We start from the raw sequence: 52,846 nt of genomic DNA on the forward strand, positions 1-52,846 counted from the left end.
TAAGAAGCCGGACGATGAACCAAGATTTGATTCATCGTCCGGCTTTCATTTTGGACTGAGAGTTTTTTCCCAGCCTCTTCTTTATTTGTTTAAAGGTTATCTTGCTGTTGATTCATGTTTTTAACCTTATTCAGGTAACGGTAAATGGTCGGGGAGGAGCACTTCAGCGCCGAAGCAATTACCCGGATTGAATCCTTAAGCAGGAAGTAACCATCCTCATACAGTTCCTTAATCACCGCAATCTTTTGGTCTTGCTGGAAGAAGTCGACAGAAACGTTTAATTCCCGTTCCTTTTTTTCAACCGCACTCTGCGCAATCGAGCTTACCGAATTATTGAAGTTTTCGGTGATCACTTTAATGTTTTTATTTGGTCGGGTGACCGTCTTATTTTCCTTATTGGTCGTACTGATTTCGCTAATTGGTGTGGTCGGGACCTCAAATAGTTGTTTGAAGGTATCCATTTGTTTTACCAGGGCTTCCAGCGGTGCCTGATTAGTATTGATGCAGAGCATCCCCACGATTTTATTCCGGTACCGAATAAAGTAGGTTGAGGACCGCAGATCAGGGGTACTCTTTGATTTTCCAGAATAGTTAGCAATGAAGTTAGTATCAGCATCAATTCCATCCTTCATAATCTTGAGGACGAAGTTAGATGCAGAATCACCAACTTTCCGGTTAGTGATGGTTGGATTTTTTATGTATACTACTGAATGGTCCAAATCTGTTACATCGTTTAATACGACTTCACTATTGGGTCCAAGGATCTCAGCGAAGAAGTCAACCAAGGGAATAAATCGCTTGATATGCTTTCGGACAGCTTCACTTGACATTTGGAACATCCCCCTTTGAAATAATTATTCTTGCTGGACTATGTAAAAAGTTTTCAATCCCCGTTATGTCGGTAAATAATAAATATATTTCATGATAATAATTTATTAGAAGTTAATTGATGCTCTTATTATCTGATCAATAACAACTAAAAAAGCCGATTTAGCAGCATTTTCCGGCTTTGGTGAAAGAAATTTATATAGAACTGAACATGATAAAATCTACCATGTATAGAGTATATTAGCATTTTTTAATAATAATAGCAACGCTATATACCAAGCGGTTATCACAAAAATAAATATTTAGATTAAAATTTAATGGCACTAACCAATTTAAACCGTTTTATAGCTACGTTCATTTGATAACATATGATAATTTTTTCTCAGATAATGCTAATTTTGAGACATTTTGTTAAATATTAGCGGTTACATTTTTGATAAGATAGGTTACACTACTATTGTAATAATAATTTATTATCATGCCTAGGTTAAGACGTCACCGATAATTGATTATTAATTAATTATATAAAGAAGGTTAAGCATATGTTATCTATTCTTATAGGTGTCGTAATGCTCTTCCTGGTTATCGCCGCAATGAGTTTGTTTACATTCAAAGCACCTCACGGTAAACAATCAGTTAGTGCATTGTCTGGTGCCGCATGTGCCACGTTCCTGCCACAAGCGTTCTTAAGTTACGCAATTGGTGAAGTTTTCCATGTTCAATTTGCTGCTCAAATTGGTAACATCATGGGATCCATGGGGGGCCTGGCTGCTGGTTCACTTGTTCCACTGGCATTCGGTATTAGTCCTGTATTTTCAATGATCATCGGAATTTCTCTGATGAAGTTCAAGCTACTTCCTGCATTTATTGCTGCATACTTGCTATCATTTATCGTTAAGGAAATTGAAAAGCGTGTTACTGGTGGACTTGACTTAATCGTCGTTATCTTGGTTGCCCCAATGCTTGCTAACGCAATTGCATTGCTTATCCAACCAGGTGTACTTGCAATCCTGCACGTTATCGGTGGATCCATTGTTACTGCCGAAAAGACAAACCCATGGGTAATGGGTGCTATCCTCGGTGGTATCATTCCATTGGTTGGTATGACGCCACTTTCCTCAATGGTTCTGACGAGTTTGATTAACCTGCTGGGTGTTCCAATGGCTATTGGTGCCCTTGGTTGTTTCGGGAACTCGATCTTCAACTTCTCATTCTTCCGTCTGATGAAGTTCGGTGACAAGGCAACTACCATTGCCGTTACGATTGAACCATTGACTCAGTTGGACATTATTTCTGCCAACCCTGTTCCAATCTTTGTAACGAACCTGTTTGCCGGGGCTATCAACGGTATTATCGTTACGGCCTTCAGCTTGGTTGTTCGGGTTACTGGTATGGCTACTCCATGGGCCGGTCTTATCGTTGTATTCGGTATGAACCCATGGTTGAAGACCCTTGAAGCTGTTATCCTTATTATCATTAACAGTACTATTTGGGCCTACATTGGTCGTGCTATCTTCAAGAACTACAAGATCCACACCGTTGCTGAAATTCGTGAAGGGGACACTGTTACTGAAAAATAGTGTTGTCTGAAATGTTGACAGTTTAAGGCATTTATACAAAGGAGAACCTAAAATGAGTGGAAATTACAGAAGTGTTTTTGATATTATTGGACCTATTATGATTGGACCATCTAGTTCACACACCGCTGGACCAGTTGCTATTGGACAAGCTGCTAACAAGTTATTTGGTGGTGTTCCAAAGAAAGTTACTGTTCACTACTACGGTTCATTCGCCCAAACCCACCGTGGTCACGGTACTGATTATGCTCTTGCCGCTGGACTGCAGGGCTTTGCTGCAGATGACCCACGGGTACCACGGGCACCAATGATCGCCAAGGACAATGGTATCGACATTCGCTTTGTTGAAGAAGAGGGTGAAAGTCCAATTGGCCACCCGAACACTGCTATCCTTGATATGTCTGATGGCGACAAGAAGGTTCAAGTTTCCGGTTGTTCTATCGGTGGTGGGGCAATTGAAATTCGTGACTTTGTTCTAGATGGCTCTGAAATCAAGCCTTCTGGTCCACTTCCGATTGTCATTTACTTAGACAAAGAAAAGAAGCATGAAAACGGTATTCCAGTTACTACTGAAATGGAAAAGGTTGCTCCATTCAGTCGGAAGCAAGTTATCCGTGCCAAGGATGAAGACATCTACGTATACGATGTTAAGAACTACATGCGTGATGAAACCATTAAGGCACTTAAGGATAAGTTTGGATCTATTATCTGCTTGTAATCAGTGAGGGGAGAGTCAAGTTATGTACGATAGCATTAAAGAAATTGTTGAAGACTCAGAAAAGCAAAACAAGCCTATTTCAGAACTTATCATTGAACAAGAATGTAAGTCATCTGGTTTGTCCCGTGATGAAGTTTGGGCTAAGATGAAGAAGAACCTTGACACAATGCGGGCTGCCGTTGAAAAAGGTCAAAAAGGTAAGGGTGTCTTTTCTAAGACTGGTTTAACTGGTGGTGAAGCAGTTAAGATCAAGGAATACCGTAAGAACAATAAGACCCTTTGTGGTGACACCATGATGGAAGCTATTCAAGATGCCATCTCCACTAACGAAGTTAACGCTTCTATGGGTGTTGTTTGTGCCACTCCAACTGCCGGTTCTGCCGGGACCCTTCCAGGGATTGTCTTCATGCTTGAAAACCGTCTGGGCTTAAGTGAAGAACAAATGGTTCGCTTCCTGTTCACTGCTGGTGGACTGGGCATGGTTATGGCTAACCACGCCGGGATTGCTGGTGCTACTGGTGGGTGCCAAGCCGAAGTTGGTAGTGCCTCTGCCATGGGTGCAGCGGCTGCCGTTGAAGCTGCCGGTGGTACTGCTGAACAAAGTTCCCAAGCCTTAGCCATGGCGATCGCTAACCTGTTAGGGTTAGTTTGTGACCCCGTTGCCGGTTTGGTTGAAGTCCCTTGTGTAAAGCGGAACGCTATTGGTTCCGGGAACGCCTTAATTTCTGCTGACATGGCCTTAGCTGGTTGTATCAGTAAGATTCCTGCCGATGAATGTATCGAAGCCTTAGCCAAGGTTGGTCACGGCCTTCCAGAATCTCTCCGTGAAACTGGTCTTGGTGGCTTAGCAGGTACTCCTACTGGTAAGCGGATTCGTGCAAAGATTTTCGGTGACGCGGAATAATTAACGGTTTTTAACTAACGAACTTTTTAATGGCTGGAGTAATTTATATGAGAGACAGTAAAGAGATTAAAGATGATATTGTTAAGCAATTAGCAACAGTTGTTGATCCGGAACTAGGGGTTGATATTGTTAACCTCGGCTTGGTTTACACGATTGACCTTGATGATGAGGGAATATGCCTGATTGAGATGACCTTAACAACGATGGGGTGTCCCTTAACAAATGTCTTAGCTGATATGGTTACTAAAGCAGTTAAAAAGGTGCCGGAAGTTAAAAACGTTGATGTCGAGTTTGTTTTTGAGCCTGCCTGGTCGATTGACCGGATGAGCAGATTTGCAAAATTAACTCTCGGTGTCCATTAAAAAATAAGGATACACCCTTTGCGAGAGCAGGTGGCAATTTTACCCCTGCTCTTTTTATATGCTTACTTAAGCATTCGTTATTTTATGGAAAAAGGGGTCATTTATCCCCCAATTAAGGGTATAATCTTTAAATGTAAGCTTTTAATAAAAGCAGTAAATATTTTAATCATTTAAGAGCAAATTCAGCTATGATAGAACTAGTAATGAAACAAGGAGTTAGTGTTTATGATTGATGAAAAACACGAGAATAAGGCAGTCGATATTAGCAGCCTAATCGAACGCCAAATCGCTGTTAAGATTAAGTACCTTCAGGAACTTAATGAAGCAGTTGACGCTCATCATGATCGAGAAGTATACCAGCTTCTTGATAACCAGCGGTACGCAAAAGAAATTGAGCATCGTGAACAGCAACCGAACAACCAGGGAGTGATGTCTCTGGTCGATGACTTGGCTGACCAATTGAGTAATTACTTAAGCGTTAAATTGATTAAGTACCTGGGGAAGACCTACCCCTTCTTCTACTACGAAGAGTACCAGACTGGTCACTATCGTATCTACTTTGGTAACTGGTGGGATCGTCGTCAGTTCGGTGAACTTGACGTTCTTAATGTTCGCTTCTCATTCGATCAAACTGAATATGCTAAGTTACAAAAATCATTTGAACTGGCTAAGGACAACAAGCGCTACAACAGCGACCGGATTGAAAAAATCTCGAGTGAAAATGACCGCTTGCAAGGGCTGATTGATCACCAACGGGAGCGGGAAGAAGAACGGCAGAGTGTCGAGTCCCAGTTGGAGGAAACTAATGCGCGCTCGGGCCTTTTTGAGTCAAGCAAAAATAAGGAGACCCGGCAAGAACTAGTTGACCGGTTACAGAAGCTCGAAGATGAGGAACAAGAAGCACGGACGGCGAACAAAACGATTCATGAAAACGAGCAAGTTGTTCTCTCCCTCTCCAAGGAAAATACGATTTTGAGTTATGAGCAGAAGAGTATTATTGATACCTTTGGCAGCTTTGAGGACTTTGAATTAGCCAATCGCAACCTATATGCTGACTACCTTGCCAGTCTTGAAGGCGGCAACAGTGAAGAAGGGAAGGTGAGCGAAGATGAACAATAGTAAAACAATCAGTAGCTCGCCGCGTGAACGGTTAACCGCGCTTTCCGATTCCTTTAAAGACGTTCTGAAGATGGGGCAAAAGTATGTCGACTTGGTTGACAAACTTGCCCAGACGGACGACCCTTCAGAAATGCTTTCCGCCACGAGTCAGCTGGTAAAGTTAGACTTGCAAAATGCCTTTGTTGATTTCCCCCAACACTATCAAGCAGCTGATTACTACCTGATTTTCATGGGACGCTTGTTAGAGAAACATGGTATTGATGCGGTGCAAGTAAGTGAGAATGTACGTCACGAGTTTATTGCCCGGATTGAGCCGATTGCCGATAATGATTCCTTTAAATTTACGGTCAACGGGGATGAAGCAGCGTTCACTGAGCAGGGCGAACAGGAACCGCTCTTTTACCTTGATCTGCAGAATCGTCTGATGCAATTTGATAACCGGGCCTTAGTTAATTACTTTATCGTTCGGGCACTAACTAGTCATTCTGACTTAGACCTGCGCAATGCGGTCAAACCCTTGATTGCTTTTGCAAATGAATTGCAGACTGACCTGGACTTCACGATTAACTTAGGGATCTTGAATGCCGAGAATGGCAAACGCTTCAACCTTGTTCAACCCGACTTGGACCTGACAGTGATCGACCAGTTATTTGTTGCAACTGCTGAAAATGATTATATGCTGATGAACCTGCCGAAAAATAATGGGGCCCAATTAGTCCTTGACCAGGGAATCAAGTTAGATATTGCCTTTGATCCCGATGACTATAGTCAACAGTGGTTCTTTGCCGTTGATGACCCAACAGCTCAGGTATCATTCTTTGATACACTTCTGCACTACCACTTAATTCGGAAGTGGTACCTGGATAACCGTTCCGCCCTCGCGGTGCGTTCCGATAAACTGGTCCTTGCACCGGATGAAGAAGAGTCAGATGAATATACCGAACCAACCGAGGTGTTTACCCCTCAAGCGGACACTTCTGAGGAAGATGGTGAACAACATGACGAGTAAGCAGTTGGATATCACTAAGATGCTCCACCAGGTGATTGACCTTGAGTTAACAGCCGACGATGCTCTTGAGTTGATGATTGGCCCGGAAGCCCGGTTGCAAACGGTCTATGTTCAACTTGATTTGAAGCTGAGTGCCTTTGCTAAAGCAGCGGGATGGGCCGATGTCCTTCATCCGCACCGGAGCATTGACCATGAGCAGTTAACAAAGCTGTATACACAAGGTTTAGCACTATTCTTATTAGCGAGTGCTAAGCGTCAGTGGACACATTTGGTTGTTCTCTCGGATGAACAGTGGCAACGAATCACGACTGCCGATAAGAAAGATAAGTTAGCAGACCTGAATAGGGAGTACCTGGCGGTTAAAAACTTTTTGAATGGTGCCTACTTTAACCGCCGTCATGAAGACTTCCGCCATGCTTGGCACCTCTGGTTAAAGATGGGAATTGTCGACTTCGGCATTAGTCCGGAGGAGATTACGACATCCTACCAGACGATGGTCGACAGATTCAATGCGCAATTTAATTAAACAAAAAAGGATTCACCGCCCTAATATTCGGGGACGATGAATCCTTTTGCGTTTGGAAAAGCCGTAATTAAACAACTTTCCCAAATCTTTTGTTGAAAGATTAAGCTTTGCGCCTTGCGCTGTGCTTGCCAGTTGACTGGTGGGCCTGGTTACCAAAAAACATTTGACCGACTAGGGAGCCAGCTAAAATCAAAACAATGATAAAGAATGATAACATAATAGATCACCTCAAAGCTAATCTCTAATTAAAGTTTAATATGCGGCGAACTAATTTTCACGATTTTTGCGTGATATTGATAAATTCTTTAGATTTTGTTAAACAATTTAGTTGCGGTCAGTTAACTTCTGGAAGTGTTCCCACCATTACGAATAATTAAATAGTTATTGTCCTTTTTGCCGTCCTTAATAAGTAGGGGCAACCCACTAATAATGTAAGGAGGGCTTTTTATGGCACAAACCGACTTAGAAAAACGTTGGGAACAGGCCGGATTAACTGACGACTTCATCTTTAGTAAGGTTTTCTTGGACCCAGTGATTGCCAGGGAGATGATCCACCGGGTGTTGCCGGAACTACCGTTGGGCAAGGTGACAATCCTTAATAGCCAGCAGGAACTGACGAGTACGTACGATGCAAAGGGAGTGCGGTTCGACATTTATGCCGAGGACGAGGACGGGAACCACTATGACGTCGAGATGCAGGTTGTTAACCATCAAAACCTACCGCAACGAACGCGCTTTTACCAGTCCAGCCTGGCAAACGATGCCTTTGAACGGGGACAAAACTACAGTCAGGCCGATAACGCCTACGTTATTTTCTTCTGTTGTTTTGATCCCTTTGGCCTGGGAGAACAACGCTACGAGATCAAGCGGCGGGTCAGTAAGTACCCAGACTACCCGTACCATGATGGCGAGACGACCCTCTTCTTTGACATTACGAATCTCCGCCAGACGGTTGGTCCGAAGCTCCAAAACTTCCTGGACCTCCTTGCTGGCCGCAAAGTTGATGGAACAGATGACTTTATCGTACAATTAAGGCAAAGAATTGCCCACGTAAAACAGGACCGGAAATGGAGGAAGGAATATATGCAACGCACCTTATACGAAATGGATATTGAAAACGATCGCCGCCGTGCTGTCCTTGAAGGTCGAAAAGAGGGTCGCCAGGAAGGCCATCAAAAGGGGCTTCAAGAAGGCCGTCAAGAAGGTCGCGAAAAGGGGCTGCAAGAGGGCCGTCAAGAAGGACGTAGTGAGGGTGTAGATGAAGAACGGCTGGCACTTGTTCGGGACCTAATTAATAGTGGCCAGGACGAACAACAGGTTGAGAATTTCTTAGTTAATATTCGCAAGATAACGCCAGCAAAGGCTAAAGCATACTACCAAAAGGTCTCCGCTAGCCTTAAATAAAAACGTAAGTATATATAATGGTAGAAAAAATCGGTGCAAACAATTATGTTATGCACCGATTTTAAATTATAAATTGTAAGTGGGGTACGTTTGGGGGACCAAACCACTCAAAACGTTGATATATCAACACATAAAATGGAGCGAGAGGGACTTGAACCCTCAACCCTCGGTTTAGAAGACCGATGCTCTATCCAGTTGCGCTACCGCTCCAGACAAAATTCAGTATATAATTTTCGCGGTTTCCTTGTCAACTTATATAAAGTTAGTATAATTTTTATTGTTATAATAAACCTTGTTAAATGCTTGACAAAGCGCTTTCATACAAACTATACTTTAAATAAGTAGAAGTATGGGAAGGAGAAGAACTTAAGCTGATGTTGAAAGGATGATGATTTATGGCCGTTAATAAGACGGATCCGCGCGTTATTAAGACTCGCAACAGTCTGCGCAAGGCTCTCGTTTATCTGATGCGACGCGAAAAGATTGAAGACATTAGCGTCCAAAAGATTACCGAAACTGCCAGCATCACCCGCGGAACTTTCTATCTCCATTACAAGGACAAGCATGACTTTATCCAGTCAGCAATCCGGGAAATCCTTGATGATTTCTTTGATGAGGTAATGGTAGATAGTGATAAATTTAGTTTGTCAACGAAGCGAACGGTGCAGGTATTTTCCGTAAGTAAGGCTTTTCACTACATCGAAAGCAACGCCGATGTTTTTGATGTTCTTTTAAATAATGAAAAGACAGATTTCTTTTACGAGCAAATGTATGATCGCTTGGCGAACTGTATGAAGAATTACTACAATGGTGTTAATGATGATCAAAAACAGCTGACAGTTCCTCTTGAGTTGCAAATTTCCTTCATTGATTCGGCCCTTCTTGGACTAATCCGTCACTGGTTAAAGGACGGGATGATTTATACCGCTCGCTACATGACGAGGAGTGTGGAGAAGATGCTCGATTAATTTAGTGGAAAACATATGACCATTGCGGATTCCTTTATCGGCGAAAAGAACTCTGCTCTGGAAAATATTTAACCACTAGGTGGACGAATGATGCTCACCAACGGATTAACCCTGGTGTTCGCTTTAAGCGAATGCCGGGGCTAATTTTTTGCCTTTTATATTGACGAGCAGGGTTAAATTTGCTATGATACTAACGTTGTATTTGTGAACCAACAACTACAACCGCACGCTATCAAGTTCAAAGCACTGCTGCTTGATTCGGCGAGTCTTAGATATTAAGGAGGTGCACAAAATGTACGCAATTATCGTTACTGGCGGCAAGCAATACAAGGTTGAAGAAGGCAAGGCTATCTTCGTTGAAAAGCTTGACGCAAAGCAAGGTGACAAGGTTACCTTTGACAAGGTTGTCTTAGTCGGTGGCGACGATACCAAGATTGGGACACCATTTGTTGATGGTGCCGCTGTTGAAGGTACTGTTGAAAAGCAAGGTAAGGAAAAGAAGGTTGTTACCTTCAAGTACAAGCCTAAGAAGCACACCCACACTAAGCAAGGTCACCGTCAACCATACACTAAGGTTACGATCGATAAGATCAACGCTTAATGCGGGGGTGAAACAATGATTCGGGCACACTTTACGTTAGATTCGAATCGGCGAATCACCACATTTACGATTACCGGCCACGCTGATGCAGGCCCATACGGACAAGACATTGTCTGTGCAGCAGTATCAGCACTGGCGATTTCAACCGTGAATGGCCTCGAAAAACTTGTGAAGGTCGCACCACAGGTTGAAAGTGATAATCAAAACGGGGGTCTTCTGAAGGCCTCACAATTGGGGGCTGACCATGATAGCCAGCTTCTCCTGAATACCCTCCTGAATGGCTTATTAGACATCCAAGAGAGTTATCCAGATAACATTGAAGTTAAAATGTTAAACTAAAGTTCATTGCTGGAGGTGAACAACTATGATTATGAATTTGCAATTCTTCTCCCACCACAAAGGGGGCGGTTCCACTGCCAACGGTCGGAACTCAGCTGGTCGTCGTCTTGGTACCAAGGCTGCTGATGGTTCCATGGTGACTGCTGGTGCAATTATCTACCGTCAACGTGGTACCCACATCAACCCAGGTGAAAACGTGGGCCGTGGTGGTGATGATACCCTGTACGCTAAGGTAGCCGGTGTTGTTAAGTTTGAACGCATGGGTCGTAGCAAGCGGAAGGTATCTGTTTACCCAGTTGCTGAATAATTAAATTAAAAAAAGGATCGCCGCAGCAATGCGGACGGTCCTTTTTTCTATAGGAGGGAATACATAATGGGCAGTCGAATCAACCGTATTCAGCAGCGCCTAGCGAAGCTGTATATCGATGCCTTCCTGGTAACCAACCAACAAAATATTTACTACTTAACTGGCTTCAACCTCCTGCAGGGTGACGGCTTCCTACTAATCACCCCCGACCGGGCAATCATCGTGTCGGATGAGCGTTACCACCTCGCCCTGGAGGAATTTGCCAATGAGGAAGTTGTGGCGACCATCAGTCAGGACTACTACACCGACCTTAACCGTATCTGTCAGGCTCTCCAGGTCGAGGTGCTGGGCTATGAAGATACAGTCTCTTACCAGCTTTATGACCTGCTGGACGAGACGATGACTGCTGACCTGGTGCCGTTTTCTAACCTGGTCGAAAAGATGCGGCAGGTAAAGGACAGCCAAGAGCTCGCCCTCCTGAAGAAGGCGGCGGATCTGCATACGGCCGGTTACCACTACCTCCTGTCCCAGGTTCATCCGGGTGTCAGCGAACGCCACCTTGCTAACCTGCTGGACTTCTGGATGAAGGAACATGGGGCCAGCGGCCAGTCATTTCCGACCATCGTGGCCAGTGGGGCCAACGCCGCCAAGCCGCACGCCACCGCTAGCAACAAGCTGATTGAAGACGGTGAAGCGGTGACCCTCGACTTCGGCTACTTTGTCGGCGGCTACACTGCTGACATGACGCGGACGTTTGCGGTGGGTTCAGTTGATCCGGAACTTAAAGACATCTACCAGATCGTTAACACGGCCCGCCAAAACGTTATTGACCACGTTAAGGTCGGCATGCGGGGGGACGAACTCGACCGTTTTGGACGCCAACTGATTGCCGAAGCGGGCTACGATGATGAATTTAATCACGGAATGGGGCACGGAATCGGCCTGAGTGTCCACGAACGGCCCGCTAGTTATGGCCCAGGAACCCACCAGGTAAAGTTTGCCAACAACGAGGTAATCACGGTCGAACCGGGAATCTACGTTCCGGAAATCGGTGGGGTCCGAATTGAAGACGACGTCATTGTTACCCACGGTGGACCGGTCGTCCTAACCACGGCGCCGACAGAACTAATCATTGTGGGGACTAGTAATGGATGCTAATCTTACGGACCTGTATCAACAAATCAGTGCGCGTGGCCAAGCGGCAGTTGAAAACAACGCCTTGAAACTTGACCAGTACCTGGGGACCAACCATGTTGACGACCGGTGGGGACTGACCCTCTTAGGGCACCTCCCGGCCCACGTCAACCGCAACATTTCGTTTGTCCTCCAGCAGGTCAAGGCCCTTGAACCGGACCAGTACTACTACCCGGCGGCTGATCGTCACGTGACAATCATGGATATCGTGGGCGCACAGCCGGGGCAGTCTTTTAGCCGTGAGCAATTTAGTGCCTACCAGCAGCTTTTGCAGGCGGTGCTCGCGGATTGCGCCCCGGCTCACTGGCGGTTCAGTGGCCTGATGGTCAGTCCCGGGGCCTTAATGGTGAAGGGAGATTATTCACCGGCGCTTGCCCAGCTACGGTTCAAGTTACGCCAAGCAATTCCGGCGGCGGGCCTCCCCTTAGCGGAGCGGTACCCAACCATTTCTGGTCACGTGACGATTGCCCGTTTTACCCACCGGCTCAACCATCCCCACGCGTTTTTGCGGCTGGTCCAGGAAGACCAGGCGCTTGCTTTTGGCAACTTCACCATGTCCACCATGGACCTGGTCGTCCACGACTGGTATAACCACCGGATAAAAATGTCGCGGCAGATTCCGCTGATGGGGTGATGGACCGTTGATTTTTGCCGCTATTTAGTGCAAAATAGATAGAGTATATTATTGTGGCAAATTACCAGCAATGTCGAGCTAGTGGGTACCAATTCACGACCTTGACATTCAATAGATGAAAGCGGGAAGCCTTTCCCAGCCTTAATGGAGGGTTAACAATGCCAGAAGATTCAAAAATTATTCTAAATAAGGATGACCAAAAGTTGGGAACAATCCAGATTGCTCCCCGGGTTTTGGAAATTATTGCCGGCTACGCAGCAAGCGAAGTTAAGGGTGTCTCCAAGATGTACGGTTCGTTTGCCAACAGTGTTGGTGAACTGCTCGGTCGCTCCGACCACCGGCGCGGTGTCAAGCTGGTCAATGATGCGGACGACTTGATCATCGATGTTGATGTCTACGTTGAGTACGGTGTGTCTGTTCCTAAGGTTGCTGGCCAGATTCAAGAACGGATTAAGCAACAAATTACCCTGATGACCAACCTGGTTGTCACGGAAGTTAACGTTCACGTAAAGGGGATCATTGCCCCACAAGAGGACCAGCAGGTTGACCCAGACAACCTGTTTGGCGAAGATAAAGATGACGGGGGTAGTGAAGAAGAATGAGTTTAACGCGGCACGCAGTTCGTGAGGAAGCCTTTCAAGTTTTATTTGCCTTACAAACCAACCCGGACGCGGAATTGACAACTGTTTACCAGTCGATTCCCCACCACGATAAGCAGGAGATTCCGGCCTACCTAACAGAGTTGGTGAAGGGCGTTAGTGACCACCAAGCCGAATTGGACCAGCAGATCAGTTCCCTATTGGCCAGCGACTGGACTATCGATCGGTTAGCCAAGCCGGACCTGATTATCCTGCGCATCGCCCTGTACGAAATCCAGTATGTCGATGGGGTACCAACGGCGGTTGCCATTAACGAAGCGCTGGAACTTGCTAAGGCATTCAGTAATGATAAATCACGTAAGTTCATTAACGGGGCCTTAGGTAAATTTGAACAAGAACACCAAAACTAGTGTGAGTGCGGGGTTGTGACAGAGGATGCTTTGCCACAGCCCTCTTTTTGAGAGTGATTAATAAAGAGTAACAGGAGGAATTAGCCGATGGCAACGATTATTGATGGAAAGCAGTTGGCCAAAGAGCTTAACCAGCAGACCAAAAAGCGGGCCCAGGAGCTCATTGCAAAGGGGGTTAAACCGGGAATTGCGGTGGTCTTAGTTGGGGACGACCCAGCCAGTCAAATCTACACCCGGAACAAGCACCGCCTGGCCGAAAAGATGGGCCTGAAATCGGACCTCTATCGTTTCCCCACTGACGTCAAGCAGGCGACGGTCTTGGCAGCAATCAAGGAACTCAATAACGATGACGACATCGACGCCATCATTGTCCAGGAACCCTTACCGGACCACCTGGACGCGGTTGCCATCACCAACACCATCCGCCCCGATAAGGACGTTGATGGCCTCCATCCCCAGAACCTGGGAAAGCTCTTCGCCAACCAACCGGGCAACTACCCAGTAGCCTGCACGCCCCGGGGGATCATGACCGCTCTGCGCCACTACAATGTTGACCTCACGGGGGCCAACGTTGTGATTGTCGGGCGGAGCATTTTGGTGGGGAAACCGCTGCTGGCCCTGTTGAATAATGCCAACGCCACGGTCACGATGACGGGGCGCCATACCAAGGACCTCCACCAATTAACCCGCCAGGCTGACGTCTTGATTGTCGCCACCGGGATTGCCCACTTCATTGGCCAGGATGCCGTCAAGGACGGGGCCGTGGTCATTGACGTCGGAATGGACCGGCTTCCTTCCGGTAAGCTCACCGGCGACGTTGACTTTGACGCGGTCGAACCGGTTGCCGGTAAGATTACTCCGGTTCCCGGCGGTGTCGGCCCAATGACGATCGCCAATTTAATGGCCCAGACAGTTGATCTTGCGGAGTGGCGAAGAAATGGATAGAAGTAAATACCTCACGGTTAGCCAGCTAACCAAATACCTAAAACTTAAGTTTGACCGCGACCCATACCTGCAAAAAGTCTATTTGACCGGTGAACTATCAAACTTTCGCTTGCGCAGCGGTCACCAGTACTTCAGCCTAAAGGACGACAATGCCGTGATTGACGCGGTGATGTTCCGTTCCCAGTTTGCTAAGGTGAAGTTTACCCCCGAAGAGGGGATGAAACTCTGCGTAACCGGCCACGTCAGCCTCTACGAGCGCAGTGGCCGTTATCAGATCTACATCGACACGATGGAGCCGGACGGGGTTGGTTCCCTGTACTTGGCCTTTGAACAGTTAAAGAAGAAGCTGAGTGCGGAGGGTCTCTTTTCCCTGCCAAAGAAGCCGCTTCCCCTGTTTCCCAAACGGATTGCGGTGGTTACCAGCCTGAACGGGGCGGTCATCCGGGACATTAACACGACGGTTCGCCGCCGTTACCCGATTGCCCAGGTTGTCCTCTTTCCGACGGTTGTCCAGGGGGAAAAAGCGGCGGCTGATATCACCCGCCAGATTAACCGCGCCAACCAAATGGGCAATTTTGACACCCTGATCATCGGCCGGGGTGGGGGCTCAATCGAAGACCTCTGGCCCTTCAATGAGGAGAGTGTGGCCCGGGCAATTGCCGCCAGTAAGATCCCGGTAATTTCCTCGGTCGGGCACGAAACGGATACCACTATCGCCGACTTGGTCGCTGACCGGCGGGCGGCAACGCCAACGGCGGCGGCCGAATTGGCCACCCCCCAGCGGCTGGACGATACCTTGCTCCTCTTAAAGGACTTTCAACGCCGTCTCTTTAACACCATGCGGGCCCAGATTGACTTTGACAAGAAGCAGCTGGCCAAGGTTAACCAGAGTTATATCTTCCAGCAGCCGACCCGCCTGTACGAAAATTACGCCCAGAAGGTTGACCAACTGACCCAGGAACTCCAGCACCAGGAGGAGAGCCGCCTGCAAGCGGCCCACAACACACTTGACCAACTGAGCAACAAGCTCCTGGCCTACGCGCCAACCCGCCAGGTTAAGCAGGGCCAGGAAGTCGTGAAACAGCTCCGCGCCCGTCTGCGAAACGCCGCCCAGAGCTATGACCAACGGGTAAACCAGCAGCTAACGGGCTTGACTAAGCAGCTACACTCCCTTGACCCCCTGAAGATCATGGAACGCGGCTACACCTACGTTACTAAGGATGGCCGGGTCATCAACCAGGCCCAGCAATTAACGCCGGGCGACGAAATGCTGCTGCACTTTGCGGATGGCGATGTTACCGTAACAGTCACGAATATTAAGGAGAAGAACAATGGCAACAAGTAAAGAACCAACTTTTGAAGAACAGCTTACCAAGCTTCAGGGAATTGTTAACCAGTTAGAGCAGGGCAACGTCCCCCTTGAGGAAGCCATCCAGCAGTTTAAAGACGGCATCGCACTTTCCAAGGAGCTCCAAAAGAAGCTGACCAGTGCTGAGAAGACCCTGGGACACCTGATTGACGACAACGGGGAAGAAAAGGAATATGAAAAGGCTACGGACGACCCCAGCAACAATGGTGGGGGCAACCGGGGCTTCGGCAGTGAAGAATAGTTAGGGGGACTACTTAATGGTAGATTCATTAACGAGTTTAAAAAAACAAGTTAACGACTATTTAGCTGCTAACCTTCCCAAGGACATTGATCAAAAGACGCTGAGTCAGTCGATGAACTATTCCGTGATGGCCGGCGGTAAGCGCCTGCGGCCGACCCTGACTTTGGCAACTGTTGAGATGCTTGGTGGCCAGGTTACTCCCGCGGTAATGCGGGCCGCCACCGCCCTTGAGCTCCTGCACACCTACTCGCTGATTCACGATGACCTGCCGGCGATGGACAACGACGACCTCCGCCGGGGCAAGCCGACGAACCACTGCAAGTTTGGTGCCGGGATGGCGACCTTGGCGGGTGATGGTCTTTTGACCCTGGCCTTCCAGTGGGTTACTGAAAACGACCTGCCCGCAAGCACGCGCGCTCATCTGGCCCTATCACTGGCCAAAGCCGCGGGTCCGGCTGGAATGGTCGCCGGCCAGGCCCGGGACATTGAGGGCGAACATGAGCACCTCAACCTTGACCAGCTGCGCTACCTCCACCGGGAAAAGACGGGGGCCCTCCTCCATTACGCGGTGGTGGCCGGGGGAATCATTACCGACCAGGATGATGAAATTCTCCGCGCCCTCGCCGACTTTGGGGACCATTACGGCCTGGCCTTCCAAATCTACGATGATTTGATGGACGTCCTCGGGACTGTTGCCCAGATGGGGAAGGCGGTTGGCAAGGATGCTGGCGAGCATAAGAATACCTATCCGGGACTACTCGGCGTCGATGGGGCCAAGGACCAACTCCATTTAGCACTGGCCCACGCCCGTCAGGCCCAAAAGAACTTGGCCCAGCTAACGGGAAAATCGTTTGCGGGGTACGACCAGTTTCTTGCGTATTTTAAATTATAAGGACTATGACTATGGAAAAAGAACGTGTTGATGTTTTACTAGTTAAACAGGGCCTGTTCGATTCGCGTGAACAGGCCAAGCGGTCAGTGATGGCTGGTGAGATTTTAGGAAAGAACAACGAACGCCTTGACAAACCCGGCCAGAAGATTCCCGTGACGACGACCCTCCACATGAAGGGACACAAAATGCCGTACGTCAGCCGGGGCGGGTTAAAGTTGGCCAAGGCCCTCAAGGTTTTTGACATCAGTGTCCAGGACAAGGTGGTCTTAGACATCGGTTCCTCGACCGGGGGCTTTACCGACGTGATGCTCCAGAACGGGGCTAAGCTGAGCTATGCCCTAGACGTGGGCACGAACCAGCTGGTTTGGCAGCTGCGGGAGGACCCGCGGGTGGTGGTGATGGAGCAGACCAACTTCCGTTACAGTAAGCTGGCCGACTTTACCCACGGGCAGCCGGCCTTTGCCTCCATTGACGTCTCCTTCATCTCCCTCCACCTGATCCTCCCACCGTTGGCCGGAATCCTCCAGCCCGGTGGGGAAGTCGTTGCCCTGATCAAGCCTCAGTTTGAAGCGGGTAAGGAACACGTGGGCAAACACGGGATCATTCGCGATCACAAGGTTCACAAGGCAGTGCTAAAAAAGGTGCTGAACTTTGCCTGTGCTGACCACTTTGACGTCCTGGGACTGGACTTCTCACCAATCAAGGGTGGCCAGGGAAACATGGAATTCTTGGCCCACCTACGGCTGAGTGACCAGGAAGGCAAGATTGCACCGGGGGTCGACATCGACCAGGTAATCGCTAACGCTGACCAGGAGTTGAACCAGAAGGAAAAGTAGGGGGAATTTCAATGAAGAAAGCAGATCGGCAGAAGAAGATTCGTGAGATCATCACGGACAACAGCATTGAACGCCAGGAAGACCTCGTCAAGAGGCTCAACGACCTCGGCCTCCAGGTGACCCAGGCAACGATCTCCCGGGACATCAAGGAGATGCAGCTGGTGAAGATCCCCGCTGAGGGGGGCGGCTACCGTTATGGTCTGCCCGCCCGCCAGCATAATGATGATGCCGGCCAGTTGGGGACGACCCTGCATGACAGTCTCCTGGAATTAAAGCAGGACGACCGCTTCCTCGCCCTGGCGGTGCGGCCGGGAAACGGGCCGGTGGTTGCCACCCTCATCCGGCGTCTGAAGGACGAAGCCGTCTTCACCACCATTGGGGATGACAGTAACGTCCTGGTTGTTTGTACGTCGGCGGGTGCCGCAGAGCACCTGGAAGACCGCTTTAACGAGTTGGCACAGAGGGAGTAGCGTATGCTGCAGGAATTAACGATTGATAATTTAGCAATTATTAAGCACCTGAGTCTTGAATTCGCTGACCAGATGACAGTCCTGACCGGGGAGACTGGTGCCGGGAAGTCAATCATCATCGACGCCGTTGGTCTGCTGGCGGGCGGTCGGGGGTCCCAGGAATTTATCCGCCGGGGTGAGGAAAAGCTCCGCCTCCAGGGGCAGTTTGCCCTGACTAAGGACCCTGAATTAACGGCCCTCCTTGACTCGATGGGAATTGATCACCAGGATGGCACCCTAATCATCATGCGGGAAATCCACCGCAACGGGCGGAACACCATCCGGGTCAATGGCCAGCTGATCAACACAACGATGCTTCGCCAGATTGGGGCCTACCTGGTCGATATCCAGGGGCAAAACGAGCACCAGCTCTTGCTGCAACCGGAAAAGCACCTGGGGACGTTGGACCAGTTCGCCTATAAAAAGGTCCACCCCCTCCTTCAAAAGTACCAGGAACTCTACCATCGCTACACCAAGCTCAAGGCGGCCGTGGACAAGAAACAGGCCAACGAGCAGCAGTGGGCGCAGCGCTTGGACATGCTCCGTTATCAGGTGAACGAGATTGAGGAGGCCCAGCTCAAGGAAAACGAGGAGGAAGACCTCACCAGTGAGCGGGACCGGTTGGAACACTTCCAGCAGATCAATAACGCCCTTCAGCAGGTGGTGACCACCTTTAATGAGGGGGAAGCGCCCGTCCTGGACCAGGTGGCGACCGTGATGGAGGCCGTTAACGGAATTGCCGAGTTTGATGACGACTACGATTCGTTGAGTAAGGCCCTAAACGACGCTTACTATGCCCTCCAAGACGTTGCCAATTCGGCTGGTCAACAGCAGGACATGCTCGAATTTGACGATGGCCGCCTGGCCCAAATTGACCAGCGGCTCACGGTTATTGGTGACCTGGAGCATAAGTATGGGGACTCGGTTGCTAAGGTTTTGGCCTACTACCAGAAAATCAAGAAGGAACTTGATACGATGGAGGAGGCGGCCGATTCCAACAGCGACCTTGAGGAACGGTTAAAGAAAGCGGCGGCGGACCTCCAAGAAATTGGTAGTCAGCTCAGTCAGGTGCGTCAACAAGCGGCCCACGAGCTCTCCAAACGGGTTCACCAGCAACTGAAGGAGCTGTACATGGCCAAGGCGGAGTTTACGGTCCACTTTGCCAACCAGGCTGGGGTCACCTTCACGCCGACCGGGATTGACGATGTTGAATTTTACATCCGGACCAACCCCGGCGAGTCAATGGGACCGTTGGCCAAGATTGCTTCTGGTGGGGAACTGTCCCGGGTCATGCTGGCCCTCAAGACCATCTTTGCCCAGAACGAGGGCGTGACAAGCATCATCTTTGATGAGGTCGATACCGGGGTCAGCGGCCGGGTAGCCCAGGCGATTGCCGATAAGATCCGCCTGATTGCGGCTAACTCCCAGGTCCTCTGCATCACCCACCTCCCGCAGGTGGCAGCGGTGGCCCAGCACCACTTCCTGATTAAGAAGTCTGTCCACAACGAACGGACGACCACGAAGGTGACGGCCTTGAACACCGATCAGCGGGTCAACGAACTGGCCCGGATGCTGTCTGGTGAGAAGGTCACCAAGCTGACGAAGGAGCACGCATCCGAGCTCCTCCGCATGGCCCACGAGGACGGAAAATAAGTGAAGATAATAAAAAGAACTTCAAGCGTTCAAATGAACACCTGAAGTTCTTTTTATTCGCCCTGAAACTTATTCTGGTCGAGCAATGTAGTTAATGTGGGCGAAGTCAACGACGTAGCCCACCCCGTGGTCCTTAATGAGGTACTTTTCCCTTGCCAACTGGCGAACCGTCCCGTTGACGTTGACGACGTGGCCGGCCGCGTTGATTGGTGTCAGCTGGAAGAAGGCGGTCAGTCCCTGGTCAATTACCCGCTTCAGGAACATCCGCCGCTGAAAGGCCGGCTGGCGGTTCAAGAGGGTAACATCATGGTGGTGGCTAACCAGCGGCTCGTCATCAAAGAGCTGGGCGACTACCTTGTTTACTAGATGTGGTGTGCGTTTAAAAAATGAGTATGAATTTAATTGCTGCATGATATCCCCTCCGAACATTCGTTTGCAATAATAAGTATACGAACGTTTGTTCAAAAATGCAAGCCCTAATTTAAGTGAATTTCCTTCTCCCGGTCAGTGGTTGATTTTACCGCCAGTTTAGTGCATTATAGTATTAATACGTTAAATTTTTGATAGGAGTAACAAAATGGCAAATCGAGGAATGTTGATTGTCCTTTCTGGTCCTTCCGGTGTTGGTAAGGGAACGGTGCGGAAAGCAATTTTTGATTCAAATGATAATGATTTTCAATACTCGGTCTCAATGACGACCCGGAAGCCACGGCCCGGCGAAGTCAACGGGGTCGACTACTACTTTGTCTCCAAAGAGGAGTTCGAACACCACATCCAAACCGGTGGGATGCTTGAATACGCGAAGTATGTTGACAACTATTATGGTACCCCATTAAAATATGTTAATGAGACGTTGGATTCGGGGAAGGATGTCTTCCTTGAAATCGAAGTTAACGGTGCGATGCAGGTTCGGTCAAAGGTTCCTGACGGGGTCTTCATCTTCTTGACGCCGCCGGACTTAGACGAACTGAAGCAACGGTTGATCCACCGGGGAACCGACAGCATGGACGTCATTAACAAGCGGATTCACAAGGCCTTTGGTGAAATCCAAATGATGCAAAACTATGACTACGCCGTGGTTAATGACGAAGTGCCGCGTGCCGTTGAAAAAATTAAGGATATCATCCGGACGGAACGTCTGCGGGTTCCTCGGGTAATGCCGCGTTATCTTGAAATGTTAGGAGATTCAGAAAAATGATTCTTTACCCATCTGTTGACGAACTGCTGAAGCGGATTGATTCCCGTTATTCCCTCGTGATGCTGGCTAGCAAGCGGGCCCACGAATTAGATAATGGGGCTGCACCGCTGCTGGAACACTACGAATCTAGCAAGTCAGTTGGTAAGGCCCTGGAGGAGATCTTAGCTGATAAGGTAACGATTGACCCTAACCATACCGAAGACTTACAAGACTAGGATAAGCAACGACCAGGGATGGCCGAAGCAGTAAAAGGAGCTGGAAGACCTGTTCTTCAGCCCCTTTTTTGTTAGTGAAATGCTATAATCATAACGGATTATGACTTTTAATGGGGTGAAGAAATGGCAAGGATAACAGTGTACTTAACGGGGAGCGTAGCCGCCTATAAGGGAATTGAGGTTGTCCGGGGCCTGCAGAAAGCCGGGCACGAAGTCAAGACGGTGATGACCCTGGCCGCCTGCAAGCTGGTTAACCCTACGACTTTAGCAGCATTGACCAAGCAGCCGGTGCTCACCTCCCTGTGGAAAAACGACAATACACCAATCCCCCACATTGAATTGGCGGACTGGACGCAAATGGTGGTGGTTGTGCCGGCGTCTGCGGACATCATTGCCAAGATGGCGACGGGGATTGCCGACGATGCCGCCTCGACGACCCTGCTGGCCACTGCGGCGCCCAAGGTGGTGGTCCCGGCCATGAACTCCCACATGCTTGCCGCCCCGGCAACCCAACGGAACCTGAAGCAGTTGCGCTGTGATGGCGTCCACATCATTAGTCCGGTGGATGGGCTTTTGGCGGAAGGCTACTCTGGTAAGGGTCGCCTGCCGGAACCAGCCGCCATTGTGGAACAGGTCCAGTCACTGTTGGCCCCCGTCCCGCAAGAACTCGCCGGAAAGCGGGTCCTGATCACCGCGGGGGGTACCCGGGAAAATATTGATCCCGTTCGCTTCATCGGTAACCGGTCCTCCGGCAAAATGGGGGTGGCCCTGGCTACGGCGGCAGCGGCCGCGGGCGCCCAGGTAACCCTGATTGTCGGCCAGGTCAGCGTTGAACTGCCCGATTCGCCACGGATTAAGGTCGTCCCCGTGGAAAGCACGGAAGACCTGCTGGCGGCTGTTCAGGGGCACTTCCCCAAAGCGAATGCCCTGATCATGGCAGCGGCCGTGGCGGACTACCGGCCGGTCAAAGCCGCCGCGGAAAAGGTCAAGAAGACGGCGGGGCACGACGAATGGGCCATTAAGCTGGTTGAGACCCCCGATGTCCTGCGCACTGTCGCCAAGGCCAAGCGGCCGGACCAGGTCGTGGTCGGCTTTGCGGCCGAGACCCAGCACCTCTTAGCCAATGCCCAACGGAAGTTAGCCAGCAAGGGGGCCGACATCATCGTGGCCAACCAGGTAGGGGGACTCAACAGTGCCTTCGCCAGTGAAGATGACCAGGTGACGATCCTGACCCCGGATGCGGCTCCGGACAAGTGGCCGCGGATGAGCAAGGATGCGGTTGCCCAAAGAATAATGAAACTTTTAGGACAAAAGTTGAAATTAGGTGATTAGATGGTTGAATTGGCACAGGTTGTGGTTGATGTTCCAACAATGCAGACCAACCAGCCATATACATATCAAGTGCCGGTTATTTTAGAGAAAAAACTCCAGGTTGGCATGCGGGTCGTGGTTCCCTTCGGCAATGGCCACCGCCAGGTCCAGGGCTTCGTGGTCGGTTTCACGGACTCGACCGATTACGCGGGTAAGCTCAAGCCCATCCAGGCCGTGATGGACCTCCAGCCGGTCGTCAACCAAGAACTGCTGGCCCTCAGTAAGTGGTTGGCGGATACGACCTACTCCTTTTGGATTGCCTGCCTGTACACGATGCTCCCCAACCTCCTGAAGGGGAAGAGCAAGCGGATTGTCCGCGTCATTGACGACCTCGATGAGCAGACCTACTTTGATCTCTTTAAGGGCAAGGATGAACGCGACTACGCTGACTTTGCCAATGACCCGGACGCCATCAGCCACCTTCTCAAACTAAAGCGGGCGGGCAAGGTCCGGATTGACTACGAGGTTACCGACCGGGCGCGAGCCAAGACGGTGATGGGGCTGACCCCCTTACTCAGTTTTGAGGAATTAGAGGATGCTCGGACGTCCCTCCATGCCAACGCCCATGCCCAAAACCGCCTTCTATCTTACCTGCAGAGTATCATCGGCAAGACGGTTGTCCAGAAGGATGCCGAATGGCGGGCTCAGCTGTCCGCCGCCACCTTCAACCAGGGGGCGAAGAAGGGCTGGCTCAAAAAGGTCCCGGTCGAAGTATACCGGCGGCCAGGGTCCCAGGTGGCCCTTCCTGATGACCACCACCTTGAAAAACCGCTGAAATTAAACCCTGACCAGCAGGAAGCCGTTGATCAGATCAGTGCCGCCGTTAAGGACCAGGCGGCCACCACCTTCCTTTTGCAGGGGGTAACCGGCAGTGGGAAGACCGAGGTTTACTTGCAGAGTATTTCCCAGGCCCTGGCCCAGGGACGGACAGCCCTGATGCTGGTACCCGAAATTTCCTTGACCCCCCAGATCGTCAACCGGGTGCGCCGGCGGTTCGGCAGCCAGGTGGCGGTTCTCCACAGCAGCCTCTCCAATGGTGAGCGCTACGACGAGTGGCGGCGGATCGAACGGGGGGAAGCGAAGGTGGTCGTGGGCGCCCGCTCCGCCATCTTTGCCCCCCTGACCAACCTCGGCCTGATCATCCTGGACGAGGAGCACGAGTCCAGCTATAAGCAGGATGAGTCCCCGCGTTACCACGCCCGGGAGGTGGCCAAGTGGCGGGGTAAGTATAACAACGCACCGGTAGTCCTCGGTTCCGCGACCCCCAGCCTGGAGAGCCGGGCACGGGCACTGAAGGGGGTCTACCGCTTTCTTCGGTTACCGCACCGGGTCAACAAGCAGCCCCTCCCCCCAATCCAGGTCGTTGACATGCGGCCCGAGATCAAGAAGCGGGGGGAGAGCAACTTCTCGGCCCCCCTCCTGTACGAATTGAACCAGCGCCTGGCCCGGGGAGAGCAGAGTATTCTGATGCTCAACCGGCGAGGCTTTTCCTCGTTCATGATGTGCCGGGACTGTGGGGAGGTTCTGAAGTGCCCCAATTGTGACATCTCGTTGACCCTCCACATGGATACCCGGACGATGAAGTGCCACTACTGCGGCCACGAGGAGCCGATTCCCCAGATCTGTCCCCACTGCTATAGCCGCCACATTCGCTACTACGGCACCGGGACGGAGAAGGTCGAGACCGAGCTCCGCCAGTTGATACCGACGGCCCGGATCATCCGGATGGACGTTGATACAACCCGGCGCAAGGGGATGCACGAGAAGCTCCTCCGCAAATTTGGCAACCACGAGGCGGACATCCTTTTGGGAACCCAGATGATTGCCAAGGGGCTCGACTTCCCAAACGTAACTTTGGTGGGGGTCTTAAATGCCGATACTGGCCTCGGTCTTCCCGATTTTCGGGCCAGTGAGCGGACCTTTGACCTTCTCAGCCAGGTGAGTGGTCGTGCCGGCCGGGCCAACAAGCAGGGGCAAGTAATCATCCAGACCTTTAACCCCGGCCACTACGCAATTAAGGACGCCCAGGCCCACGACTACGACCGCTTCTTCTACCAGGAGATGAGCCTGCGCCACCAAGCCAGCTACCCGCCTTACTACTACACGGTGCGGCTGATGGCCAGCCACCCCGAGGAGCGGGCCGCGGCCCAGGCGATGGCCAAGATTCATGACCAGTTGCAAAAGGCGCTGGCCCCGTCAACAATTATTTTGGGGCCAACTCCGCGGGCAATTGCTCGGATGAAGCGGCGTTACTACTACCAAATCGTAATTAAATATAAGAAGGACCCGGCCTTACACCGGGCACTATTTGAAATTTTACAAAACACCCAGAGCAAGGGCTTTAAGGATGTCCAGGTCAGCATTGACCCGGACCCACAGTACTTTATGTGATGAAAGGAAGATAAATAATGGCAACTTCAATCGTGTTTATGGGGACGCCCGAATTTGCGGTCCCGATTCTCCAAAGTTTAATTGATGCGCCGGAATACAACGTGCAAGCGGTCCTGACGCAGCCGGACCACCGGGTAGGGCGCAAACACGTTCTGACCCCATCCCCCGTCAAGAAGGTGGCCGTGGAAAACAAGATCAAGGTTCTCCAACCCGCCAAGCTCAACAAGAGTCCCGAGATGGACGAGATCATCGCCATGCACCCGGACTTCATGATCACGGCTGCCTATGGTCAGTTCCTGCCGACCAAGATGCTGGACGCGGCCAAGATCGCGGCCATCAACGTCCACGGCTCCCTCTTACCGAAGTACCGTGGTGGGGCCCCCGTTCAGTACTCCATCATCAACGGGGATAAAGAGACCGGGATCTCAATCATGTACATGGTCAAGAAGATGGATGCGGGAGACGTCATTGCCCAACGCGCCATCCCGATTGAAAAGGACGACGATAACGGGACGATGTTCAAGAAGCTCAGCATCCTCGGTCGGGACCTCCTACTCGAAACCCTACCGAAGCTAATCCAGGGCGACGCAGAAGCAACCCCGCAGGACGAATCAAAAGTTGTCTTCTCGCCAAACATCACGACGGCCCAGGAACGGATTGACTACCGGATGACTGCCCAGCAGATCGACGATAAGGTCCGCGGACTGCGGCCGGCACCTCTGGGGAACATGGTCATTGACGGCCTGCGGACCAAGATCTATGACGTGACCCCCCTGGACGAAAAGACGGAACTGGCCCCTGGTAAGGTCGTTCGCCTGACCAAGCACCAGCTGGTTTTGGCAGCCGGGCAGGGGACCACCTACCAGGTCAACCGCCTGAAGCCGGCCGGTAAGCAGGCGATGGACATCACCGCCTACCTGAACGGCCACCAGGACCTGCACGAAGGAGGGCAAGCAGTCACCGATGACTAAGGAAAAAGCAACGGCCCGGACGGTCGCCCTGACGGCCATTGACCGGGTCCGGCAAAACGGCGCCTACTCAAACCTCCAGCTAAACCAGCTCCTTAATCAGGCCCAGCTAAATGACCAGGACCGGCGGCTGGCCACCAACATCGTCTACGGGGTCCTGCAGCACCAACTAACCCTGGAATACTGGTTAACCCCCTTCATCAAGGGTAAGAAGGTCGACCCCTGGGTGGAAAGCCTCCTGTTGACGGCCCTCTACCAGTACCACTACCTGGAGCGGGTTCCCAACTGGGCGGTGACCGACGAGACGATTGAGATTGCTAAGCACCGGGGGAACCCTGGCATCCGCCGCTTCGTCACCGGGGTCCTGCACGCCATCCTCAAAAAGGGGGTTGCCGACCTCAACCAGATCAAGGACCCCATCAAGCGCCTGGCCATCTCCGCTAGTGTGCCCGAATGGATCGTCAAAGAGCTAGCTGACCAGTACGGCCAGGCAACGGCGGCCAAGGTCCTGACGGCCATCAACGAACCGGCCCGCCTGGTCATCCGTGTCAACACTGCTGTAACCAACCTGGCTGCAGTAGAAGCGCAGCTAGATAAGGAGGGGGTAACCTACCAGGAGAGCCAAGTCGCCCCCAACGCCCTGGTGATTAGCCGGGGGGACGTCCTTGACTCCACCCTCTTCAGTGACGGGGCGGTGACCGTCCAGGACGAGAGCGCCATGTTGCCGGTCGACAGCATGAATGTCCAGCCCGGTGACCGGGTCCTGGATGCCTGCGCCGCACCGGGTGGTAAGACGGTCCAGATCGCCGAACACCTGGACCCAGCAGCGGGCGGTCAAGTCGACGCCCTGGATATCCACCAGCACAAGACTCGTTTGATTGAGAAAAACGCCCGCCGCCTGCATGTCGCCGACCGGGTCCGGGCCCATACTCTGGACGCCCGGAAGGTTGACGATGCGTTTGCCGACGGGACCTTTGATAAAATTCTGGTGGACGCCCCCTGCAGCGGGATGGGTCTGCTGCGCCGCAAACCAGAGATTCGCTACACCAAGAAATTGGCGGATAGCCAGAATTTGCACAAAATTCAGCTGAGTATTTTAAATGCGGTTGCCCCAAAACTGAAAAAAGGCGGTATAATCACATATAGTACGTGCACAATCATGAAACAAGAAAATGATCAGACAGTTAAGGACTTCTTAGCTGCCCACCCAGACTTTACTCTGGTTAAAACACAGACTGCACGGAAGTTGAAGGATGATCGCTTCACGGCAACGTTAACAATTTTGCCATCCGACTACGGGTCTGACGGCTTTTTTATCAGTAGTCTCCAGCGAAATCTGTAGAAGGGAATTAGCACCAAGATGAAAGTTGCTTATCAAACCGATGTGGGACACCGCCGGTCACAAAACCAGGACCGGGTGGCCCAATTTACCGATAAACGCGGGAATCAACTAGTGGTGATTGCCGATGGTATAGGTGGAAATCGCAGTGGGGATGTTGCCGCTGAAATGACGGTTAAACGTCTCGGTCACCGCTTCATTGAGGACGGGCCGGAAAAACCAATCGAAGCAATTCGCTGGTTTGCCCGGGAAGTCCAGCTTATTAATGATGAAATATTAAAGAAATCAAAACAACAAACGATTTACCAGGGGATGGGCACGACCATGGTCGCCGCCGTGGCGTTTAAAAAGAACCTCGTCGTGGCCAACATTGGGGACAGTCGTGGCTACCTTTTGCATGATGACATGATGACCCAGGTCACAATTGACCATTCCTTGGTAAATGAACTCGTCAAAAGCGGCGATATCACAGAGGAAGAGGCCCTAAAGCTTCCCCAAAGCAACATTATTACCCGGGCAATTGGAATCTCACCCGACGCACAAATTGAAGTAAACCGGTTTAAGTTTGCTCCCGGCGATAAACTACTGATGTGCTCCGATGGGCTATTTAAGACTGTCGAAAAGGATGAATTAAAGGCGGTCTTAAGTGACGACCAGGTCCCAATTGACCAGAAGTGTGCACGCCTTGTCAAGAAGGCCAACGAAGCGGGCGGCCCCGATAATATCACCGTCTTAATTGGAATTAATGATTATAGCCAGGAGGGTTGAGTATGAATCCTGGAGAAACGATCGGTCACCGATACAGGATTATCCGCTCTTTAGGTGAGGGCGGAATGGCAACCGTTTACTTAGCTCATGACATGGTTTTAGATCGCGACGTTTCAATCAAACTGCTCCGCTTGGACTTGCGGGACGACCCCAAGACCAAGCGTCGCTTCCACCGAGAAGCCCTGGCGGCAACCCAGCTAAACGACCCCCACATTGTCGGTGTCTACGACGTCGGTGAGGATAACGGGCTGCAGTACATGGTCATGCAGTACGTCCAGGGAACGGATTTAAAAGCTTTTATCAAGGAACACTACCCAATTCCGCTCCCCCAAGTAGTCGACATTATGAAACAAATCCTGTTGGCTGTGGAGACCGCGCACGCGCACGGTATCATTCACCGTGACCTAAAACCGCAGAATATTTTAATTGATGCTAACAAGAACATAAAAATTACTGATTTTGGGATTGCGGTTGCGACGTCCCAAAATTCACTGACCCAAACCAATACCTTAATGGGGTCAGTACACTACCTTTCCCCCGAACAAGCGCGGGGAAGCATTGCAACCAAACAATCAGATATTTATTCCTTAGGGATCATCCTTTACGAAATGTTGGTGGGTTCCGTGCCCTTCGAAGGGGAGACGGCCGTATCAATTGCCTTAAAGCACTTCCGGGAGGATATCCCGTCCGTACGGTCAACTAACCCTAAGATCCCGCAACCGTTGGAAAACGTCGTCCTTAAGGCCACGGCCAAGGACCCCCATGAGCGTTACGCCAACGTTAAGGAGATGGAAACCGACCTTGCCACCAGCCTTGATCCCAAGCGGGCCAACGAACCCCGTTGGGAGGTCAAGTGCGACGATGGGAAGACCAAGGTCCTTTCCGCCGCCGAGATCTCCAAGCAGATCAGGCAGGTTGATGCGGAACAAGCGGCCAAGCAGGACGAAAAAGACGACCAGAAAACTGACGCGCAACCCAAGAAGGGCCACCGTCACCTCTGGTACTGGCTCAGCGGACTTGCCGCAATCCTGGCAATTGGCGCTGGTATTTGCACCTGGTGGTTTATGTTCCGCCAGGTCATTGTGCCCGACGTTGAGGGGAAGACCCCTATCCAGGCCGAGCGTCTTCTGAATGCCCAGGGGCTGCGGGTCGGTAATATTACCCGGGTTAATAGTGAACAGGTGGCCAAGAACCACGTCATTGACAGCACCCCCGGCGTCAGCGCCAAGAAGCGGGTCAACGGCAGCGTTGACCTTGAAGTCAGCACCGGGGTAAAGAACATGAAGATGGCGGACTACGTGGGTGATGACTACTCATCCGTTGCTAACTCCCTGCGTAACAAGGGATTCTTAGTTCGCCAGCAGAAGGTCTATTCGGACACCGCTGACCCAGGAACCATCATGAAGCAGAACTTCTCCAAGGGGAAGACGGTCAACACGAATGGCGACACGATTACCTTCCGGGTTAGCGCCGGTAAGCAAAATATCAAAATTCCAGACTTCCGTAATCAGGACATCAGTGTCGTCCAGAAATTTGCCAACGAGCACAAGCTGCAGTTAACGAACCAGGAGAAGAAGTCTAAGACGGTCGCTACCAACCACGTCATCAGTCAGACGCCGAAAGCGGGGGGCACCCTCAACCACGGTGACACCCTGACGGTAACTTTGGCTAACTCCGGTAACCAGACGAAGACGACCAATATCCAGATCAACATCCCGTTTGACGGGAACGGTGGCCAGCGGGAGAACCGGGTCCAGATTTACATCCGGGACGCTAACCACAACCTGACGATGGAGTACCAGGACATTACGATCAACCAGGAGACCACCATCAACGTGCCGTTTACCCTTAAGCACGGCCAGATGGGGGCCTACCGGGTTGTCAGGAATGGTCGGACAATTATGAGCGCAACGAATATCACAGGATAAAGTAGAGGTGTAAAGTGAAAGGAATTATTCAACAGTCTTTAAGTGGCTTTTACGACGTCATTGCTGACGGAAAAATTTACCGGACAAGGGGCCGGGGCAACTTCCGTAAGAAGAAGATCAAACCGGTCGTTGGTGACCAGGTTGAATTTAGTGATGGTTACCTCCTGAAGGTCCTCCCCCGAAAGAATCAGATGGTCCGGCCGCCCGTCGCCAACATCACGATGGCGGTGGTGGTAACGGCCGCTACCCAGCCGACCTTCTCACCCAACCTATTGGACCGCCAGTTGGTTGGCCTGGAGGAACAGGGGATCACGCCACTGATTTTCTTCTCGAAGACCGACCTCCTCGACGATGACCAGTATGACCGCATCCAGGAAGTGGCGGCGGGTTATTCCAAGATTGGCTACCAAGTCTTTGCTGACCGCCAACCATTTGCCAAGAACCAGTTAGGCCGCCTGCAAAAGCCCTTGGTCGGTCAGGTTGTGACGATGATGGGCCAGACGGGGGCGGGGAAGTCAACCCTCCTCAACCACCTGGCCCCAGAGCTGGACCTGGCAACCGGGGAAATTTCCCAGGCCTTAAAGCGGGGCCGGCACACGACCCGGAAGGTCAGCCTCCTGAACGTCAATGGGGCTCTGATCGCCGACACGCCGGGTTTTTCCTCCTACGAAACCTTTGATATGACTGTTGAAGAACTGCCGAACCTCTTTCCGGAGATGCGACGGCTAGCACCGGAATGCAAGTTCCGTGGTTGCCTGCACCTGAAAGAACCCCGTTGCGCAGTGAAGAATGCTCTAGACCATGGTATAATCATGAAGAGTCGGTATGACGACTATGTCCAGTTCCACGACATCATCGTCAACCAGAAGCCAAATTATAAGAAATGAGGGAATTAGAATGATTAAAGTTGCACCATCGATTTTGAGTGCTGATTACGTAAATTTGCAGAAGGACATTGAAAAGGTCGACAAGGCGGGCGCTGAATACCTCCACATCGACGTCATGGATGGGACCTTTGTGCCCAGCATCTCTTACGGACCTGGCTTTGTTAAGGCCATTCGTCCAATCACCAAGATGACCCTGGATGTCCACCTGATGGTTGAACACCCAGAACACATCCTGCCAATGTTCATTGACGCTGGTGCCGACATCATTGGTGTGCAAGTGGAAGCCACCCAACACATTCACCGGGCCCTGCAAATCATCAAGAACGGTGGTGTGAAGGCCGAAGTTGTTATCAACCCTGGTACGCCAGTTGCCATGATTGAACCGGTCCTGCATATGGTTGACCAAGTCCTGGTCATGACCGTTAACCCTGGCTTTGGTGGTCAAAAGTTCCTACCGGAAACGGTTGAAAAGATTGCCCAATTAAACGAAATCAAGAAGCAAAAAGGCTACGACTTCGACATTGAAGTTGACGGTGGGGTCAATGACAAGACCGTTGCCGACTGTTACAAGGCCGGGGCCACCGTTGCCGTTGCTGGTTCCTTCGTCTTCAACGCTGACGACCCAGCCAAGCAGATTGAAGCACTGCGGAATGCTACTAAGTAATTAATCAAAAGAAGTGAGTGGGGAAGTCCTTTGAAAAACTATTTCCCACTCACTATTTATTTTGGGGGATAATCATGCGCGTAAACTTACTCGTCGGGGGCCCGTTGACATTGGTGCCTAAAGAAACAATCATCAAGCGGCAGAAAGAGACCTGGATCGCCGTTGACCACGGGGCCACCGTCCTCTTAAAGTGGGGGATTACCCCCGCGGTGGCAATTGGTGACTTTGACTCGACCAACCAGGCCGAATTTGCCCACCTCAAGGACCACTTGACCGACATTGAGACCTTTCCACCGGCCAAGGACTTTACCGACACCCAGCTGGGCGTCAAGCTGGCGATTGACAAGTACCAGCCGGACCGAATCGATGTTTTTGGGGCGACGGGCGGTCGGCTCGACCATCTGCTAGCCAACCTTTTCCTGCCTTTGCAAGCGACCTACCACGACTACGTGGAGAAGATCCACTTCATTGACCGGGGAAACCTGGTCGACTACTACCTGCCCGGCCACCACGCTGTCCATCAGGCGCCGGGGATGGACTACCTGGCCTTTGTCACCCTGACCCCCGTTAAGGGCCTGACCCTTTTGGACGAGAAGTACCCGCTGAAGGACTGGTCGAGCTCAATTCCCTTCTCCTGGTCCAGCAACCGCTTTACGGCCCCGGTCAACCACTTTTCCTTTGAAGACGGGGTTGTGGCGGTTATCCGCTGCCGGGACATTCCGACCCGGTAAGACTGTCAAGGAAAAATACTTGAAAGAAAACTATTGCATTGTCGGAATCGCTATGGTAAATTAATTAGGTGAGTTACATCGCAGTTATGCGTAATATCAATACTTGTAATAAAGAGGAGGGTATCACCAATGGCTAAAGATTTTATCAACGGTAAACGGACACGCTTTGGTAACAAGCGTTCTCACGCCCTTAACTCAAGTCGTCGTAGCTGGAAGCCTAACTTGCAAAAGGCAACCATCTTGGTTAACGGTAAGCCAAAGAAGGTTTACGTTTCAGCACGTACTTTGAAGTCCGGTAAAGTGACTCGGGTTTAATTAAAAATGATGCCGTCCAGTGGGGCGGCTTATTTTTTATCTTAAAATGGTCAACCCCATTAACTATTTGCCCAGGGGTTACTTTTTATTAACGCTGTGCTATGCTATGATGGTGTTAGCTAAATCTAGATAGTAAAAAAGAACATTAAACTAGCAGGGAGGCCATGAAGATGGCAGTAAAAATTAAGACTAAAGCAGGAACAATCGACATTGACAACGATGTGATTTCTACGGTTGTCGGTGGTGCTGCTACTGATAATTACGGTGTTGTTGGAATGGCAAGCCGCAACCCGGTCCGCGATGGCGTTAACCAGATTTTGCGGCGGGAAAACTTCAATAAGGGGGTTGTCGTTCGTCAGCAGGACAATGGAATTACGGTTGAAGTCAACATCATTGTCAGCTACGGGACAAAGATCTCCGAAGTATCAAAGAGTGTCCAATCCAAGGTTAAGTACAACCTGGAATCGATGCTCGGCATCACGGCGGACGCGGTCAACGTTTGCGTCCAAGGTGTCCGCTCAATTGAAGAAGACTAGTTAGACCACGGGAGGAATTTTTAATTGGCTGTAACAGAAATTACAAATCTTGAATTCGGCAAGATGGTACAAGCTGCCGCTGACAAGTTAAATAATAAGGCAGATTTCATTAATTCCCTGAACGTGTTCCCCGTTCCCGATGGTGACACCGGGACGAACATGGCTTCTTCGATGTCCAGTGGTGCCAAGTACGAACGTGAAGAATCCAGTACCAAGGTTGGCGACCTGAGTGCCGCCCTTGCCAAGGGCCTTTTGATGGGGGCCCGGGGAAACTCCGGCGTTATCCTATCCCAGATTTTCCGGGGCTTTGCCAAAGCAGCGGCCGGTAAGGACACCCTGAACGCCCAGGACTTTGTCAACGCCTACGCTAACGGGGCCAAGGTTGCCTACAAGGCGGTCATGAAGCCGACGGAAGGGACAATTCTGACGGTTGTCCGGGAATCCGCCCAGGCGGGGTTGAACAAGGTCAAGGAGACAGACGACCTGGTTGAAATCATCGCCGCCATCTTCGCGGCAAGTGAAAAGGCCCTCGCCAAGACGCCCGACCTGCTGCCGGTCTTAAAGGAAGTCGGCGTGGTCGACTCTGGTGGTCAGGGACTGGTTTACGTCCTCGAATCCTTCGACGAGTCACTGAGCGGCAAGGAAGTCGAAAAGAGTGCCGAGTACAAGCCGGATAAGGCCGAAGTCGACGAGATGGTCAACGCCATGGACCACCAGAGTGTCCAGGGGAAGCTTGACCCTGCCGACATCAAGTACACTTACTGTACCCAGATGCTGGTCCGCCTCGGTAAGGGAAAGCAGGTTACGAAGAAGTTCGACTACGATACCTTCTACAATTACCTGGCCAAGCTGGGCGACAGCCTCTTGGTATTAAATGACGACCAGGTTGTCCGGGTCCACGTCCACACGGAGCACCCGGGTCAAGTTCTCAGTTGGGGACAGGAATTCGGTGACCTCCAGACCATTGAAATCCACAACATGGTTTGGCAACAAGAAGAGATCATGGAACACGATGACGAAGAAGATTCTCAGGAGCCAACGCCCGTTGAAAAGGCCAAGGAAACGGAAGAAGAAACCGTTGATACGGCCCTGATTGCGGTCGCTTCCGGTGACGGGATCATCAAGCTCTTAAAGAGCCTCGGTGTCACCCATATCATCAGTGGGGGTCAGACGATGAACCCAAGTACCCAGGACATTGTTGACGCCATCAACAACAGTGGTGCCAAGAAGGCCCTCGTTCTGCCGGACAACGGGAACATCTTCATGACGGCGGAACAGGCTGCGGAAGTTGCTGACATCCCAACCAAGGTTGTCCACACCAAGACGATTGCTCAGGCCATGTCAGCCCTGCTGGCTTACAACGCCGAGGACTCCCTGGATGACAACCAGCAGAACATGGAGGCCAACCTGGCCACGGTTGCAAGTGGTGAGGTGACCCATGCGGTCCGTGACACAACGATTGACGGTCAGGACATCAAGAAGAATGACTACCTGGGAATCGTCGACGGTAAGATTGTGATCACCGATCCCGACATGAAGACGGCCGCGATTGAAATGGTCAAGAAGATGCTGGACGAGGACAGCGAAATCGTCACGATCCTCTACGGTGAGGACGGCGATAAGGAAACCGCTGAAGCAATCAAGGCCGCGGTTGAAGACGTCGATGACGAGCTGGACATCCAGATCTACGAAGGTGGCCAACCGGTCTACCCATACCTGATCTCGGTTGAATAATTAACGGAATTTGTAAATTGAATTTTCGAAGGGATGTCGGCATTTTGTCACATCCTTTTTTGTAGTGAAGGGGGGATATTAATGAAGAGCTTGCAGGATTCGGTTGCAACCTTGAAGGGGGTCGGCTCCAAGCGGGTTGCCGACCTGGCGACTTTGGGGATTGATACCGTCGGCGACCTGTTAACCTACTACCCGAGTCGCTACGATGACGTGACCCCGGTCGACCTGGCAACCGTCAAGGACCGGCAGAAGGTCACGGTCCAGGGGACGGTGGTCTCCGAACCCCTCCTGACCCGGTACGGTTACCGCCGCAGCCGGCTCAGCCTCCGCATCCAGGTTGGCCAGCAGGTCATCATGGCGACCTTCTTCAACCAGGCTTACCTAGCTAAGAAGGTCCAGCTAAACGAGCAGGTGACGGTGATGGGCAAGTGGGATGCCCGCCGCCGCCAAGTGACGGCTAACAAACTGTTGACCGCGGCGGACGAAAAGAAGAAGTCCTCCGGGGCGGTATACCCGGTCAACAAGCATATCCGCCAGGCGACGTTGCGGAGCCTGATTCGCCAGGCCTATGACGACTATTGGTCAGTTATCCCCACCCTGATTCCAACGCCCCTCCGCCAGCGTTACCGCCTGATGGACCGCCAGCAGATGATCCACGACCTCCACTTTCCAGAAAACGCGGGAAAGGCGAAGGCGGCGCGGCGGACGGCCACTTACGAGGAATTTTTCCTCTTCCAGCTCCGCCTTCAGGCACTACGCCGGGCTCGCCGGCAAAGGGACGGGAACCGGATCCTCTACCATAACGACGAGCTGAAGGAATTTATTGCCGGGATTGGCTTTGAGTTGACGGGGGCCCAGAAAAGGGTGGTCAACGAGATCTGCCGCGATTTGCGGGAGCCCTACCAGATGAACCGCCTCCTCCAGGGGGACGTGGGCTCCGGGAAGACGATTGTGGCGGCCATCGCCATTTACGCCGCCATCAGTGCCGGTTACCAGGCCGCATTGATGGCCCCCACGGAAATTCTGGCGGCCCAGCACGCCGAAAAGCTATCGAAAGTCTTTGCCGGAACCCACGTGCACGTCGGCCTTTTGACCGGGTCCCTGACGGCCAAACAACACCGCCAGCTGGCTTCGGCAATCAAGGACGGGTCGATCAACCTGATCATCGGGACCCACGCCCTGATCCAGGACAACGTCGAGTATGCCAACCTCGGCCTGGTCGTGACCGATGAACAGCACCGCTTCGGGGTTAACCAGCGCCAGCAATTGCGGGAGAAGGGGAACAACCCGGACGTCCTTGCGATGACCGCGACCCCGATTCCCCGGACCCTGGCCATCACGGCCTACGGTGAAATGGACGTTTCCATCATCGATGAGATGCCCGCCGGCCGGAAGCCAATTGAAACCCGCTGGCTCAAGGTTAGCCAGCAGAGTGAGGCCCTCCGCTTTTTGAGCGACCAGCTCGCCGCGGGGGCCCAGGCCTACATCGTCAGTCCCCTGATTGAGGAGTCGGAGGCCCTTGACGTGCAAAACGCCACCGACCTCTATCAGGAGATGGCCAAGTACTTTGCCCCTCAATACCAGGTGGGCCTCCTCCACGGCCGGATGACCGGTGAGGAGAAGGACGATGTCATGCACCAGTTCAAGGACGGCAAGCTCCAGGTCCTGGTCTCCACCACGGTGATTGAGGTCGGGGTCGACAACCCGAACGCCACCGTCATGATGATCTATAACGCCGACCGCTTCGGCCTTGCCCAGCTCCACCAGCTGCGTGGTCGGGTTGGTCGGGGGGACCGGCAGAGCTACTGCCTCCTGCTGGCCGACCCAAAGACCGACGAGGGGAAGGCCCGGATGAAGACGATGGTGGAAACCACGGACGGCTTTAAGGTTGCCCAGCGGGACCTGGAACTTCGCGGTTCCGGGGATGTCCTGGGAAACAAGCAGTCGGGGGTTCCCGACTTTAAGGTCGGCGACCCGGTGGGGGACCTGAAAATCCTTCAGATTGCCCGCCAGGACGCGGCGAACCTGTTGATGACGCCGCATTGGGATGAACAAGATGATAACCAACCGCTGGTGCTGTACTTACAACGTCACCAGCTTCAAACACACTTTGACTAAACGAGGAGGAAGAAAGATGAAAATTGCCGTTGATGCAATGGGTGGCGACAACGCCCCACAAGCGATTATCGAGGGGGTTGAGCAGGCCCGTGACCAGTACCCGGACCTGGAATTTGAGCTGTTCGGTGACCCGGCCAAGGTTAAACCCCTGATCAAGAACAACGACCGGCTGACCATTATGGCCACCACTGAGGAAATCTCAATGGGTGAGGAACCCGTCCGGGCAATCCGGAAGAAGAAGGACTCTTCAATCGTCCGGGCAGCCCGGGCCGTCAAGGAGGGGGAGGCAGACGCCTTCTTCTCCGCCGGCAACACTGGGGCTGTCCTGGCGGCCGGAATCTTCATTGTTGGCCGGATCAAGGGGATCGACCGGCCCGGCCTGACCAGCATCCTGCCGATTACCCAGCCGGGTGCCGACCGCCACAGCTTCGTCTACCTGGACACCGGGGCCAACGCCGAGAGCAAGGAACGCAACCTGGTGCAGTTTAGCTACCTGGGTAAGTTCTACGCCGAAAACGTCTTGGGCGTGGATAATCCCCGGGTTGCCCTGCTCAATAACGGGGCCGAAGAGGACAAGGGGGACCAGCTCCATAAGGCTGTTTGGCAGGACCTGAATGCCGAGGAGGGCATCAACTTTGTCGGCAACATTGAATCCGGTGACCTCCTGTACGGCAAGGCCGACGTGGTGGTCAGCGATGGCTGGACGGCCAACGCGGCCCTGAAGGCCACTGAGGGAACCGCCAAGATGATGCTGTCCCTGATTAAGGACGGGATCTTAAACGGGGGCCTGCGGGCTAAGCTGGGCTACCTCTTCTTGAAACCAGTCTTCCACCAGATTGGTAAGAAGATGAGTGCCTCCACTTACGGCGGGGCCGTTCTCCTTGGCCTGAAGGCGCCAGTCGTTAAGACCCATGGTTCCTCGGATGCCAAGGCGGTTAAGAATACCATTGGCCAAATCCGGACAATGCTGACCTCGGGAGTCATTGAGAAGACGGTTGAATTCTTCGGTCAAGCTTCAGTAGTAGACAAGCAGGACAAAAACGAATAAAATAGGAACGTACTTAATAAAGAGAGGTTATTTACCATGGCTGAAAATGATAATAAGCGTACCCAAATTTTTAACAAGGTTTCCGAAATCGTGGCCGATCATTTTGACATCGACCGGGCCAAGATCACGGATGATTTGAACCTGAAGACGGATTTGGATGCCGACTCAATTGACTTTGTTGAATTCGTTCTTGAACTAGAAGATACTTTTAATGCTGAGATCGCCGATGACGAAGCCGAAAAGCTGAGCACCATTGGTGAAGTGGTTGACTATATCGACCAACACACAGCAGATTAAACGCAAGAAGCCGGCTCGTTCGGCTTTTTTCTTTTTAAAGCGAAAAATCCTGCCCAGGAAAAGACTTGTCTAGTATAATAGGAAAGAATCAATATTTTAATGAAGATAAGAAAGGAATAGGTTTATGATTAACGAACTGCAAGACTACTTGGCCAAGGAATTTGATATTCACTTTGCTGACCCGAGTTTATTAGCAGAAGCCTTTACCCAGGCTTCCTACGTTAATGAACACCCCAACCAGCACCTGAAGTTTTACGAACGGATCGAATTTCTTGGCGATGCCGTGTTGGAACTAATTGTCTCTGAATACATCTACAAGCGCTACCCTGAACTCCCCCAGGGTAAGCTGACCCGTCTGCGGGCGGCGATGGTCTGCGAGGACAGCTTCTCCAAGTTTGCCAAGGAGTGTCACTTTGACCAGTACATCCGGCTGGGACACGGGGAAGAGATGGCCGGTGCCCGCCAGCGTCCGGGCCTGCTCTGCGACATCTTTGAATCCTTCGTCGGCGCCCTCTACCTTGACCAGGGACGGCCCGCTGTGGAGAAGTTTGTCCACCGGGTAATCTTCCCGAAGCTCGACATGGGCTGGTTTGACCACGCCGTTGATGCCAAAACTAGCCTTCAGGAATTCTTGCAACGCGATGGGGACGTCCTGATTGAATACCACCTCCTGGACGAACAGGGGACGGAAAACGACCCCCAATTCCACGTCAATGTTTCGGCAGATGGCAAGGTCATTGCCGAAGGGCGCGGGTCTTCAAAGAAGCAGGCGGAGATGCAGGCGGCAAAGAAGGCGTTGGAAAAGCTCCGCACGACGAAGTAACGTTGAGAGAAGATAAGCATGCAATTATTGTCGTTAACTTTAGATGGTTTTAAATCATTTGCGCACAAAACCACGATTAAATTTGAAGAAGGAATGACCGGGATCGTCGGCCCCAACGGTAGCGGGAAGAGCAATATCATCGAAGCCATCCGCTGGGTGATGGGTGAACAGTCGGCCCGTCACCTCCGTGGGGACAAGATGGCCGACGTGATCTTCAACGGTTCCGCCGACCGGGCCCCACTGAACCGGGCGCTGGTCTCTATCACCTTTGATAACAGTGACCACTACCTGGCCAGCAACTTCACCGAGCTGACGATCACCCGGAAGCTCTACCGCAACGGGGACAGTGAGTACTTGATCAACGGGCAGAAGGTCCGGCTAAAGGACATCGTTGACCTCTTCATCGATTCGGGCCTGGGCCGGGAGTCTTTCTCCATCATCTCCCAGGGCCGGATTGAAGCGGTCTTCAACGGGAAACCGGCTGACCGGCGGGCGATTATTGAAGCGGTCGCCGGGGTTGCCAAGTACCGGAAGAACAAGGAGACCGCCGAAAAGCGCCTGTCCGCCACGATGGATAACCTTAACCGGGTCAATGACATCATCAGTGAGCTGAATAGTCAGCTGGAACCCTTGGCGGACCAGAGTGCCTTGGCCAAGGACTACCTCGAACAAAAAGAGCAGCTGGACCGCTTTGACCGCACTCAGTTGGTCCGTAACTACGACCGCGTGCACGAGCAAATGGCGGCCACGACGGGCAAGGTCGACCAGGCTAAGCAGTTGGCTGACCAGTACCAGGACCAAGCCAAGGCGGCCGCTAGCAAGCTGGCCGAATTAAAGAAACAGCGGGCGGACCTCCTGAACGAAAAGGACCGCCTCCAGCAGGCGATTCTCCAGCAGACCGAGTTGATTGCCGGCTACAATTCCAAGCAGTCGGTCTCCACGGTCAAGCACCAGCAGCAAGAACGTGAGCAGGACCGCCTCCAGGAACAACTGGCCAAGAATGCGGCCGCCGTTAGTTCAATCCAGGACCAGTTGGCGGACCTCAAGAAGCAGGAAGCCAGCCACCAGGCGGCTGTTGAAAGCCACCAGGCGGACTTGGCGGATGCTGAACAGCTGACCGGCCAGGAGCAGATTGCTAAGCTCCAGGACCGCCTCAACCACCTGCGCGACCAGCAGATTGACCTCCTCCAGAAGCAGACGACCCTCCACAACCAGGAGAACTTTCTGAAGCAGGGTCACCAGCAGCGGTTGAGCCAGGAGAAACAGAGTAACGCTGACCTGGCCGCCCGCCAGGAGAAGCGCGCGGCCCTGGAAAAGCAGGGACAAGCGGCCCAGGACAAGATTGACCAGTTGACGGCCCAGGTTAAGGACTGCCAGGCCAAGCTAACTGATACCCAACAGAAATTATCCGACCTGACGAACCAGTACCAGGAGACCCAGCGGCAGTGGTACCAGGCCCTCGGGGATGCCCACTCGACCGAGTCCCGGATCAAGAACTTCCGGGCAATGGAAGACGAATATGCTGGCTACTACCGGGGCGTCCAGGCGGTCCTGAAAAACCGCCGCCAGTTTCCTGGTCTCGCCGGGGCGGTCAGTGAGCTGGTTGAGGTGCCGGCCAAGCTGACGACGGCGATTGAAACCGTCCTTGGCGGCCAGCTCCAGCAGCTGGTGGTCGACAGCCAGGCAACCGGGAAGCAAATCATTCACTACCTGATCAGCCAGCGCGCCGGGCGGGTGACCATCCTGCCGTTGGACACCCTGAGTTCCCGGCGGCCGGTGACGGTCAGCCCGACGGTGGCTAACCTGCCGGGCTACGTTGGCCGGACCACCGATCTGATCAAGTACGAAGACCGCTACCAGATTATTGTCAACCACCTCCTGGCTAACACGGTCATCGTTGACAACCTCGACCACGCCACGGCGGTTGCCCGGGCCGGCCACCACCAGTTACGGGTGGTGACCCTGGACGGCCAGCTGATCAACGCCAGCGGGGCGATGACCGGTGGGGCGAACCGTCACCACCAGCACGGCCTGCTCAGTCAGAAGCAGTCGGGTAAGGAACTGGACGCCCTCTTGAAGCGCCAACAGGACCAGGCAAAGCAACTGGAAAAGTGGGTGGCAGCTTTACAGGCCTCCCACCAGCGGGGCCAGGCCCAGGTAACCGCCCTTCAGGAGGAACTACACGGTTACCAGGGGCGGCTGCAGGATGCCCAGGGCCAATCCAGGGTCCTGGCCGACCAGCAGGCAGAAGTTGACCGCCAGATCAACACCCTGAAGCGCCAGTCCGCCCTCCAGGATAACCAGCACCAGGACTTCCAGTCCGCTTTGGCCGATAACCAGGCGGCCCAGGAGGATACCGACCAGCAGTTGGCCAAGGTCCAAAAAGCGACCCAGCAGGTTAACCAGCAGATTCGGGCCCTTCAGACGGATGCCGATAGTCAGAGCGAGCGGATTCACCAGCTCAGACAGTGGCTGGCGGTGGCCGAGGAACGCAGCCAGCAGTATGCCCGGCAAGAACAAGGCCTCGACCACCAGCTGGCCGAACTGGATGCGGCGGCCGACCAGCTCCGCAGCCAGCGTGACCAGCTCGCCCAGGAACTCCAGTCGGCGGATGATAGTACGGAGTCCACGGCGGCAGCCCTGGCAACGGCCAAGAAGAAGTTGGCGGCCCACCAGGCCCAGCTGAAGGAGCTGAACCAGCAGGTCAGCCAGGTCGAGGACCAGGTGGCGGCGGCCGAAAACGACCACCAGCGCCTCCAGGAACTCGAACGGGCGGCCAAGGATGATTTAAACGACTTAAACGAACGGCGGGTCCGCAGCGAGGGCAAGATTGACCAGCTGCTTAACCGCCTGAACGATAACTATTCAATGACGATTGACGAGGCCCGCCAGAAGGTTGACAAGGAAATTAGTGATTCGCAGTTAGCAATTCGTCTGAAGCTCTTGCGGCGGGGAATTGCCGAGCTGGGCGAGGTCAACGTTAGTGCCATCGAGGAGTACGACCGGGTCAAGGAACGATATGACTTCCTGAAGGGGCAGCAGACCGACCTCCTGGAGTCCCGCGACCAGCTCAAACAGACGATGGCCGAGATGGACGGCCAGGTTGAGCAGCGCTTCACCGCAACCTTTAAGAAGGTTTCGGCAGCCTTCAACGAGACCTTCCAGCAGATCTTCGCGGGCGGCCAGGCCAAACTGGTCTTGACCGACCCCCACGACCTCTTGAACACGGGGGTTGACATCATGGCCCAGCCACCGGGCAAGAAGAACCAGCACATGAACCTGCTGTCCGGTGGGGAACGGGCCCTGACCGCGATTACCCTGCTGTTTGCCATCCTGAAGGTCCGGCCGGTACCGTTTGCCATCCTAGACGAACCGGAAGCGGCGCTTGATGAGGTCAACGTGCAGCGCTTTGCCAACTACCTCAACCGCTTCGGCAAGACGGGGCCACAGTTCATCGTGATTACCCACCGGAAGGGAACGATGATGGGGGCCAATGTCTTGTACGGGGTCACCATGCAGGAGTCCGGAGTCTCCAAGATGGTCTCCGTCGATGTCGTTGAAAACTTGAATGAAGAAAACGAGGAGGAATAGTCATGGGATTATTTGATATTTTCCGCCGTCATAAAAAGAAAAAACAGGAAGAATCGGCAGCTCCTAGCGCCCCGACCACACCAGCGTCAGCGGCCAGCGCCCAGCCGACGACCCCCGCTAGTGAGGCGGTCCAGGTGACGCCGCCGGCCCCTGCGCAAACGCAATCGACGCCTGCCGAGAGTCAACCGGCGGCCCAACCAACGCCGGCCACCACGGCCACTGAGCCGGCAGTGATTCAGCCAACAACGGCTCCAGAACCAACGCAGCCGACGACCGCACCAAGCAGTGTGGCCAGTGAGCAGCCGCAGCCAACTGAGCCGGCTAGTGCCGAACCAACGACACCGGAACCGGCAGCAGTGAGTGCGGCCCCAACTGCACCAAGTGAAGCACCGGCATCCGCCAGTGAAACTGCGCCTACTGAGCCAGCATCCGCCAGTGAAACTGCGCCTACTGAGCCAGCATCCACCAGTGCCCAGCCGACGGCCCCAGCGCCAACAAGCGCTACCGAGCCAGCACCAGCCAGCACCGCACCAACCCAACCGACGACGCCCGCATCGACCGCACCCGAACCAGCGGATAGTGCGGCCTCGGCAGCGGATACGGAAGATAAGACAGAGAAGAAGTACGACAAGGGGTTGGAGAAGTCGCGGACCGGATTCGGTGCCCGGCTGAACCGCTTCTTGGCCAACTTCCGCCACGTCGACGAGGACTTCTTCGACGACCTGGAGGACATGCTGATTGAATCCGATGTCGGCTACGACATGGCGATGAAACTCAGTGATGAGCTCAGAGAAGAGGTTAAGCTGGAGAACGCCAAGAGCAAGCAGGACGTCTCGAACGTCATCATCGAGAAGATGGTGGACCTCTACGACGAGGCCGGCAAGGACGAGAAACCAGCCTTGCAGATGGCTAAGGAAGGCCCGACCGTGATCATGTTCGTCGGCGTCAACGGGGCCGGGAAGACGACCACCATCGGGAAGATGGCAGCCCTCTTCAAGAAGCAGGGCAAGAAGGTCCTGCTGGCGGCCGCCGACACATTCCGGGCCGGGGCCACGGAACAGCTGGATGTCTGGGCCAAGCGTGACGGTGTCGACATCGTCACCGGGCCAGAGAACGGCGACCCGGCGGCGGTAGTCTTCGACGCGGTCCAAAAGGCCAAGAAGGAGGACTACGACATCCTCTTCGTTGATACAGCTGGCCGGCTACAGAACAAGGTCAACCTGATGAACGAGCTGGCCAAGATGAAGCGGATTCTGACCCGGGAGATTCCGGACGCGCCTCACGAAGTCCTGCTGGTCTTGGACGCCACGACGGGGCAAAACGCCCTCAACCAGGCCAAGCTCTTTAAGCAGAGTACGGACGTCACCGGGATTGTCCTGACCAAGCTTGACGGGACGGCCCGTGGGGGGATTGTCCTGGCAATCCGGAACGAACTCCACCTGCCCGTCAAGTACGTGGGCCTTGGTGAAAAGGTCGATGACTTGCAGAAGTTCAACGCCAGCGACTTCGTTTACGGCCTCTTCAAGGGCCTGGTCGAGGTCGACTAGGGAGAGTTCACGATGGAAATTGAAAAGAACTACCGGATTAACTCCCTCTTTGAGTTTTACCAGCCGCTCTTGACCAAGAAGCAAAACGACTACCTGGAGCTCTACTACGGGGATGACTACTCTCTTGGCGAGATTGCCGAGAACTTTCACGTGAGTCGCCAGGCGGTTTATGATAATATCAAGCGGACAGAGAATATTTTGGAAGACTACGAGGCCAAGTTGCACCTTTACGCCGAGTTTCAGGCGCGCAATAAGCAGGCAGACGAGATCCAAAATTACGTGCGTACCCACTACCCAGACGATGCCAAGCTGAACGACTTGGTTGGCCATTTGGAAAGTTTGGAGGAAGAATAAACAATGGCATTTGAAGGATTAACTGAGCGCCTGCAAAAGGCGATGGAAAAACTACGGCGCAAGCCTAAGGTCACGGAAGCGGACCTCCGGGAAACGATGCGGGAAATCCGCCTCGCCCTCCTGGAAGCCGACGTTAACTTTAAGGTCGTTAAGGACTTCGTAAAGACGGTCCGGGAAAAGGCCGCCGGGGCCGAAGTGCTGAAGGGGTTGAACCCCGCCCAGCAAATCGTCAAGATCGTTAACGAGGAATTGACCAAGCTGATGGGGGAGGAAGCCGTTCCCCTCAACAAAGCCAAGCACATTCCAACGGTTATCATGATGGTTGGGCTCCAAGGGGCCGGTAAAACGACCACCGCGGGGAAGTTAGCTCTGCGGTTGAAGAACGAGGACCACGCCCGGCCACTGTTCATCGCGGCCGACGTCTACCGGCCAGCTGCCATCACCCAGCTGCAACAGGTGGCCGACCAAATCGACGTGCCGGTCTTTGAGAAGGGGACCGACGTTGACCCCGTGGAGATCGTCCGCGAGGGGATGGAAGTTGCCAAGCAAAACCACAACGACTACGTGATCATCGATACGGCCGGGCGCCTACAGATCGATGAACAGCTGATGAACGAACTGGCCAACATCAAGAAGCTGGTCAACCCGGACGAAATCCTCCTGGTAATCGACTCGATGACCGGGCAAAACGCGGTCAACACCGCCCAGGGATTTGACGACAAGCTCGACATCACCGGGGTTGTCCTGACCAAGCTGGATGGGGACACCCGTGGTGGGGCCGCCATGTCAATCCGGGCCGTCACCGGGAAGCCAATCAAGTTCGTCGGTGAAGGGGAAAAGATGGAAGACCTGGACGTCTTCCACCCCGACCGGATGGCTTCACGGATCCTGGGCATGGGGGACATGATGACCCTGATCGAAAAGGCCCAGAAGAACTTCGACGAAGAACAGGCCCAAGAGACCATGGACAAGATGCGGGAAAACACCTTTGACTACAACGATTTTCTCGCCCAGATGGACCAGGTCACCAAGATGGGCCCCATCGAAAATATCATCAAGATGATGCCGGGGATGGCCAATAACCCGGCCCTAAAGAACATCAACATTGACCCGAAGCAGTTTACCCACATCAAGGCCATCGTCCTCTCGATGACCCCTGAGGAGCGGGAGAACCCCGACCTGATGAACCCGAGCCGGCGGCGGCGCCTGGCCGCAGGGGCGGGCCGGCCAATCGTGGAAGTTAACCGGATGATCAAGCAGTTCAACCAGATGCGGAAGATGATGAAGCAGGTCACCAACGGGAACATGAGCGGCATGCAGAACATGTTTGGCGGTCAGATGCCAGGCGGTAAGATGGGGCAGATGGCGATGAACCGGATGGCCCGCAAGATGAAGAAGGACAAGGCCAAGCGGATTAAGAAGCTGCGCAAGCTCCGCAAGAAGCGGAAATAGAAAATAATTTAGCCTGTCAAGAAAAACTACTTTACATTCTCTTCTAAGACTGGTATATTATTACCTGTTAAAAGAATTCAGGGAGGTGCAAAAATGTCTGTTAAAATTCGTTTAAAGCGTATGGGTTCTAAGAAGCGTCCATTCTACCGGATCGTTGTTGCCGACTCACGTTCACCACGTGACGGTCGTTTCATTACCGCTTTAGGTACTTACAACCCATTGACTACTCCTAAGGAAGTCAAGTTTGATGAAGACGCTGTTATGGATTGGCTTCAAAAGGGTGCCCAACCATCCGACACTGTTCGTAACATGCTTCAAAAGGCTGGCGTTATGAAGAAGTACCACGAAGCTAAGTACGCAAAGAAGTAGTGATGAGTTATCATGACTGAGACAGATATAGAGGCGCTGATTCGTAGTTTAGTAACCCCACTTTTAAACCGTCCGGATGCCCTATCCATTACCCAAGACGATAGCGGCCGTTACCATCAATACATTGTTGATGTTGACCCGGGGGATGTCGGTCGGCTGATTGGTCGGCAGGGACATGTTGCGGCGGCGTTACGTACCGTTGTTGAGGGGGCCCGTTCTCGGCGTTCCAACTCTAAAAAAGTCCGGTTACTGATTAATGATCATCGTCACTAATAAAAAGAGGCTGGGGAAAAACCTTGTGTTTTCTCCAGCCTCTTTCAGCTTTTATGCACATTTGTGATAAGGAGGCAAAAATGGATTTCTTTAATGTTGGAAAAATCGTTAATACCCACGGCATCCGTGGTGAGGTCCGGGTCATGCCAACCACCGACTTTGTGAAGGAGCGCTTTGCGAAGGACCATAAGCTCTACCTGGATATGAAGGAGGGCCCGCTGGAACTAACTGTTGAAAAGGCCCGCCAGCACAAGGGCTTCCTCTTGGTCAAGTTCGCGGGCTACGACAACATCAACGACGTCCTGAACTTTCGGGACCACGAGCTGATGGTCACGGAAGAAGACCAGCAGCCCTTGGAAGACGGCCAGTACTACTACCGGCAGATCATCGGCCTAACCGTGAAAACCCTGGAAGGCGAGGAGCTGGGCACGATTAAGGAAATCATGGCCCCGGGGGCAAATGACGTCTGGGTCGTGGACCGGCCGGACAAGGAGGACCTCCTCTTGCCGGTGATTGACGATGTGGTTAAGAAGGTCGACCTTGAAAACCACCAGGTCCTGGTTGAATTGATGGAGGGGTTGGAATAATGAAGATTGATATTTTAAGCCTGTTCCCGGACATGTTCCAGGCCACGCTGGGCGAGTCGATTATCGGTAAGGCCCAGGAGAGTGGCTTCTTGGACATCAAGGTGACGGATTTCCGCGACTACACGACGGATAAACATAACCACGTTGACGATGCCCCGTTTGGTGGGGGTGCCGGGATGCTCCTCCAGCCGCAGCCAATCTTTGATGCCATGGCGGCAATCGATAAGGAAAACGAGGGGAAGTACCCCAAGGGCCGGGTCATCCTGATGGATCCGGCCGGCCGGCGTTTTGACCAGGAGTACGCCCAGGAGCTGTCACAGGAAGAGCACCTGACCTTTATCTGCGGCCACTACGAGGGCTACGACGAGCGAATTCGCCAGCTAGTGACCGATGAGGCCTCCCTGGGTGACTATGTCCTGACCGGGGGCGAGCTGGCGGCGATGGTGATGATTGACGCCACGGTCCGCTTCGTTCCCGGGGTCTTGGGCAACATGGCCTCCCCGATGGGCGATTCCTTCTCTAACGGCCTTTTAGAGTACCCCCAATACACCCGGCCGGCGGATTTCCGGGGGATGAAGGTTCCCGAAGTCCTGACCAGTGGTAACCACCAGAAGATCAAGGAATGGCGGATGAGAGAGTCCCTGCGGCGGACCCTCCACCGCAGGCCGGACCTCCTCAAGACGGCAAAGTTGAGCCGGGAGCAGCAGTTAATGCTCCAGGACATCAAGCTGGACGAGGATCCGGACGTTCCTGACTAACGGTGGTAACAATGAGAAAGTTAATTGAACGATTGTTTTGGAAGCAGGACCCGGGTGTTTATCAGCAGAAGGACGCCAAGCTGACGCCGAGCCTGCGGACGATTGACCTGATCGGCCTGGGGACGGGGATGGTAGTCGGAACCGCCATCTTCACCTTGCCGGGGATCGTGGCCGCCGAGCACACCGGCCCGGCCGTGCCGCTGGCCTTCATCGTGGCGGCAATCGGTGCGGGCCTGTCCGCCTTGGCCTACGCTGAGATGTCCTCGGTCCTGCCCTTTGCCGGGTCGGCCTTTTCCTGGATCAACGTCCTCTTTGGTGAATTCTTCGGCTGGGTGGCCGGCTGGGCCCTACTGGCGGAGTACTTCATCTCGGTGGCGTTTGTCGCCTCGGGCTGGTCGGCCTACATGCAGGGCTTTCTAGCCAGCCTGGGGATCAAGCTGCCGGTGGCCTTGACCGGGGGTTTTAACCCGGCGAAGGGGTCGTACGTCGATATCCTGGCGGCCCTGGCCATCCTGGTGGTCGGTATCCTGATCTCGCGGGGTGTCCACCAGGTCAGCCGGATTGAGAACTTTATCGTTTCCATCAAACTCCTGGTGATCATCATGTTCGTGGTCGTTGGGGCGACGGCGATCCAGACGAAAAACTACGTCCCGTTTATTCCGCCACACCGGCCGGGCACGAGCTTTGGTGGCTGGCAGGGGATCATTGCCGGGACCGCGCAGATATTCATTGCCTACGTGGGCTTTGACGCAATTGCGGCCAATACGGCGGAGACGAAGAACCCGCAGAAGACGATGCCCCGGGGGCTGATCGGGACCCTGGTGCTGGGGACCGGCTTCTTTATCGCCGTGTCGCTGGTGCTGGTGGGGATGTTTAAGTACTCCCGCTACGCCAATAATGCAGAGCCGGCGGCCTGGGCCCTCCGCCAGTCCGGTCATTATCTGACGGCTAACCTGTTGTCGATTGTGGCAATTGTCGGCATCTTCTCGGCGCTGATTGCGATTCTGCTGGCGTCGTCACGGCTGATCTACGCCTTTGGCCGGGACGGCCTGTTGCCGAAGACTCTGGGCGTGGTGGATGGTCGCCACGTGCCCAACCATGCCCTGTGGGTCATCACCTTTCTGGCGATGATCCTGGGGTCGGTCTTCCCGTTTACCTTCTTGGCAACCCTGGTGTCGGCGGGGACCCTGGTGGCCTTCATCTTCGTCTCGCTGGGAATTTACGCCCTGCGCCCCCGGGAGGGGAAGGACCTGCCGGACGCGCAGTTTAAGATGCCCTGGTATCCGGTATTGCCAACGATTTCAGCGCTATTTTCGGCGGTGATTTTCTGGGGACTAAACCGGGACGCGAAGATCCTGATGGTCGGCTGGTTTGTGGTTGGCCTGGTGATTTACTTTGCCTACGGGCTGCAGCACTCGATAATTAACCAGGAACATGGGGATTGACCCTTGAAAGTCAGGGGAAAAGCATGTATAGTAGTTATTGGCTGTTTAGCCGTGAATAACGGTATTCCGCTGCCCGCTTGAGGACATGAATGTCGGCGAAAGGAAAGAAATTTTATGCGTCAAAATAAGTTAATCGAAAAGATTACTGCAAGTCAATTACGTGATGATATTCCAGACTTCCGTGCCGGGGACACTGTTCGTGTTCACGCCCGGATCGTGGAAGGTTCCCACGAACGTATCCAGATGTTCGAAGGGGTTGTTATCAAGCGTCACGGTGCTGGTATCAGCGCTACTTACACCGTTCGGAAGATCAGTAACGGTGTCGGTGTGGAACGGACCTTCCCAGTCCACTCACCACGGGTTGCTAAGATTGACGTTCTGCGTCATGGTCGTGTACGTCGTGCTAAGCTGTACTACCTGCGGGCACGTACTGGTAAGGCTACTCGTATCGCCGAAAAGCGTCGCGACGAAGAAAAGTAATCTAACCGCGAGAACCCTTGATAGACAAGGGTTCTCTTTTGTTTTTAAATTTAATTCCTTTACGAAAAAGACAACAAAAAATAATACTGCAAACGGATTATTGTCAGATTATTGTCAAAATTAAAGTTTTTCAAGTTTAGGTGCCTCCTTTTCGACTGCCTTTTCGGTGACGTGCAGATAAATTTGTCGGGTAACTTTACTATCCGCATGACCAACCCGTTTTTGAATGACATGGATCGGTACACCAAGTTCGGCCAGTTTTGAAATGTGAGTGTGGCGGAAAATGTGACTGCTTAGTGGCTTGTCAATTTTAAGATCTGCCTTTGCTTTGCGCAGGAAAGTATTTATTGTAGAAGATTGAATCGGCGTCCCATTAGACGTGCAGAAAATAAATCCATGACCACCGGTGGCTTTTATTCGTTCCTGATAAATCTTAACGGCCTTTGACGGTAGTATTACGGTTCGTACAGACGAAGCTGTTTTAGGATTGCTAGCTTTCTTCTGATCGGCTATTTTGACATGATCATAGTCAAGCGTACCGGTGATGTCTACTACCCATCTACCGTCTTGCTTGTATACATCATCAAACCCAAGAGACGTTGCTTCGCCAATTCGTGAGCCAGTTAGATAAAGCCATTCGCACAATTGAGCATAAGTGGTATTATGTGCATAAGCGTAATTAAAAAGCGCCTTAAGCTCGTCGTCCTCCAAAAATTTATTTTTAATTTTGACCCCACTGACAGGTGTCTTGTAATCAATCTCGATACCGTCAACGGGGTTCTTTTTTACATAGGAATTTTTAACAGCAAACTCCATAACGGTGTGACAGAAGTATTTGTATTTTGAAGCGTATCCGCTCGATATTCTTCTATCACCATACATAAGATCTTCAATGAACTTAATAATCGCCTTTGACGTAATGCGTTCTACTAGAGCGTCTTCACCGAAGTAATCACGCATTACTTTAAGCATAGTTAAGTGATTGTAGTAGGTTGACCGCCGCACACGATTTTTAGATTCAGCTTTATACTCATCAAGCACCTGTCCAAGCGTAACCCCGTGAGTTATAGTGCCTTGTTGAACCTCATTTAGTTTCTTTTCGATTTTCTTATTGAGCACAATTCTAGCTTGCTTGACAGTGCTTTTACGCTTATCCGGAATACCAACAGTCACTCGCTTCAGTTTGCCCGTTAGCGGGTCTTTATACCTGTCAACCAGACGATATTTTTTACCTGATTTTTGAATAAACATGTTTTCACCTCCTTTCATCGAATGTGTGTTCTCTAGTAGTACTTTTTAAACCCGTCGATTTCGACGGGTTAATTTGTTTGTTATAATTAAGTAAACTAATGTTCGAGGTGCAAAAATGTCTGATGAAAGCCCATTTGAAATTATCGATGGTCAGGTTATATTACATGATAGCTTTCAAGGAGTCGACAGGACGGTTCTAAATAGTGAACAGGTAGCCGCAATTGAGTTACTTATTCAAAAATACATTTGCAAAGGTCATAGCCAAAATTAGTTAAATTAATATACGAGCTCACTAAATTACATGTATTATTTTCATACTCAGCAGGCTTATTAATAGTTGCTCTGAGTATTTTTTCAATTATTGCATATTTGTCATCACTTTTGTTCAGCCTGTTAGATTGCTTATCATTGGCAATACCCAAAGAAACTAAGATGTCAAGAGATGAGTTAAAACTATTAACTATTTTTGAATTGGGCATTAAACATTAAATTTTGAAAAGGGCGAAAGCTCGGATAAGCGGCCCGTTTAGGGTGAAAGCTAAAAATAAGGAAGAGGGAATTTTTAAGATGAGAAACTCAAAGGAACTATTGGTAGTGGACGGAAAATTTGTAGGTACGTATTGGCAATGGTTAAAGAATCAGCTATCTGGTTGGGATAGAATGCCGTGGATTCTATTTGCATTCATTGTAGGGGCACAGTTAATGAACTTTGCTCTAAATCAAATTAATTGGCTATCAATGGTAAGTCTCTTTGCGACAATTGCGGGCTCATTATGTACGTGTGCTATGGCCGCTTCAGGTACGGATCCAATTACAGGGGAAAGAATGACTTCCCGTAGTATCAACGGTCTGTTTGGTGCGATTTCATTGATTGGTTTTATTATTGTTAATCTAGCACAGCAGCATTACTTTGCGGCGTTCGATCAGTTAGTATTTTTCTTCTTGATTGATGTTGAGTTACTGTTCACGTGGAGAACGTGGGGACGCGGGGATACTGCTGATATTAAGAAACTGACTAAGCGGGGTTATCTCTATACATTCTTATCTATGGTGATTGCTTGGATCTTACTATACTTTGTTGGCGTTGTCCTAAATGATCAGCAACCTATATTTGATAGTCTCGTATTGGCCATGGGTGCCGTAGCAAGTTGGTTATGCTTCCGCCGATACTCATTCACTTACAAGATTTGGCTGTTGAGTGACGTGGCACAAATCCTGCTGTTCGTAACAACTATCGTACAAGCTGGATTTAGCGGTACCGCACTCGCAATGACACTTAATTATGTATTTTATTTTGCTACATCAGTGTTGGGTCTATTTAATTGGAAGCCTACTAAATAAGTAATAATAAAGAGGATTGGGAGGCCAGTCCTTTTATTTTTATAGACCCGGTTTGTAAAATTAAGTTAGAAAAACAAAAAAGCCATTTGTGATAGACTTTTGAGTATCCCTAATCAAAAGAAA

General features: G+C 52.2%; 54 protein-coding genes, 1 tRNA gene, 1 pseudogene and 1 other annotated feature. Of the genes and pseudogenes, 52 read left to right on the forward strand and 4 right to left on the reverse strand.

What is annotated here, in order from left to right; all coding sequences use genetic code 11:
- Positions 1 to 89: 89 nt before the first annotated feature.
- The gene (locus QOS01_RS05490; RefSeq protein WP_283621447.1) at positions 90 to 830 is read right to left on the reverse strand and encodes a helix-turn-helix transcriptional regulator; all 741 of its coding nucleotides are present in this window, start codon (positions 828 to 830) and stop codon (positions 90 to 92) included.
- Positions 831 to 1,370: 540 nt separating this feature from the next.
- Here QOS01_RS05490 and QOS01_RS05495 point away from each other — a divergent pair.
- From QOS01_RS05495 to QOS01_RS05530, 8 genes are all read left to right on the forward strand, one after another.
- Positions 1,371 to 2,408, forward strand: coding sequence for a PTS sugar transporter subunit IIC (locus QOS01_RS05495; protein ID WP_283621448.1), 1,038 nt, complete (start codon positions 1,371 to 1,373; stop codon positions 2,406 to 2,408).
- 52 nt (positions 2,409 to 2,460) lie between these two features.
- Positions 2,461 to 3,123 (forward strand): serine dehydratase beta chain, encoded by a 663-nt coding sequence (locus QOS01_RS05500; RefSeq protein ID WP_283621449.1) that lies wholly within the window; start codon positions 2,461 to 2,463, stop codon positions 3,121 to 3,123.
- Between the two features lie 22 nt (positions 3,124 to 3,145).
- Positions 3,146 to 4,027 carry an L-serine ammonia-lyase, iron-sulfur-dependent, subunit alpha gene (gene sdaAA, locus QOS01_RS05505; protein WP_283621450.1) on the forward strand — a complete coding sequence of 294 codons (882 nt, stop codon included), beginning with the start codon at positions 3,146 to 3,148 and terminating at the stop codon, positions 4,025 to 4,027.
- Between the two features lie 47 nt (positions 4,028 to 4,074).
- Positions 4,075 to 4,389: a metal-sulfur cluster assembly factor gene (locus QOS01_RS05510; protein WP_222257873.1), complete on the forward strand. Its 315-nt coding sequence runs from the start codon at positions 4,075 to 4,077 to the stop codon at positions 4,387 to 4,389.
- 225 nt (positions 4,390 to 4,614) lie between these two features.
- Positions 4,615 to 5,508: an exonuclease SbcC gene (locus QOS01_RS05515; protein WP_283621451.1), complete on the forward strand. Its 894-nt coding sequence runs from the start codon at positions 4,615 to 4,617 to the stop codon at positions 5,506 to 5,508.
- Positions 5,498 to 6,517: a hypothetical protein gene (locus QOS01_RS05520; RefSeq protein ID WP_283621452.1), complete on the forward strand. Its 1,020-nt coding sequence runs from the start codon at positions 5,498 to 5,500 to the stop codon at positions 6,515 to 6,517. Before QOS01_RS05515 ends, QOS01_RS05520 begins: the two co-directional genes overlap by 11 nt.
- Positions 6,507 to 7,043, forward strand: coding sequence for a hypothetical protein (locus QOS01_RS05525; protein WP_283621453.1), 537 nt, complete (start codon positions 6,507 to 6,509; stop codon positions 7,041 to 7,043). The genes QOS01_RS05520 and QOS01_RS05525 overlap by 11 nt, the downstream gene beginning before the upstream one ends.
- A gap of 447 nt (positions 7,044 to 7,490) precedes the next feature.
- Positions 7,491 to 8,447, forward strand: coding sequence for an Rpn family recombination-promoting nuclease/putative transposase (locus QOS01_RS05530; protein ID WP_283621454.1), 957 nt, complete (start codon positions 7,491 to 7,493; stop codon positions 8,445 to 8,447).
- Between the two features lie 136 nt (positions 8,448 to 8,583).
- Here the strand turns inward: QOS01_RS05530 and QOS01_RS05535 are convergent.
- Positions 8,584 to 8,657: transfer RNA gene (locus QOS01_RS05535), tRNA-Arg, on the reverse strand.
- Positions 8,658 to 8,842: 185 nt separating this feature from the next.
- Here QOS01_RS05535 and QOS01_RS05540 point away from each other — a divergent pair.
- The 15 genes and pseudogenes from QOS01_RS05540 (at position 8,843) to recN (ending at position 19,944) form a co-directional block, all read left to right on the forward strand.
- A pseudogene (locus tag QOS01_RS05540) lies at positions 8,843 to 9,487 on the forward strand (TetR/AcrR family transcriptional regulator).
- 138 nt (positions 9,488 to 9,625) lie between these two features.
- Positions 9,626 to 9,694, forward strand: a sequence feature (ribosomal protein L21 leader region).
- Positions 9,695 to 9,707: 13 nt separating this feature from the next.
- The gene (gene rplU, locus QOS01_RS05545; RefSeq protein WP_283621456.1) at positions 9,708 to 10,016 is read left to right on the forward strand and encodes a 50S ribosomal protein L21; all 309 of its coding nucleotides are present in this window, start codon (positions 9,708 to 9,710) and stop codon (positions 10,014 to 10,016) included.
- Between the two features lie 15 nt (positions 10,017 to 10,031).
- Positions 10,032 to 10,355 carry a ribosomal-processing cysteine protease Prp gene (locus QOS01_RS05550; protein ID WP_283621457.1) on the forward strand — a complete coding sequence of 108 codons (324 nt, stop codon included), beginning with the start codon at positions 10,032 to 10,034 and terminating at the stop codon, positions 10,353 to 10,355.
- A 25-nt stretch (positions 10,356 to 10,380) separates the two neighbouring features.
- A complete protein-coding gene (gene rpmA / locus QOS01_RS05555) occupies positions 10,381 to 10,662 on the forward strand; it encodes a 50S ribosomal protein L27 (protein ID WP_222257866.1) in 282 nt (93 codons plus the stop codon).
- 66 nt (positions 10,663 to 10,728) lie between these two features.
- Positions 10,729 to 11,820 (forward strand): M24 family metallopeptidase, encoded by a 1,092-nt coding sequence (locus QOS01_RS05560; RefSeq protein ID WP_283621458.1) that lies wholly within the window; start codon positions 10,729 to 10,731, stop codon positions 11,818 to 11,820.
- Positions 11,810 to 12,490 (forward strand): 2'-5' RNA ligase family protein, encoded by a 681-nt coding sequence (locus tag QOS01_RS05565; protein WP_283621459.1) that lies wholly within the window; start codon positions 11,810 to 11,812, stop codon positions 12,488 to 12,490. The genes QOS01_RS05560 and QOS01_RS05565 overlap by 11 nt, the downstream gene beginning before the upstream one ends.
- Positions 12,491 to 12,648: 158 nt before the next feature.
- The gene (locus QOS01_RS05570) at positions 12,649 to 13,092 is read left to right on the forward strand and encodes an Asp23/Gls24 family envelope stress response protein (protein WP_283621460.1); all 444 of its coding nucleotides are present in this window, start codon (positions 12,649 to 12,651) and stop codon (positions 13,090 to 13,092) included.
- Complete coding sequence (gene nusB, locus QOS01_RS05575; RefSeq protein WP_283621461.1) at positions 13,089 to 13,499, forward strand: transcription antitermination factor NusB; 411 nt, start codon at positions 13,089 to 13,091, stop codon at positions 13,497 to 13,499. Before QOS01_RS05570 ends, nusB begins: the two co-directional genes overlap by 4 nt.
- An 87-nt stretch (positions 13,500 to 13,586) precedes the next feature.
- Positions 13,587 to 14,444, forward strand: a complete 858-nt coding sequence (locus QOS01_RS05580) for a bifunctional 5,10-methylenetetrahydrofolate dehydrogenase/5,10-methenyltetrahydrofolate cyclohydrolase (RefSeq protein WP_283621462.1) — start codon at positions 13,587 to 13,589, stop codon at positions 14,442 to 14,444.
- Positions 14,437 to 15,789 carry an exodeoxyribonuclease VII large subunit gene (gene xseA / locus QOS01_RS05585; RefSeq protein ID WP_283621463.1) on the forward strand — a complete coding sequence of 451 codons (1,353 nt, stop codon included), beginning with the start codon at positions 14,437 to 14,439 and terminating at the stop codon, positions 15,787 to 15,789. Before QOS01_RS05580 ends, xseA begins: the two co-directional genes overlap by 8 nt.
- Entirely contained in the window at positions 15,776 to 16,054 is a 279-nt protein-coding gene (locus tag QOS01_RS05590; protein ID WP_283621464.1) for an exodeoxyribonuclease VII small subunit, read from the forward strand. Before xseA ends, QOS01_RS05590 begins: the two co-directional genes overlap by 14 nt.
- Positions 16,055 to 16,070: 16 nt before the next feature.
- The gene (locus QOS01_RS05595; protein ID WP_283621465.1) at positions 16,071 to 16,946 is read left to right on the forward strand and encodes a polyprenyl synthetase family protein; all 876 of its coding nucleotides are present in this window, start codon (positions 16,071 to 16,073) and stop codon (positions 16,944 to 16,946) included.
- Positions 16,947 to 16,957: 11 nt separating this feature from the next.
- Positions 16,958 to 17,782 (forward strand): TlyA family RNA methyltransferase, encoded by an 825-nt coding sequence (locus QOS01_RS05600; RefSeq protein ID WP_283621466.1) that lies wholly within the window; start codon positions 16,958 to 16,960, stop codon positions 17,780 to 17,782.
- 11 nt (positions 17,783 to 17,793) lie between these two features.
- Positions 17,794 to 18,252: an arginine repressor gene (locus QOS01_RS05605; RefSeq protein WP_283621467.1), complete on the forward strand. Its 459-nt coding sequence runs from the start codon at positions 17,794 to 17,796 to the stop codon at positions 18,250 to 18,252.
- A 3-nt stretch (positions 18,253 to 18,255) separates the two neighbouring features.
- Complete coding sequence (recN, locus tag QOS01_RS05610; RefSeq protein ID WP_283621468.1) at positions 18,256 to 19,944, forward strand: DNA repair protein RecN; 1,689 nt, start codon at positions 18,256 to 18,258, stop codon at positions 19,942 to 19,944.
- A gap of 69 nt (positions 19,945 to 20,013) precedes the next feature.
- Here recN and QOS01_RS05615 read toward each other — a convergent pair whose 3' ends face one another.
- Complete coding sequence (locus QOS01_RS05615; RefSeq protein WP_283621469.1) at positions 20,014 to 20,355, reverse strand: hypothetical protein; 342 nt, start codon at positions 20,353 to 20,355, stop codon at positions 20,014 to 20,016.
- A 166-nt stretch (positions 20,356 to 20,521) separates the two neighbouring features.
- On the opposite strand from QOS01_RS05615, the gene gmk reads away from it, so the two are divergent.
- The 28 genes from gmk to rplS all read left to right on the forward strand — a co-directional run bounded on the left by gmk (position 20,522) and on the right by rplS (position 50,131).
- A complete protein-coding gene (gmk, locus tag QOS01_RS05620; protein WP_283621470.1) occupies positions 20,522 to 21,142 on the forward strand; it encodes a guanylate kinase in 621 nt (206 codons plus the stop codon).
- Positions 21,139 to 21,357 (forward strand): DNA-directed RNA polymerase subunit omega, encoded by a 219-nt coding sequence (gene rpoZ, locus QOS01_RS05625; protein ID WP_047768907.1) that lies wholly within the window; start codon positions 21,139 to 21,141, stop codon positions 21,355 to 21,357. Before gmk ends, rpoZ begins: the two co-directional genes overlap by 4 nt.
- Positions 21,358 to 21,480: 123 nt before the next feature.
- The gene (gene coaBC / locus QOS01_RS05630) at positions 21,481 to 22,689 is read left to right on the forward strand and encodes a bifunctional phosphopantothenoylcysteine decarboxylase/phosphopantothenate--cysteine ligase CoaBC (protein ID WP_283621471.1); all 1,209 of its coding nucleotides are present in this window, start codon (positions 21,481 to 21,483) and stop codon (positions 22,687 to 22,689) included.
- On the forward strand, positions 22,690 to 25,119 hold the full coding sequence (gene priA / locus QOS01_RS05635) for a primosomal protein N' (RefSeq protein ID WP_283621472.1): 2,430 nt from the start codon (positions 22,690 to 22,692) through the stop codon (positions 25,117 to 25,119).
- A 17-nt stretch (positions 25,120 to 25,136) separates the two neighbouring features.
- Positions 25,137 to 26,090 carry a methionyl-tRNA formyltransferase gene (gene fmt, locus QOS01_RS05640; RefSeq protein ID WP_283621473.1) on the forward strand — a complete coding sequence of 318 codons (954 nt, stop codon included), beginning with the start codon at positions 25,137 to 25,139 and terminating at the stop codon, positions 26,088 to 26,090.
- Positions 26,083 to 27,429, forward strand: coding sequence for a 16S rRNA (cytosine(967)-C(5))-methyltransferase RsmB (gene rsmB / locus QOS01_RS05645; protein WP_283621474.1), 1,347 nt, complete (start codon positions 26,083 to 26,085; stop codon positions 27,427 to 27,429). The genes fmt and rsmB overlap by 8 nt, the downstream gene beginning before the upstream one ends.
- Positions 27,430 to 27,447: 18 nt before the next feature.
- Positions 27,448 to 28,194, forward strand: coding sequence for a Stp1/IreP family PP2C-type Ser/Thr phosphatase (locus QOS01_RS05650; RefSeq protein WP_283621475.1), 747 nt, complete (start codon positions 27,448 to 27,450; stop codon positions 28,192 to 28,194).
- 2 nt (positions 28,195 to 28,196) lie between these two features.
- Entirely contained in the window at positions 28,197 to 30,122 is a 1,926-nt protein-coding gene (gene pknB / locus QOS01_RS05655; RefSeq protein WP_283621476.1) for a Stk1 family PASTA domain-containing Ser/Thr kinase, read from the forward strand.
- 14 nt (positions 30,123 to 30,136) lie between these two features.
- Entirely contained in the window at positions 30,137 to 31,009 is an 873-nt protein-coding gene (rsgA, locus tag QOS01_RS05660; protein WP_283621477.1) for a ribosome small subunit-dependent GTPase A, read from the forward strand.
- A 10-nt stretch (positions 31,010 to 31,019) separates the two neighbouring features.
- A complete protein-coding gene (gene rpe, locus QOS01_RS05665) occupies positions 31,020 to 31,673 on the forward strand; it encodes a ribulose-phosphate 3-epimerase (protein ID WP_283621478.1) in 654 nt (217 codons plus the stop codon).
- 74 nt (positions 31,674 to 31,747) lie between these two features.
- Positions 31,748 to 32,404, forward strand: a complete 657-nt coding sequence (locus QOS01_RS05670; RefSeq protein ID WP_283621479.1) for a thiamine diphosphokinase — start codon at positions 31,748 to 31,750, stop codon at positions 32,402 to 32,404.
- A gap of 129 nt (positions 32,405 to 32,533) precedes the next feature.
- Positions 32,534 to 32,719, forward strand: coding sequence for a 50S ribosomal protein L28 (rpmB, locus tag QOS01_RS05675; RefSeq protein WP_047768929.1), 186 nt, complete (start codon positions 32,534 to 32,536; stop codon positions 32,717 to 32,719).
- Between the two features lie 170 nt (positions 32,720 to 32,889).
- Positions 32,890 to 33,255: an Asp23/Gls24 family envelope stress response protein gene (locus QOS01_RS05680; RefSeq protein ID WP_047768931.1), complete on the forward strand. Its 366-nt coding sequence runs from the start codon at positions 32,890 to 32,892 to the stop codon at positions 33,253 to 33,255.
- Positions 33,256 to 33,279: 24 nt separating this feature from the next.
- Positions 33,280 to 34,989, forward strand: coding sequence for a DAK2 domain-containing protein (locus tag QOS01_RS05685; protein ID WP_283621480.1), 1,710 nt, complete (start codon positions 33,280 to 33,282; stop codon positions 34,987 to 34,989).
- 81 nt (positions 34,990 to 35,070) lie between these two features.
- Entirely contained in the window at positions 35,071 to 37,107 is a 2,037-nt protein-coding gene (gene recG, locus QOS01_RS05690) for an ATP-dependent DNA helicase RecG (protein ID WP_283621481.1), read from the forward strand.
- Positions 37,108 to 37,123: 16 nt separating this feature from the next.
- Positions 37,124 to 38,155: a phosphate acyltransferase PlsX gene (gene plsX / locus QOS01_RS05695; protein ID WP_283621482.1), complete on the forward strand. Its 1,032-nt coding sequence runs from the start codon at positions 37,124 to 37,126 to the stop codon at positions 38,153 to 38,155.
- A 36-nt stretch (positions 38,156 to 38,191) separates the two neighbouring features.
- On the forward strand, positions 38,192 to 38,452 hold the full coding sequence (gene acpP / locus QOS01_RS05700) for an acyl carrier protein (protein WP_283621483.1): 261 nt from the start codon (positions 38,192 to 38,194) through the stop codon (positions 38,450 to 38,452).
- Between the two features lie 124 nt (positions 38,453 to 38,576).
- Entirely contained in the window at positions 38,577 to 39,275 is a 699-nt protein-coding gene (rnc, locus tag QOS01_RS05705) for a ribonuclease III (RefSeq protein ID WP_283621484.1), read from the forward strand.
- Between the two features lie 18 nt (positions 39,276 to 39,293).
- Positions 39,294 to 42,866, forward strand: coding sequence for a chromosome segregation protein SMC (gene smc, locus QOS01_RS05710; protein ID WP_283621485.1), 3,573 nt, complete (start codon positions 39,294 to 39,296; stop codon positions 42,864 to 42,866).
- A gap of 2 nt (positions 42,867 to 42,868) precedes the next feature.
- Positions 42,869 to 44,413, forward strand: coding sequence for a signal recognition particle-docking protein FtsY (gene ftsY, locus QOS01_RS05715; protein ID WP_283621486.1), 1,545 nt, complete (start codon positions 42,869 to 42,871; stop codon positions 44,411 to 44,413).
- Between the two features lie 12 nt (positions 44,414 to 44,425).
- Positions 44,426 to 44,767, forward strand: coding sequence for a putative DNA-binding protein (locus QOS01_RS05720; protein ID WP_283621487.1), 342 nt, complete (start codon positions 44,426 to 44,428; stop codon positions 44,765 to 44,767).
- Between the two features lie 3 nt (positions 44,768 to 44,770).
- Positions 44,771 to 46,219: a signal recognition particle protein gene (ffh, locus tag QOS01_RS05725; protein WP_283621488.1), complete on the forward strand. Its 1,449-nt coding sequence runs from the start codon at positions 44,771 to 44,773 to the stop codon at positions 46,217 to 46,219.
- 93 nt (positions 46,220 to 46,312) lie between these two features.
- A complete protein-coding gene (gene rpsP / locus QOS01_RS05730; protein WP_047770352.1) occupies positions 46,313 to 46,588 on the forward strand; it encodes a 30S ribosomal protein S16 in 276 nt (91 codons plus the stop codon).
- 12 nt (positions 46,589 to 46,600) lie between these two features.
- Positions 46,601 to 46,861 (forward strand): KH domain-containing protein, encoded by a 261-nt coding sequence (locus QOS01_RS05735; protein ID WP_222257843.1) that lies wholly within the window; start codon positions 46,601 to 46,603, stop codon positions 46,859 to 46,861.
- A gap of 80 nt (positions 46,862 to 46,941) precedes the next feature.
- The gene (rimM, locus tag QOS01_RS05740; protein ID WP_283621489.1) at positions 46,942 to 47,448 is read left to right on the forward strand and encodes a ribosome maturation factor RimM; all 507 of its coding nucleotides are present in this window, start codon (positions 46,942 to 46,944) and stop codon (positions 47,446 to 47,448) included.
- Complete coding sequence (gene trmD / locus QOS01_RS05745; protein WP_283621490.1) at positions 47,448 to 48,206, forward strand: tRNA (guanosine(37)-N1)-methyltransferase TrmD; 759 nt, start codon at positions 47,448 to 47,450, stop codon at positions 48,204 to 48,206. Before rimM ends, trmD begins: the two co-directional genes overlap by 1 nt.
- An 11-nt stretch (positions 48,207 to 48,217) precedes the next feature.
- Complete coding sequence (locus tag QOS01_RS05750; RefSeq protein WP_283621491.1) at positions 48,218 to 49,651, forward strand: APC family permease; 1,434 nt, start codon at positions 48,218 to 48,220, stop codon at positions 49,649 to 49,651.
- 114 nt (positions 49,652 to 49,765) lie between these two features.
- Positions 49,766 to 50,131 (forward strand): 50S ribosomal protein L19, encoded by a 366-nt coding sequence (gene rplS, locus QOS01_RS05755; RefSeq protein WP_047768552.1) that lies wholly within the window; start codon positions 49,766 to 49,768, stop codon positions 50,129 to 50,131.
- A 120-nt stretch (positions 50,132 to 50,251) separates the two neighbouring features.
- On the opposite strand, the gene QOS01_RS05760 is transcribed toward rplS, so the two are convergent.
- Positions 50,252 to 51,382, reverse strand: a complete 1,131-nt coding sequence (locus QOS01_RS05760; protein ID WP_283621492.1) for a tyrosine-type recombinase/integrase — start codon at positions 51,380 to 51,382, stop codon at positions 50,252 to 50,254.
- 531 nt (positions 51,383 to 51,913) lie between these two features.
- On the opposite strand from QOS01_RS05760, the gene pnuC reads away from it, so the two are divergent.
- Positions 51,914 to 52,723 carry a nicotinamide riboside transporter PnuC gene (gene pnuC / locus QOS01_RS05765; RefSeq protein WP_283621493.1) on the forward strand — a complete coding sequence of 270 codons (810 nt, stop codon included), beginning with the start codon at positions 51,914 to 51,916 and terminating at the stop codon, positions 52,721 to 52,723.
- The last annotated feature ends 123 nt before the right edge of the window (positions 52,724 to 52,846 follow it).

This window comes from Limosilactobacillus avium, from assembly GCF_947381485.1.
Taxonomy (GTDB): domain Bacteria; phylum Bacillota; class Bacilli; order Lactobacillales; family Lactobacillaceae; genus Limosilactobacillus; species Limosilactobacillus avium.

Excerpts from the sequence above, each read along its gene's own strand:
- QOS01_RS05490 (WP_283621447.1), bottom strand. The coding sequence starts at position 830 with ATGTCAAGTGAAGCTGTCCGAAAGCATATCAAGCGATTTATTCCCTTG.
- QOS01_RS05495 (WP_283621448.1), top strand. The coding sequence starts at position 1,371 with ATGTTATCTATTCTTATAGGTGTCGTAATGCTCTTCCTGGTTATCGCC.
- QOS01_RS05500 (WP_283621449.1), top strand. The coding sequence starts at position 2,461 with ATGAGTGGAAATTACAGAAGTGTTTTTGATATTATTGGACCTATTATG.
- sdaAA (WP_283621450.1), top strand. The coding sequence starts at position 3,146 with ATGTACGATAGCATTAAAGAAATTGTTGAAGACTCAGAAAAGCAAAAC.
- QOS01_RS05510 (WP_222257873.1), top strand. The coding sequence starts at position 4,075 with ATGAGAGACAGTAAAGAGATTAAAGATGATATTGTTAAGCAATTAGCA.
- QOS01_RS05515 (WP_283621451.1), top strand. The coding sequence starts at position 4,615 with ATGATTGATGAAAAACACGAGAATAAGGCAGTCGATATTAGCAGCCTA.
- QOS01_RS05520 (WP_283621452.1), top strand. The coding sequence starts at position 5,498 with ATGAACAATAGTAAAACAATCAGTAGCTCGCCGCGTGAACGGTTAACC.
- QOS01_RS05525 (WP_283621453.1), top strand. The coding sequence starts at position 6,507 with ATGACGAGTAAGCAGTTGGATATCACTAAGATGCTCCACCAGGTGATT.
- QOS01_RS05530 (WP_283621454.1), top strand. The coding sequence starts at position 7,491 with ATGGCACAAACCGACTTAGAAAAACGTTGGGAACAGGCCGGATTAACT.
- rplU (WP_283621456.1), top strand. The coding sequence starts at position 9,708 with ATGTACGCAATTATCGTTACTGGCGGCAAGCAATACAAGGTTGAAGAA.
- QOS01_RS05550 (WP_283621457.1), top strand. The coding sequence starts at position 10,032 with ATGATTCGGGCACACTTTACGTTAGATTCGAATCGGCGAATCACCACA.
- rpmA (WP_222257866.1), top strand. The coding sequence starts at position 10,381 with ATGATTATGAATTTGCAATTCTTCTCCCACCACAAAGGGGGCGGTTCC.
- QOS01_RS05560 (WP_283621458.1), top strand. The coding sequence starts at position 10,729 with ATGGGCAGTCGAATCAACCGTATTCAGCAGCGCCTAGCGAAGCTGTAT.
- QOS01_RS05565 (WP_283621459.1), top strand. The coding sequence starts at position 11,810 with ATGGATGCTAATCTTACGGACCTGTATCAACAAATCAGTGCGCGTGGC.
- QOS01_RS05570 (WP_283621460.1), top strand. The coding sequence starts at position 12,649 with ATGCCAGAAGATTCAAAAATTATTCTAAATAAGGATGACCAAAAGTTG.
- nusB (WP_283621461.1), top strand. The coding sequence starts at position 13,089 with ATGAGTTTAACGCGGCACGCAGTTCGTGAGGAAGCCTTTCAAGTTTTA.
- QOS01_RS05580 (WP_283621462.1), top strand. The coding sequence starts at position 13,587 with ATGGCAACGATTATTGATGGAAAGCAGTTGGCCAAAGAGCTTAACCAG.
- xseA (WP_283621463.1), top strand. The coding sequence starts at position 14,437 with ATGGATAGAAGTAAATACCTCACGGTTAGCCAGCTAACCAAATACCTA.
- QOS01_RS05590 (WP_283621464.1), top strand. The coding sequence starts at position 15,776 with ATGGCAACAAGTAAAGAACCAACTTTTGAAGAACAGCTTACCAAGCTT.
- QOS01_RS05595 (WP_283621465.1), top strand. The coding sequence starts at position 16,071 with ATGGTAGATTCATTAACGAGTTTAAAAAAACAAGTTAACGACTATTTA.
- QOS01_RS05600 (WP_283621466.1), top strand. The coding sequence starts at position 16,958 with ATGGAAAAAGAACGTGTTGATGTTTTACTAGTTAAACAGGGCCTGTTC.
- QOS01_RS05605 (WP_283621467.1), top strand. The coding sequence starts at position 17,794 with ATGAAGAAAGCAGATCGGCAGAAGAAGATTCGTGAGATCATCACGGAC.
- recN (WP_283621468.1), top strand. The coding sequence starts at position 18,256 with ATGCTGCAGGAATTAACGATTGATAATTTAGCAATTATTAAGCACCTG.
- QOS01_RS05615 (WP_283621469.1), bottom strand. The coding sequence starts at position 20,355 with ATGCAGCAATTAAATTCATACTCATTTTTTAAACGCACACCACATCTA.
- gmk (WP_283621470.1), top strand. The coding sequence starts at position 20,522 with ATGGCAAATCGAGGAATGTTGATTGTCCTTTCTGGTCCTTCCGGTGTT.
- rpoZ (WP_047768907.1), top strand. The coding sequence starts at position 21,139 with ATGATTCTTTACCCATCTGTTGACGAACTGCTGAAGCGGATTGATTCC.
- coaBC (WP_283621471.1), top strand. The coding sequence starts at position 21,481 with ATGGCAAGGATAACAGTGTACTTAACGGGGAGCGTAGCCGCCTATAAG.
- priA (WP_283621472.1), top strand. The coding sequence starts at position 22,690 with ATGGTTGAATTGGCACAGGTTGTGGTTGATGTTCCAACAATGCAGACC.
- fmt (WP_283621473.1), top strand. The coding sequence starts at position 25,137 with ATGGCAACTTCAATCGTGTTTATGGGGACGCCCGAATTTGCGGTCCCG.
- rsmB (WP_283621474.1), top strand. The coding sequence starts at position 26,083 with ATGACTAAGGAAAAAGCAACGGCCCGGACGGTCGCCCTGACGGCCATT.
- QOS01_RS05650 (WP_283621475.1), top strand. The coding sequence starts at position 27,448 with ATGAAAGTTGCTTATCAAACCGATGTGGGACACCGCCGGTCACAAAAC.
- pknB (WP_283621476.1), top strand. The coding sequence starts at position 28,197 with ATGAATCCTGGAGAAACGATCGGTCACCGATACAGGATTATCCGCTCT.
- rpe (WP_283621478.1), top strand. The coding sequence starts at position 31,020 with ATGATTAAAGTTGCACCATCGATTTTGAGTGCTGATTACGTAAATTTG.
- QOS01_RS05670 (WP_283621479.1), top strand. The coding sequence starts at position 31,748 with ATGCGCGTAAACTTACTCGTCGGGGGCCCGTTGACATTGGTGCCTAAA.
- rpmB (WP_047768929.1), top strand. The coding sequence starts at position 32,534 with ATGGCTAAAGATTTTATCAACGGTAAACGGACACGCTTTGGTAACAAG.
- QOS01_RS05680 (WP_047768931.1), top strand. The coding sequence starts at position 32,890 with ATGGCAGTAAAAATTAAGACTAAAGCAGGAACAATCGACATTGACAAC.
- recG (WP_283621481.1), top strand. The coding sequence starts at position 35,071 with ATGAAGAGCTTGCAGGATTCGGTTGCAACCTTGAAGGGGGTCGGCTCC.
- plsX (WP_283621482.1), top strand. The coding sequence starts at position 37,124 with ATGAAAATTGCCGTTGATGCAATGGGTGGCGACAACGCCCCACAAGCG.
- acpP (WP_283621483.1), top strand. The coding sequence starts at position 38,192 with ATGGCTGAAAATGATAATAAGCGTACCCAAATTTTTAACAAGGTTTCC.
- rnc (WP_283621484.1), top strand. The coding sequence starts at position 38,577 with ATGATTAACGAACTGCAAGACTACTTGGCCAAGGAATTTGATATTCAC.
- smc (WP_283621485.1), top strand. The coding sequence starts at position 39,294 with ATGCAATTATTGTCGTTAACTTTAGATGGTTTTAAATCATTTGCGCAC.
- ftsY (WP_283621486.1), top strand. The coding sequence starts at position 42,869 with ATGGGATTATTTGATATTTTCCGCCGTCATAAAAAGAAAAAACAGGAA.
- QOS01_RS05720 (WP_283621487.1), top strand. The coding sequence starts at position 44,426 with ATGGAAATTGAAAAGAACTACCGGATTAACTCCCTCTTTGAGTTTTAC.
- ffh (WP_283621488.1), top strand. The coding sequence starts at position 44,771 with ATGGCATTTGAAGGATTAACTGAGCGCCTGCAAAAGGCGATGGAAAAA.
- rpsP (WP_047770352.1), top strand. The coding sequence starts at position 46,313 with ATGTCTGTTAAAATTCGTTTAAAGCGTATGGGTTCTAAGAAGCGTCCA.
- QOS01_RS05735 (WP_222257843.1), top strand. The coding sequence starts at position 46,601 with ATGACTGAGACAGATATAGAGGCGCTGATTCGTAGTTTAGTAACCCCA.
- rimM (WP_283621489.1), top strand. The coding sequence starts at position 46,942 with ATGGATTTCTTTAATGTTGGAAAAATCGTTAATACCCACGGCATCCGT.
- trmD (WP_283621490.1), top strand. The coding sequence starts at position 47,448 with ATGAAGATTGATATTTTAAGCCTGTTCCCGGACATGTTCCAGGCCACG.
- QOS01_RS05750 (WP_283621491.1), top strand. The coding sequence starts at position 48,218 with ATGAGAAAGTTAATTGAACGATTGTTTTGGAAGCAGGACCCGGGTGTT.
- rplS (WP_047768552.1), top strand. The coding sequence starts at position 49,766 with ATGCGTCAAAATAAGTTAATCGAAAAGATTACTGCAAGTCAATTACGT.
- QOS01_RS05760 (WP_283621492.1), bottom strand. The coding sequence starts at position 51,382 with ATGTTTATTCAAAAATCAGGTAAAAAATATCGTCTGGTTGACAGGTAT.